At 42.1% G+C, this 56,899-nt stretch carries 56 protein-coding genes, 7 tRNA genes, 1 rRNA gene, 3 pseudogenes and 1 riboswitch (1 of these 68 cut by a window edge); of the genes and pseudogenes, 49 read left to right on the plus strand and 18 right to left on the minus strand.

Annotation, left to right across the window (positions count from 1 at the left end; translation table 11 throughout):
• Positions 1-139: 139 nt before the first annotated feature.
• The 4 genes from rrf to ACLGGR_RS12510 all read left to right on the plus strand — a co-directional run bounded on the left by rrf (position 140) and on the right by ACLGGR_RS12510 (position 1,732).
• A 5S ribosomal RNA gene (rrf, locus tag ACLGGR_RS12495) occupies positions 140-255 on the plus strand.
• 42 nt (positions 256-297) lie between these two features.
• A tRNA-Asn gene (locus ACLGGR_RS12500) sits at positions 298-372 on the plus strand.
• Between the two features lies 1 nt (position 373).
• Positions 374-446 (plus strand) — tRNA-Thr (locus ACLGGR_RS12505).
• 320 nt (positions 447-766) lie between these two features.
• Positions 767-1,732, plus strand: coding sequence for a bile acid:sodium symporter family protein (locus tag ACLGGR_RS12510; protein WP_410973170.1), 966 nt, complete (start codon positions 767-769; stop codon positions 1,730-1,732).
• Positions 1,733-1,775: 43 nt separating this feature from the next.
• Here the strand turns inward: ACLGGR_RS12510 and ACLGGR_RS12515 are convergent, their stop codons facing one another.
• Genes ACLGGR_RS12515 through murQ form a run of 6 tightly spaced genes read right to left on the minus strand, consistent with a single transcriptional unit; the run spans position 1,776 to position 9,508 of the window.
• Positions 1,776-2,984, minus strand: coding sequence for an exo-beta-N-acetylmuramidase NamZ family protein (locus ACLGGR_RS12515; protein ID WP_410973322.1), 1,209 nt, complete (start codon positions 2,982-2,984; stop codon positions 1,776-1,778).
• Positions 2,985-3,034: 50 nt separating this feature from the next.
• Positions 3,035-4,954 carry a glycoside hydrolase family 3 protein gene (locus ACLGGR_RS12520; RefSeq protein ID WP_410973171.1) on the minus strand — a complete coding sequence of 640 codons (1,920 nt, stop codon included), beginning with the start codon at positions 4,952-4,954 and terminating at the stop codon, positions 3,035-3,037.
• 13 nt (positions 4,955-4,967) lie between these two features.
• Positions 4,968-6,323 carry a penicillin binding protein PBP4B gene (gene pbp4b / locus ACLGGR_RS12525; RefSeq protein WP_410973172.1) on the minus strand — a complete coding sequence of 452 codons (1,356 nt, stop codon included), beginning with the start codon at positions 6,321-6,323 and terminating at the stop codon, positions 4,968-4,970.
• A 13-nt stretch (positions 6,324-6,336) separates the two neighbouring features.
• The gene (locus ACLGGR_RS12530; protein ID WP_252057164.1) at positions 6,337-7,716 is read right to left on the minus strand and encodes a PTS transporter subunit EIIC; all 1,380 of its coding nucleotides are present in this window, start codon (positions 7,714-7,716) and stop codon (positions 6,337-6,339) included.
• Positions 7,713-8,582, minus strand: a complete 870-nt coding sequence (locus ACLGGR_RS12535; protein ID WP_251216741.1) for a MurR/RpiR family transcriptional regulator — start codon at positions 8,580-8,582, stop codon at positions 7,713-7,715. Before ACLGGR_RS12535 ends, ACLGGR_RS12530 begins: the two co-directional genes overlap by 4 nt.
• 14 nt (positions 8,583-8,596) lie before the next feature.
• The gene (gene murQ, locus ACLGGR_RS12540; protein WP_251216742.1) at positions 8,597-9,508 is read right to left on the minus strand and encodes an N-acetylmuramic acid 6-phosphate etherase; all 912 of its coding nucleotides are present in this window, start codon (positions 9,506-9,508) and stop codon (positions 8,597-8,599) included.
• A gap of 220 nt (positions 9,509-9,728) precedes the next feature.
• Here murQ and ACLGGR_RS12545 point away from each other — a divergent pair.
• The 19 genes from ACLGGR_RS12545 (at position 9,729) to ACLGGR_RS12635 (ending at position 22,485) form a co-directional block, all read left to right on the plus strand.
• Positions 9,729-9,803, plus strand: a tRNA-Glu gene (locus ACLGGR_RS12545).
• A 6-nt stretch (positions 9,804-9,809) separates the two neighbouring features.
• A tRNA-Val gene (locus tag ACLGGR_RS12550) sits at positions 9,810-9,885 on the plus strand.
• Positions 9,886-9,888: 3 nt separating this feature from the next.
• Positions 9,889-9,961 (plus strand) — tRNA-Thr (locus ACLGGR_RS12555).
• Positions 9,962-9,989: 28 nt separating this feature from the next.
• Positions 9,990-10,074, plus strand: a tRNA-Tyr gene (locus ACLGGR_RS12560).
• A 4-nt stretch (positions 10,075-10,078) separates the two neighbouring features.
• Positions 10,079-10,150 (plus strand) — tRNA-Gln (locus ACLGGR_RS12565).
• A 136-nt stretch (positions 10,151-10,286) separates the two neighbouring features.
• A complete protein-coding gene (gene rocF, locus ACLGGR_RS12570; RefSeq protein WP_323650193.1) occupies positions 10,287-11,198 on the plus strand; it encodes an arginase in 912 nt (303 codons plus the stop codon).
• Positions 11,199-11,381: 183 nt separating this feature from the next.
• Positions 11,382-11,945, plus strand: coding sequence for an RNA polymerase sigma factor SigW (sigW, locus tag ACLGGR_RS12575; protein ID WP_024424449.1), 564 nt, complete (start codon positions 11,382-11,384; stop codon positions 11,943-11,945).
• 14 nt (positions 11,946-11,959) lie between these two features.
• A complete protein-coding gene (rsiW, locus tag ACLGGR_RS12580; RefSeq protein ID WP_251216744.1) occupies positions 11,960-12,586 on the plus strand; it encodes an anti-sigma-W factor RsiW in 627 nt (208 codons plus the stop codon).
• 216 nt (positions 12,587-12,802) lie between these two features.
• The gene (cdaA, locus tag ACLGGR_RS12585; RefSeq protein ID WP_008344027.1) at positions 12,803-13,624 is read left to right on the plus strand and encodes a diadenylate cyclase CdaA; all 822 of its coding nucleotides are present in this window, start codon (positions 12,803-12,805) and stop codon (positions 13,622-13,624) included.
• Positions 13,617-15,026, plus strand: coding sequence for a CdaR family protein (locus ACLGGR_RS12590; RefSeq protein ID WP_410973173.1), 1,410 nt, complete (start codon positions 13,617-13,619; stop codon positions 15,024-15,026). The genes cdaA and ACLGGR_RS12590 overlap by 8 nt, the downstream gene beginning before the upstream one ends.
• Before the next feature lie 25 nt (positions 15,027-15,051).
• Positions 15,052-16,398, plus strand: coding sequence for a phosphoglucosamine mutase (glmM, locus tag ACLGGR_RS12595; protein ID WP_034284242.1), 1,347 nt, complete (start codon positions 15,052-15,054; stop codon positions 16,396-16,398).
• Positions 16,399-16,977: 579 nt separating this feature from the next.
• Positions 16,978-18,780, plus strand: coding sequence for a glutamine--fructose-6-phosphate transaminase (isomerizing) (glmS, locus tag ACLGGR_RS12600; RefSeq protein ID WP_024424445.1), 1,803 nt, complete (start codon positions 16,978-16,980; stop codon positions 18,778-18,780).
• Positions 18,781-18,841: 61 nt separating this feature from the next.
• Positions 18,842-19,186, plus strand: coding sequence for a hypothetical protein (locus ACLGGR_RS12605; RefSeq protein ID WP_323650187.1), 345 nt, complete (start codon positions 18,842-18,844; stop codon positions 19,184-19,186).
• A gap of 104 nt (positions 19,187-19,290) precedes the next feature.
• Entirely contained in the window at positions 19,291-19,647 is a 357-nt protein-coding gene (locus ACLGGR_RS12610; RefSeq protein ID WP_410973174.1) for a DUF2200 domain-containing protein, read from the plus strand.
• A gap of 162 nt (positions 19,648-19,809) precedes the next feature.
• On the plus strand, positions 19,810-20,001 hold the full coding sequence (locus ACLGGR_RS12615; protein ID WP_081123891.1) for a PLD nuclease N-terminal domain-containing protein: 192 nt from the start codon (positions 19,810-19,812) through the stop codon (positions 19,999-20,001).
• A 14-nt stretch (positions 20,002-20,015) separates the two neighbouring features.
• Positions 20,016-20,933: an ABC transporter ATP-binding protein gene (locus tag ACLGGR_RS12620; protein ID WP_410973175.1), complete on the plus strand. Its 918-nt coding sequence runs from the start codon at positions 20,016-20,018 to the stop codon at positions 20,931-20,933.
• Complete coding sequence (locus ACLGGR_RS12625) at positions 20,930-21,694, plus strand: ABC transporter permease (RefSeq protein ID WP_410973176.1); 765 nt, start codon at positions 20,930-20,932, stop codon at positions 21,692-21,694. The genes ACLGGR_RS12620 and ACLGGR_RS12625 overlap by 4 nt, the downstream gene beginning before the upstream one ends.
• A gap of 114 nt (positions 21,695-21,808) precedes the next feature.
• A complete protein-coding gene (locus ACLGGR_RS12630) occupies positions 21,809-22,204 on the plus strand; it encodes a RidA family protein (protein WP_251216753.1) in 396 nt (131 codons plus the stop codon).
• Positions 22,205-22,272: 68 nt separating this feature from the next.
• Positions 22,273-22,485 (plus strand): hypothetical protein, encoded by a 213-nt coding sequence (locus ACLGGR_RS12635; RefSeq protein WP_251216754.1) that lies wholly within the window; start codon positions 22,273-22,275, stop codon positions 22,483-22,485.
• Between the two features lie 86 nt (positions 22,486-22,571).
• On the opposite strand, the gene ACLGGR_RS12640 is transcribed toward ACLGGR_RS12635, so the two are convergent.
• Complete coding sequence (locus tag ACLGGR_RS12640) at positions 22,572-25,577, minus strand: amino acid adenylation domain-containing protein (protein ID WP_410973177.1); 3,006 nt, start codon at positions 25,575-25,577, stop codon at positions 22,572-22,574.
• A gap of 364 nt (positions 25,578-25,941) precedes the next feature.
• On the opposite strand from ACLGGR_RS12640, the gene ACLGGR_RS12645 reads away from it, so the two are divergent.
• From ACLGGR_RS12645 to ACLGGR_RS12695, 11 genes are all read left to right on the plus strand, one after another.
• Positions 25,942-27,069, plus strand: coding sequence for a DUF418 domain-containing protein (locus ACLGGR_RS12645; RefSeq protein ID WP_410973178.1), 1,128 nt, complete (start codon positions 25,942-25,944; stop codon positions 27,067-27,069).
• A gap of 179 nt (positions 27,070-27,248) precedes the next feature.
• Positions 27,249-27,620, plus strand: a complete 372-nt coding sequence (locus ACLGGR_RS12650) for a GntR family transcriptional regulator (protein ID WP_410973179.1) — start codon at positions 27,249-27,251, stop codon at positions 27,618-27,620.
• Positions 27,621-27,625: 5 nt separating this feature from the next.
• Entirely contained in the window at positions 27,626-28,501 is an 876-nt protein-coding gene (locus ACLGGR_RS12655) for an ABC transporter ATP-binding protein (RefSeq protein WP_410973180.1), read from the plus strand.
• A complete protein-coding gene (locus ACLGGR_RS12660; RefSeq protein ID WP_142946578.1) occupies positions 28,485-29,090 on the plus strand; it encodes an ABC-2 transporter permease in 606 nt (201 codons plus the stop codon). The genes ACLGGR_RS12655 and ACLGGR_RS12660 overlap by 17 nt, the downstream gene beginning before the upstream one ends.
• Before the next feature lie 179 nt (positions 29,091-29,269).
• A complete protein-coding gene (locus ACLGGR_RS12665; RefSeq protein ID WP_142946577.1) occupies positions 29,270-29,485 on the plus strand; it encodes a helix-turn-helix transcriptional regulator in 216 nt (71 codons plus the stop codon).
• Positions 29,485-29,781 carry a hypothetical protein gene (locus ACLGGR_RS12670; protein WP_251216759.1) on the plus strand — a complete coding sequence of 99 codons (297 nt, stop codon included), beginning with the start codon at positions 29,485-29,487 and terminating at the stop codon, positions 29,779-29,781. The genes ACLGGR_RS12665 and ACLGGR_RS12670 overlap by 1 nt, the downstream gene beginning before the upstream one ends.
• A 55-nt stretch (positions 29,782-29,836) precedes the next feature.
• On the plus strand, positions 29,837-30,781 hold the full coding sequence (locus ACLGGR_RS12675; RefSeq protein WP_410973181.1) for an alpha/beta fold hydrolase: 945 nt from the start codon (positions 29,837-29,839) through the stop codon (positions 30,779-30,781).
• 207 nt (positions 30,782-30,988) lie between these two features.
• On the plus strand, positions 30,989-31,621 hold the full coding sequence (locus ACLGGR_RS12680) for a TetR/AcrR family transcriptional regulator (RefSeq protein WP_410973323.1): 633 nt from the start codon (positions 30,989-30,991) through the stop codon (positions 31,619-31,621).
• A 50-nt stretch (positions 31,622-31,671) separates the two neighbouring features.
• Positions 31,672-32,355: a bacitracin ABC transporter permease gene (locus ACLGGR_RS12685; protein ID WP_410973182.1), complete on the plus strand. Its 684-nt coding sequence runs from the start codon at positions 31,672-31,674 to the stop codon at positions 32,353-32,355.
• 26 nt (positions 32,356-32,381) lie between these two features.
• Positions 32,382-33,140: a DUF4097 family beta strand repeat-containing protein gene (locus ACLGGR_RS12690; protein ID WP_410973183.1), complete on the plus strand. Its 759-nt coding sequence runs from the start codon at positions 32,382-32,384 to the stop codon at positions 33,138-33,140.
• A 219-nt stretch (positions 33,141-33,359) separates the two neighbouring features.
• A complete protein-coding gene (locus tag ACLGGR_RS12695) occupies positions 33,360-34,748 on the plus strand; it encodes an amino acid permease (protein WP_251216763.1) in 1,389 nt (462 codons plus the stop codon).
• A gap of 39 nt (positions 34,749-34,787) precedes the next feature.
• On the opposite strand, the gene ACLGGR_RS12700 is transcribed toward ACLGGR_RS12695, so the two are convergent.
• The 5 genes from ACLGGR_RS12700 to fabF form a co-directional block, all read right to left on the minus strand.
• A complete protein-coding gene (locus tag ACLGGR_RS12700) occupies positions 34,788-35,669 on the minus strand; it encodes a glycerophosphodiester phosphodiesterase (protein WP_410973184.1) in 882 nt (293 codons plus the stop codon).
• A 92-nt stretch (positions 35,670-35,761) separates the two neighbouring features.
• Complete coding sequence (gene glpT / locus ACLGGR_RS12705) at positions 35,762-37,096, minus strand: glycerol-3-phosphate transporter (RefSeq protein WP_048238228.1); 1,335 nt, start codon at positions 37,094-37,096, stop codon at positions 35,762-35,764.
• A gap of 224 nt (positions 37,097-37,320) precedes the next feature.
• Positions 37,321-38,091, minus strand: coding sequence for a SurA N-terminal domain-containing protein (locus tag ACLGGR_RS12710; protein ID WP_410973185.1), 771 nt, complete (start codon positions 38,089-38,091; stop codon positions 37,321-37,323).
• A gap of 152 nt (positions 38,092-38,243) precedes the next feature.
• Positions 38,244-40,307 carry a thioredoxin domain-containing protein gene (locus ACLGGR_RS12715; protein WP_410973186.1) on the minus strand — a complete coding sequence of 688 codons (2,064 nt, stop codon included), beginning with the start codon at positions 40,305-40,307 and terminating at the stop codon, positions 38,244-38,246.
• Positions 40,308-40,447: 140 nt separating this feature from the next.
• Positions 40,448-41,680, minus strand: coding sequence for a beta-ketoacyl-ACP synthase II (gene fabF, locus ACLGGR_RS12720; protein ID WP_410973187.1), 1,233 nt, complete (start codon positions 41,678-41,680; stop codon positions 40,448-40,450).
• Between the two features lie 103 nt (positions 41,681-41,783).
• On the opposite strand from fabF, the gene ACLGGR_RS12725 reads away from it, so the two are divergent.
• Positions 41,784-42,620 (plus strand): helix-turn-helix transcriptional regulator, encoded by an 837-nt coding sequence (locus tag ACLGGR_RS12725; protein WP_251216766.1) that lies wholly within the window; start codon positions 41,784-41,786, stop codon positions 42,618-42,620.
• 58 nt (positions 42,621-42,678) lie between these two features.
• Here ACLGGR_RS12725 and ACLGGR_RS12730 read toward each other — a convergent pair.
• Together ACLGGR_RS12730 and ACLGGR_RS12735 are read right to left on the minus strand one after the other, a co-directional pair.
• Positions 42,679-42,756: pseudogene (locus tag ACLGGR_RS12730) on the minus strand (DUF255 domain-containing protein); the annotation flags it as partial.
• A gap of 2 nt (positions 42,757-42,758) precedes the next feature.
• Positions 42,759-43,366 (minus strand): annotated as a pseudogene (locus ACLGGR_RS12735) (transglutaminase-like domain-containing protein).
• A 182-nt stretch (positions 43,367-43,548) separates the two neighbouring features.
• Between ACLGGR_RS12735 and ACLGGR_RS12740 the strand changes: the two are divergent.
• The 7 genes and pseudogenes from ACLGGR_RS12740 to ACLGGR_RS12770 all read left to right on the plus strand — a co-directional run bounded on the left by ACLGGR_RS12740 (position 43,549) and on the right by ACLGGR_RS12770 (position 47,630).
• Complete coding sequence (locus ACLGGR_RS12740) at positions 43,549-43,809, plus strand: metal-sensitive transcriptional regulator (protein WP_003217059.1); 261 nt, start codon at positions 43,549-43,551, stop codon at positions 43,807-43,809.
• Between the two features lie 122 nt (positions 43,810-43,931).
• The gene (locus tag ACLGGR_RS12745; RefSeq protein ID WP_142946559.1) at positions 43,932-44,414 is read left to right on the plus strand and encodes a DsrE/DsrF/DrsH-like family protein; all 483 of its coding nucleotides are present in this window, start codon (positions 43,932-43,934) and stop codon (positions 44,412-44,414) included.
• Between the two features lie 12 nt (positions 44,415-44,426).
• Entirely contained in the window at positions 44,427-44,780 is a 354-nt protein-coding gene (locus ACLGGR_RS12750) for a rhodanese-like domain-containing protein (protein WP_142946558.1), read from the plus strand.
• Between the two features lie 47 nt (positions 44,781-44,827).
• Positions 44,828-45,388 carry a sulfurtransferase TusA family protein gene (locus ACLGGR_RS12755; RefSeq protein WP_410973188.1) on the plus strand — a complete coding sequence of 187 codons (561 nt, stop codon included), beginning with the start codon at positions 44,828-44,830 and terminating at the stop codon, positions 45,386-45,388.
• A 14-nt stretch (positions 45,389-45,402) separates the two neighbouring features.
• Entirely contained in the window at positions 45,403-46,530 is a 1,128-nt protein-coding gene (locus ACLGGR_RS12760) for an MBL fold metallo-hydrolase (protein ID WP_410973189.1), read from the plus strand.
• A 33-nt stretch (positions 46,531-46,563) separates the two neighbouring features.
• Positions 46,564-46,794, plus strand: a complete 231-nt coding sequence (locus ACLGGR_RS12765) for a sulfurtransferase TusA family protein (RefSeq protein WP_410973190.1) — start codon at positions 46,564-46,566, stop codon at positions 46,792-46,794.
• Positions 46,795-46,852: 58 nt separating this feature from the next.
• Positions 46,853-47,630: pseudogene (locus ACLGGR_RS12770) on the plus strand (sulfite exporter TauE/SafE family protein).
• A gap of 35 nt (positions 47,631-47,665) precedes the next feature.
• Here ACLGGR_RS12770 and ACLGGR_RS12775 read toward each other — a convergent pair.
• Together ACLGGR_RS12775 and proS are read right to left on the minus strand one after the other, a co-directional pair.
• Positions 47,666-47,842, minus strand: coding sequence for a hypothetical protein (locus ACLGGR_RS12775; RefSeq protein WP_165585036.1), 177 nt, complete (start codon positions 47,840-47,842; stop codon positions 47,666-47,668).
• A 144-nt stretch (positions 47,843-47,986) separates the two neighbouring features.
• Positions 47,987-49,420 carry a proline--tRNA ligase gene (gene proS / locus ACLGGR_RS12780; protein ID WP_410973191.1) on the minus strand — a complete coding sequence of 478 codons (1,434 nt, stop codon included), beginning with the start codon at positions 49,418-49,420 and terminating at the stop codon, positions 47,987-47,989.
• A gap of 387 nt (positions 49,421-49,807) precedes the next feature.
• Positions 49,808-49,907: riboswitch (purine riboswitch) on the plus strand.
• Between the two features lie 77 nt (positions 49,908-49,984).
• On the opposite strand from proS, the gene ACLGGR_RS12785 reads away from it, so the two are divergent.
• A complete protein-coding gene (locus ACLGGR_RS12785; RefSeq protein WP_410973192.1) occupies positions 49,985-51,157 on the plus strand; it encodes an MFS transporter in 1,173 nt (390 codons plus the stop codon).
• 58 nt (positions 51,158-51,215) lie between these two features.
• On the opposite strand, the gene ACLGGR_RS12790 is transcribed toward ACLGGR_RS12785, so the two are convergent.
• On the minus strand, positions 51,216-51,983 hold the full coding sequence (locus ACLGGR_RS12790; RefSeq protein WP_410973193.1) for a GNAT family N-acetyltransferase: 768 nt from the start codon (positions 51,981-51,983) through the stop codon (positions 51,216-51,218).
• A 201-nt stretch (positions 51,984-52,184) separates the two neighbouring features.
• Here ACLGGR_RS12790 and ACLGGR_RS12795 point away from each other — a divergent pair, with 201 nt between their 5' ends.
• The 5 genes from ACLGGR_RS12795 to ACLGGR_RS12815 all read left to right on the plus strand — a co-directional run bounded on the left by ACLGGR_RS12795 (position 52,185) and on the right by ACLGGR_RS12815 (position 54,796).
• Complete coding sequence (locus ACLGGR_RS12795; protein WP_410973194.1) at positions 52,185-52,643, plus strand: MarR family transcriptional regulator; 459 nt, start codon at positions 52,185-52,187, stop codon at positions 52,641-52,643.
• Between the two features lie 108 nt (positions 52,644-52,751).
• The gene (locus ACLGGR_RS12800; RefSeq protein ID WP_410973195.1) at positions 52,752-52,970 is read left to right on the plus strand and encodes a hypothetical protein; all 219 of its coding nucleotides are present in this window, start codon (positions 52,752-52,754) and stop codon (positions 52,968-52,970) included.
• A gap of 9 nt (positions 52,971-52,979) precedes the next feature.
• The gene (locus ACLGGR_RS12805) at positions 52,980-53,441 is read left to right on the plus strand and encodes a 2-thiouracil desulfurase family protein (RefSeq protein WP_410973196.1); all 462 of its coding nucleotides are present in this window, start codon (positions 52,980-52,982) and stop codon (positions 53,439-53,441) included.
• A gap of 29 nt (positions 53,442-53,470) precedes the next feature.
• Positions 53,471-53,887, plus strand: coding sequence for a DUF5301 domain-containing protein (locus ACLGGR_RS12810; RefSeq protein ID WP_410973197.1), 417 nt, complete (start codon positions 53,471-53,473; stop codon positions 53,885-53,887).
• Between the two features lie 81 nt (positions 53,888-53,968).
• The gene (locus ACLGGR_RS12815) at positions 53,969-54,796 is read left to right on the plus strand and encodes an aldo/keto reductase (RefSeq protein ID WP_410973198.1); all 828 of its coding nucleotides are present in this window, start codon (positions 53,969-53,971) and stop codon (positions 54,794-54,796) included.
• Between the two features lie 51 nt (positions 54,797-54,847).
• On the opposite strand, the gene ACLGGR_RS12820 is transcribed toward ACLGGR_RS12815, so the two are convergent.
• Entirely contained in the window at positions 54,848-55,930 is a 1,083-nt protein-coding gene (locus ACLGGR_RS12820; RefSeq protein ID WP_410973199.1) for an iron-containing alcohol dehydrogenase family protein, read from the minus strand.
• A gap of 197 nt (positions 55,931-56,127) precedes the next feature.
• On the opposite strand from ACLGGR_RS12820, the gene trhO reads away from it, so the two are divergent.
• Positions 56,128-56,899: the 5' portion of an oxygen-dependent tRNA uridine(34) hydroxylase TrhO gene (trhO, locus tag ACLGGR_RS12825; protein ID WP_142946547.1), read on the plus strand. The gene runs 197 nt beyond the window's last position; only the first 772 of its 969 coding nucleotides appear in the window; it begins with the start codon at positions 56,128-56,130; the stop codon falls past the right edge of the window.

A 56,899-nucleotide genomic window follows, 5' to 3' on the forward strand; every position in this document is an offset into this window, starting at 1 on the left:
ATCAGGTTGATAGGTCTGAGGTGGAAGCGTGGTGACACGTGGAGCTGACAGATACTAATAGATCGAGGACTTAACCTATATTCTAATGTGAAGTTTGAACATTGTTATCTAGTTTTGAGAGAACATTCTCTCCATCAGGTTTGGTGGCGATAGCGAAGAGGTCACACCCGTTCCCATACCGAACACGGAAGTTAAGCTCTTCAGCGCCGATGGTAGTTGGGGGTTTCCCCCTGTGAGAGTAGGACGCCGCCAAGCTTTTTGTTTATATCCTTCCAATGGAAGAAGTTACTTTATCATTCCGCAGTAGCTCAGTGGTAGAGCTATCGGCTGTTAACCGATCGGTCGTAGGTTCGAGTCCTACCTGCGGAGCCATGCTTCCATAGCTCAGTAGGTAGAGCACTTCCATGGTAAGGAAGAGGTCAGCGGTTCGAGCCCGCTTGGAAGCTTTCCTCTATATGTTGATATGACAAGGTTTCTCGATGATGAGAAGGCTTTTTTTTATGCCCTTTTTTATTGATTGCAGGTGTATTAAGGATCTTCAATCTGTTGTAATTGATTTGTCTGAAGCGCGTATGTATATGGGATGAATCAGCCGTGGCAGTGATAGAACGTAAGAAAAGTATCAGGCGTTTGGTGTTTAAGGTGGACGTAGTTGGAATGGATACTTCAAATCAATAGCTTGAGAAACAGGTGAATGGTTCTTAAAAAGGTCATTCTGTCTGTTACAATAGAAAAGATAAGAGAGTGAAGGATGGAGGTGGCCGGCATGCTTGTGCGTTTGAATCAAGTGCTCGGCCGGATGATGCCGCTCATTACGCCTTTTAGTGTGCTACTCGGTGTTTTATTGGCGGCCTATTTAAAGGATTTTACGTTTTTGGTGCCATGGGTATTTGCTGTGATGACCTTTGCAGGGAGTTTGTCTTCAACTTTTTCGGCGTTAAAGCATACGGTGATGCACCCATTGCCTTTGATTTTATCGTTTATGATTTTGCACGTGCTGATGCCTCTTTATGCTTGGTCAGCGGGACATCTCATATTTGCGGGTGATGCTATGACGATCACCGGTTTGACACTTGCAATGGTGATTCCCACAGGAGTCTCTAGTTTAATATGGGCGGCAATGTACAAAGGGAATGTTGGATTAACGTTATCCATTATTTTAATTGATACATTGCTTTCGCCATTGATAGTGCCAGCCAGTTTGTCACTTTTGGCCGGTACACAGGTTCACATGGACATGGTCGCGATCATGAAAGGGCTGTTTGGAATGGTGGTGCTTCCATCTATTTTAGGGATGCTCGTTCGTCAATATGCAAAGCCTACTGTGACAAAAATGATTAGTCAGACACTGTCACCTTTTTCAAAAATAGGCTTGTTTGTAGTAGTTTCGATTAACAGTTCTGTTGTCGCGCCATACTTGCGTGAGCTGGATGCCGCATTTTTTAGCAAGGCAGCGACTGTGTTTCTCATTGCGATGAGTGGATATGCGTTTGCATGGTTGATTGGGAAGGCGATGAAATGTACTCAAGGAGAGATTGTTGCCATCGTGTATACGGGCGGAATGAGAAACATTAGTGCGGGGGCTGTGCTTGCCATTAGCTTTTTCCCGCCTGCTGTCGCTGTTCCAGTGGTGATTGGCATGCTGTTTCAGCAAGTGCTTGCTGCCTTATTTGGCTTCTTACTCAATCGTTTTGAGCTGAAAGCATCTGCCGTGACCAAATCTTTCTCATGAAAAAAACCTCCATCCTTTGATAGATGGAGGTTTTTTCTGTGATTTAATAGATGAGGTATTTTTTCCGTTTCTTTTCGAATGTTTTGAGGTCGTGATGATAGCGCTTCATGATGTGTTTGACGGAAGTTCCTTTATTGATTTCTTCTTTTATCCAGCCATTCCCGATTAGTTTGTCAAAGCTGCCTGTTTGAAGGAACTGAAAGTCATTAGGATATAGATCATGTATTGCTTTGATGATGGATAACCCTGTTTTCACCGCTTCGAAGGATGAACGGTCGGTGACGTATAATTGCACACCGTGAGATAGTGTACCGGCATGTTTAGAAAATGTGGGGGTGAATGACACAGGTCTAAATTGAACGCCTTTTAGTTTTAGCTGATTTAAATGATCTGCCAGCTCGCTGCTATTGATATATGGTGCACCAATGAGCTCGAATGGTTTTGTCGTTCCTCTGCCTTCAGAGACATTTGTGCCTTCAATTAATCCTGTGGCAGGATATACAAAGGTACTATCTACTGTTGGCATGTTAGGGGAAGGAAGGACGAACGGCAGCTTCGTGTCATCGAATGTCATGGACCGCTTCCAATTTTTCATTTTGACGACTGTTACATCAGCATTGATATGAAACTCTTTGTTAAACAGGTTTGCAAGCTCACCAGTAGTCATTCCATGTCTTAATGGGATTGGATAGAGCCCTACAAATGAGGCGTGTTCAGGCTCTAATACAGGTCCTTCAACTTTTAGTCCGCCAATGGGATTTGGGCGGTCTAGGACAACAAATGGAATGTTGTTTTCCTTAGCGGCTTCCATCGCATAGGCCATCGTGTAAATATAGGTGTAATAACGAGCACCAACGTCTTGAATATCAAACAGCAGGACATCTACATTTTTCAGCATTTCAGGAGTTGGTTTTCTTGTTTTTCCATAAAGAGAGTAAACAGGAAGACCTGTTTTTTCATCGGTATAGGATTCGACGCCTTCTCCTGCTTGTGCATCGCCGCGCACGCCATGTTCAGGTCCATATAAAGCAGTGAGCTTGATATTTGGATGTTCAAATAGGAGATCGACACTGCTTTTCATATTTGCATCGATGCCAGTTGGGTTTGTAATGAGACCAATTCTTTTCCCTTTTAGCCATGAAAGATTACTTGAGAGTAGTGTTTCAATCCCTGTTTTGACTGCTGCTTTTTTTCCTTTTGTGTCTGTTCGTTCTTGATCTGCGGGAGAGGCGGCGGTCAATGTGCTAATCATGAGAATGCTTGCGAGTATGAAGCTTGCTGTTTTTTTCAAGAGAATCCCTCCTATTTGATCTGTTTCCCTTTCAAGTTGAGTCCATAGCCGAATGGGTAAAGGGTTTGATTTGGATGAGTGACAGATGGGATATCAACTGGCAGTTTCCCTTTAGGTGATGCAGCTCCAAATATCACTTCTAGTCCAGCAGGAATATTTGGCTGATTAAATTGTCCGTTTGAGTAGCCTTTAAAACCGTACACAGCTAGTAAGGCATCAGCTTCTTCAAAATTTGCCGCATCATAAGGGTTTCTAAGACTCATGATAACCATTTTTTTGTTTTGTGCTGCTGCTTCTTTCATGACAGCACGAGGGAAGGCGGTTGCCCATTTTTTCGGGTCCTGGACATTGTCATCAATTACGCCATCATTCACAGCTGGGTCATTTTGAACAACGTAAGAGCCAGTGATGACATAGTCAGCTTCTTGAATCAGTTTGGCAGATTCTTTGGTGAACGTTTTATCCGCAAAAGCATATGACTGGATGCGTACAGGCTTGATCTTTTTTTGTTTCATGAGAGATTCGACTGTGACAGACATCGCTTTTGTCTGATCTTCGTAAGGTGCCATGACCACGATTTTGTCATTCTTTTTAGGCTTGAAAGGTAAGGTTTTTTTGTTGTTTTTAAGCAGAGTGATCCCTTCACGTGCCATTTTTTGTTCTGCTTTAAGGTGCGACTTTTTCCCAACGACTTGAGTGGCTTTTTTGATTTTTTTCTCAAGACTGATTGGTTGTTTGGAGGAAATAATGCCACGTTTGAGTTTTAATTGAAGAATTTTTTCGACAGATTCGTTGATCTGCGACATCGGAATCTCTTTCTTTAAAATCGCTTGTTTGACAGCATTGAATACATTCTCTAGGTTTTTCTCTGTTTTTAATGAGGTGACTGGTGCTGGCATGAGAGCGATGTCGACACCTGCCTTAATGGCCATCACAACGGCTTCTTCCTGTCCGAAATTATCTGCAATCGCTTTCATATTTAGAGCGTCTGTCACAACAACACCTTGAAAGCCCATTTCTTCTTTTAATAAGTGTGTGATGACTTTTTTTGATAAGGTTGCTGGAACCATAATGTCCTCGCCATCTTTTTTACTTTGATACGTTGTGTCATCAATGGCAGGAAATTGAACATGAGCGGTCATGACCATATCCGCACCAGCGTTGATCGCTTGTTGAAATGGATACAGCTCAACCTTTTTTAACCGATCTAGGTCATGTTCTACGAGCGGCAAGCCGTAGTGACTATCGACGGCTGTATCACCATGTCCCGGGAAATGTTTTAGTGTGGAAATGGTCTTTTCCTTTTGAAGTCCTTTCATGGTTTGAAGACCAAGCCTAGTGACAAGAGTTGGATCAGAGCTAAAGGAACGGACACCAATGACGGGGTTGTTTGGGTTATTATTCACATCAAGCACAGGAGAGAAGTTTGTATTGATGCCTAAGGCGTTTAATTCTTTTCCGATGATTTTTCCTGTATCATATGCATTTTTTTTGCTTCTAGAGGCACCAATCGACATATTTCCTGGGAAATGTGTTCCCTTTTGTAACCTTGTGACGATTCCGCCTTCTTGATCAATGGAAATAAGTAAAGGAATGTTTGATGATGCTTTTTGAAATTCATGGGTGAGTTTCACGGTTTGCTTTGTATCAACGACATTCTCAGCAAATAAGATGACACCGCCTAGATGATATTTTTCTACAAGATGAGATACTTCGTTATTCATCTTTGTGAAGCCTGTAGGTGCGGATTCATCTTTTGTTTGCCAATTGCGAAAGTCCGGCATGAGCATTTGACCTATCTTTTCATCCAGGGACATATCCTGAACCATTTGTTTGGCGGTTGGCAGAGAGGCAGAGCTAACCTTTTCCGTTGGAATGGAAGAGGTTAGCAGGGCCAAAATCAGTGCAGCGGGGAAGAGAGCTTTCAACATCGAATTCCTCCTTTTACTGAAAAGATTCGTAGATTGCGGTCATGATGCTTCCATAAGTACCAGTTGGGAACAGGTCACCTTCAAATTGATTAGGATTTGTTTCTGGTGAAACAACGGGTGAATGTTTCTTATTTGTCAGCAAGACGACACCTAAATTGTGTTTAGGATCAATCAACGTCATCGTGCCGGTCCAGCCAGTATGCCCATAGGCTTCGTTACTTGCATATTTTCCAAACATCCATTCCATGTCAGTATGACCGTTTTTTCGCCAGCCTAGCCCGTAAGTTGGGTTCGTATCAGAGGAGGCTGTAAAGAGATCGATAGAAGCCTGATCAAAGATGGTTGTTTTTCCGTAGCCTCCTTTGTTAAGCATCAGCTGTAGCAGCACGGCCATATCTGAGGTGTTCGAGAAAAGTCCAGCGTGGCCGGAGATACCTGCCATTGAGTAATATGCTTTCTCGTCGTGTACTTCACCTAGCAGGGTGTAACGTCGGATGTTTTCAAAATCGATGACACCGTCTCGTGAATTGCCTAAACGTTCAGTTGCTGCAAAATGCTTCGGCTTGAACCCTTTTTGCAGCGGATTGAACATTGTATGTTTGAGGCCTAGCGGCCGATAAATTGTTGACTCGACATATTGATCAAGAGGCATGCCTGTTTTCTTCTCGATGATCATGCCTAGCAGCATGTAATCAATGTCACTATAAATGTGCTGGGTACCTGGCTTGTATTGCAGCGGTACCTTTGGCAGCCATTTCATCGTTGTTTTTCTGTCTTGAGAATAAAAAGAGCCAGCTGATTCTTTGCTATAAAACAAAACACTGGAAGGGAGACCGGCAGAATGGGTGAGAAGATCCTTTACCCGAAGTTGGTCTTTACCGGTTACCTTTGCATCAGGTTCATCCTGAAAATCTGGAAGGATGGTCTGTATTTTTTCGTTGACATCAAGTTTTTTCTCGTAGACAAGCTTTTGCAGGGCATAGTTGGTCGCATACATTTTTGTGTTGGATGCCAAATCGAATAGTGTATCTTTTTTCATTTTTTTATACGATTTGAGTTCTGTTGTGCCATCATATTTTTGCCGATAGCCATAGGCTTTTTGATGGACGATCTTTCCGTCCTTGATAATGATGAGTGCGGCTCCTGGAAATCCTGCTTTGATGTCATTTTGAATCATTTGATCAACCTTCCTCAGCTGCCTGGAAGAAAAACCTACTTGTTCCGGTCGTTTTGCTTTTTTTAAGACGGGATATTCTTCAGGTGCTGTTTTAGACAAAGACGATACAGGATGGGAGCTAGTTGCAAATGTTTGTACTGGTAACCCAAGGAGCATGAACAGACATGTGATCAAAAGAAAACATTTCTTCAAGGTCTAGACCTCCTTATTGATTGTGATCCTCGAATTCAACAGCCATATCATCATGAAATCCAAATAAGTATGTGAAGAAAAATCCAGCAACATATGCGATAAATAGTCCAATTAAGTAAAGAAGCATTTGATGTGTGTGAACAATAAAGGTTAATGGAAGACCGGATACCCCGATGGCTTTCGTCGCGATTTGGAAGTAGGCTTGAAATGCGCCGCCGATTCCTGCACCAAGACAAGCGGTGAGAAATGGCCGTCCCAGCGGGAGTGTGACACCGAAAATGAGTGGTTCACCAATGCCCAGCATCCCTGAAGGAAGTCCACCAGCAATGGCTCTTTTGAGCTTTTTCTTTTTTGTTTTCATATAAATGGCGAATGCAGCGCCGACCTGTCCTGCACCGCCCATAGCAAGAATTGGCAGAAGCGGGTCATCTCCAATTGAATTGATGAGTTCCATATGAATCGGTGTCAGCCCTTGGTGAAGTCCTGTTACAACAAGTGGGAGGAAGGTCGCACCAAGAACAAACCCTGCGAAGATACCGCCCATATTTAATAGGTAAGTCAGTCCTGAGGTGATGGCATCAGATATAAATCCGCCGACTGGCATGAAGACAACGTACGTGAAAATGCCTGTAATGAGTAGTGTGATGGTTGGTGTGACGATGATATCAAGTGATTGCGGGACGAAGCGTCTAATTCGGGTTTCCACAAGTGCCATAAAGATGGCGGCTAGAAGAACACCGATGAGTCCGCCTCTGCCTGGTAGAATATTTGTGCCAAATAACATAATGTCTGCGGAGGCTGGGTTAATAATGAGGATACCAGCTAAGGCGCCTAACGCAGGAGAGCCTCCAAATTCCTTTGCGGCATTTGTTCCGACTAATATACCGAGATAAGCGAACAGGCCAGATCCTATAACCGTTAAAATAATCGCGGCTTGAGATTTTTCGTCAAGCCAGCCTGCTTGCACGATTGCTTTTGTAATCCCGGTAATCAGACCTGAGGCAACTAGTGCCGGAATGATTGGAATGAAAATGCTGGCAATCCGCCGTAAGAACAGCTTGAACGGTGTGCGGTTCTTTTGTGAAATGGCTTGCTTGTTTTTTTGTGCTTCGTTGTTTAAATCATAAGAGCCAGAGGCATTTAGCAGCTGTTCAAATGCACTTGATACTTGGTTGACAACACCAGTGCCTAAAATGATTTGAAGCGTTTCTGCTTCGACGACGCCAATGACGCCATCGAGTTCTTTGATTGCTGTGATGTGAACTTTTTCATTGTCCATCGGTGTAATTCGGAGCCTTGTCATACAATGTGTATGGGAAGAGATATTTTCAGAACCACCACAGAGTGAAAGAATGTCTTTCGCCAACTGCTGATATTTCTTTTGATGACTCATGTTGAATCCCCCTTTGGTTTTCGTTTCATGGAGCGGATGGCATGTCTTGTCTTGTCAATATATTGCGCTGTCTCTTCATATTGACGGGAAGCTAAACTGAGAAACAAGACATCAATTAAGTAGAGCTGTGCCATTCTAGAGGAAGTGGCAGCACTGCGAAAAGGTGCTTCATTGGAACCAGACGTCGATAGGTGAACATCACATAAAGCAGAAACGCTTGTATGACCTGGATGTGTTAAAGCAATGGTTTTCACTTGATTATCTTTTGCGAGCTGAAGAGCTTGAATGATGTCTAACGTTTCTCCTGAAAAGGATATACCAAACACAATGTCATTCTCTCCCGCATTTGCGATGACTGTGGATGCGATGTGCATGTCAGTGAAAGCTGTCGCTGCATAGTTAATTCTGAGAAATTTCTGCTGGGCATCAGCTGCGACGATGCCAGATGCACCAACACCGATAAAATGAATTTGATTTGCATTCAGTAGTAATTGAACAGCCTTTTCTAAAGCATCTGCATTTAAAATAGAAGCGGTGTCCTTAATCGATTGAATCGAGTTTCCTGCCGTTTTTTGAATAATGGATTGAAGCGGTTCATCCTGTTCGATATCTCTGTAGCCTTGTTTATCGTCATGCATCAAGTCTCCAGCGATCCGCATTTTTAAATCGTGATAGCCATCCAGCCCGAGAGATTTACAAAGGCGGATGACTGCAGAGCTGCTTGCGCCAGCTGCCTGACTAATTTCGTGTACTGTGCTTTTAATGACTTTGTCAGGATGGGCAAGGATATAGTCTGCAATAATTTTTTCAGATTGGGGAAGCTTTGATTTGATTGTGTGTAGTAGGGTAAGTCCACCTGCTGACATGAGCTCTGCCTCCTTTAGGATTGATAACGTGAGATCGCTTTGTCGATATGGCCATTCGTTTTGTTGAGTAAATCTTTGGCTGTTTTCTTGTCTGTGTTTGTTTGGAGCATGACGATGGCGGTTTTGACTTCTAAGTCTGCTGCTTCGAGAGTCTTCACGGCTTGTTCGTAGGAAGCGTTTGTCACATGTTGAATGATGGTGATGGCGCGTTCTTTTAATTTATGATTGCTGACTTTTACATCAACCATCAGGTTTTCATATACTTTGCCTTGTCTGATCATGACTGAGGTGGAAAGCATATTTAAAATCATTTTATGAGCGGATGCCGCTTTCATTCTTGTTGACCCAGTGATGGCTTCTGGTCCCACAATGACCTCAATGGCGCAATCTGCCAGTTCGCTAATTTCTGCTTGTTCATTGCAGCTGAGGGCTACTGTTTTTGCTCCAATTGACTTTGCGTAGTTTAAAGCGCCGATGATATAAGGTGTTCTGCCGCTTGCGGCAATACCGACGACTGTATCTTTTGATGTCAGGTGAATGTGTACTAAATCCTGTTTGCCGGCTTCTTCACTGTCCTCCACATCTTCGGCAGCTTGAGAAAAAGCAGAGTCTCCGCCTGCCATAATACCTACAATCACATCAGGTGAGACGCTATAGGTTGGGGGACATTCGACAGCATCCATTACGCCAATTCTGCCGCTTGTTCCGGCGCCTAAATAAACGAGTCTTCCTCCATTTGAGATGGATTCATAGGCAAAGTCACTAGCTGTTTTGACATGTGGAAGTACAAGGTTGACTGCTTGAGCGACCTTCATATCTTCTTCATTGATCATCTGGAGCATTTCCAGTGGGTCTGCTTGTGAAATTCCCATTGTGTTGGGGTTTCTTGATTCTGTTGTCAAAGAACGCAGTTGAGATGGCTGCATGTGACATACCTCCTTATTTCTTCATTTTCAGTATATTGAGTATGATATGAAATTTCAATATTATATTTGAATATTGAAATTATATTTCAGTCGAAATGTTGAACGAATAGGTGATAAATAGTTAGAAAATAAAAAAAATAAAAATCCCCTTTACAAAAGGGGGACAACCTGTATATAATAACTTTTGTCAGCTTCACGGAAACAACAAACTTGACAAACTGGCCCGTTGGTCAAGCGGTTAAGACACCGCCCTTTCACGGCGGTAACACGGGTTCGAATCCCGTACGGGTCACCATAATGTGGAGGATTAGCTCAGCTGGGAGAGCATCTGCCTTACAAGCAGAGGGTCGGCGGTTCGAGCCCGTCATCCTCCACCATATGCCGGTGTAGCTCAACTGGTAGAGCAACTGACTTGTAATCAGTAGGTTGGGGGTTCAAGTCCTCTTGCCGGCACTGTTTTTTCTTTATCAATTCCATATGTGGAGGGGTAGCGAAGTGGCTAAACGCGGCGGACTGTAAATCCGCTCCCTCCGGGTTCGGCGGTTCGAATCCGCCCCCCTCCACCATTTTTGGGCTATAGCCAAGCGGTAAGGCAACGGACTTTGACTCCGTCATGCGTTGGTTCGAATCCAGCTAGCCCAGTTAAGACACCTTTTTCAAAAAGGTGTCTTTTTTTATGTTGGCAGAGTGAATGTATAACTATTCAAAATGTTGTTGAGTTGAGTCAGAAGGCATCAAGAAAGTAAAATATAAGCATGAACGGAAAGGGGATGTACATATGGGAGAGGAAAAGAAGGTCACGATTGTCGGAGTTCCAATGGACTTGGGGCAAACGAGAAGGGGCGTCGATATGGGGCCGAGTGCGATTCGTTGTGCAGGCGTAAAAGAAAAATTGGAAACGCTCTCATTTGATGTAGAGGATCTCGGTGATATTCTAGTTGAACAAAGAGATGATGAGAAAGGTTTATATACAAGTGAAAAGCTAAAAAATTTGACGGAGAATGCTGGTGCGAATGAGCTGCTTGCTGAAAAGGTTGATAGTATTGTGCAGTCAGGTTCGTTTCCACTTATTTTAGGCGGTGATCACAGCATTGCGATTGGCACTCTTGCTGGGGTATCCAAGCATTATGAAAACTTAGGTGTCATTTGGTATGATGCACACGGGGATTTGAATACGGAGGAAACGTCTCCTTCTGGGAATATTCACGGCATGCCGCTTGCTGTCAGTCTCGGTCTTGGGCATGCTGATTTAACGAACATTGGCGGTTATTCTCCTAAATTGAAGCCTGAAAATGTCGTTTTAATTGGTGCTCGATCCTTAGATGAAGGAGAACGGGCATTGATTCGGGAAAAAGGTATTAAAGTGTATACGATGCATGAAATTGATCGTTTAGGGATGACAAGGGTGATGGAGGAAGCCATTGCCTATCTAAAGGAAAGAACAGATGGTGTCCATCTATCACTTGATTTAGACGGGCTAGACCCAGCGGAATGCCCTGGCGTAGGCACACCGGTTGCAGGTGGCATTAGTTACCGGGAGAGTCACCTCGCAATGGAGCTTTTAGAGGAGGCAGGTATTTTAACGTCTGCTGAATTTGTGGAAGTAAATCCGGTATTAGATGAGAAAAACAAAACAGCAGAAGCGGCTGTTGCGTTAATTGGATCGTTAATGGGTGAAAAGCTATTGTAGAGCGGGACTTGTTCCCGTTCTTTTTTGTTTTGGGAAAATTTAAGGATATGTTAAGGTTTTTACCGGTTGATAAGCGTAACACACTGTCAAAAATTTGTTACACTATTTTTTAGAGGAGAATGAAACCTTTTGGAAAGAGGTTCGTATACATAAAGACCGGTGAAGGCAGAGGTTGAATATACTATGGACACAATGATTAAAAAGAGAATTAAGCAAGTGAAAAAAGGCGACCAGAACGCATTTGCAGACATCGTAGACCTGTATAAAGACAAAATTTATCAGCTGTGCTACCGTATGCTTGGGAATGCACACGAAGCAGAGGATATTGCGCAGGAAGCGTTTATTCGTGCCTATGTGAATATCGAAAGCTTTGATGTGAATCGTAAGTTTTCCACGTGGCTGTACCGCATTGCAACCAACCTGACCATCGATCGTATTCGCAAAAAAAAGCCGGATTATTATTTAGATGCAGAGGTGGCAGGAACAGAAGGATTAAATATGTATTCTCAAATTGCTGCTGATGGCATTTTGCCAGAGGATGAGGTGGTGTCTCTTGAATTATCGAGTACCATTCAGCAAAAAATTCTAAGGTTACCCGACAAATATCGTTCGGTCATCGTATTAAAGTATATTGATGAACTCTCGTTAAAAGAAATTAGTGAGATTCTGAATATACCAGTTGGTACGGTGAAAACGAGAATACACAGGGGTAGAGAGGCTCTCCGGAAACAGTTGAGAGACCTTTGAGTGAGGTGATTTTGATGAGCTGTCAGGATAAAATCGTCCAGCTTATGCATCAGTATTTAGACGGGGACATTGAGCCCCAAGACGAAAAGGAATTAAAAAGCCATCTGCAATCGTGTGAGGAATGCCGTACTCATTTTCAACAAATTGAGAAATCCATCGCGCTAGTGCAGAGTACATCTCATATAGAAGCACCATCTGATTTCACTGCAAAGGTGATGGCAGGTCTTCCAAAGGAGAAGAAGCGTGTGTCGGTTCAAAGATGGATCAAAGCTCACCCGCTGATGGTAGCCGCTGCCCTCTTTCTCATTTTGATGGGAGGCAGTCTGTTTACAAGCTGGAATACCGATCATAATTTCAGTGTGTCAAAGCAGCCGAATCTCGTCGTTGAAAATGATACAGTGACCGTACCAAAAGGGGAAACCGTAAAAGGTGATATCACTGTCAAAAATGGCAAGCTGATTGTAGAAGGCAAGGTTGATGGAAATGTCACCGTCGTCAATGGGGAACAGCTGACTGCTTCTGCCGGACAAGTCACTGGTCAAATTAATGAAATTAATGAAGTGTTTGATTGGATCTGGTACAAAATGAAATCAACAGCACAAAGCGTGATGCGGGTCATTGGTCCAGAGGAACAAAAGTAACTCAAGCGGTTTAAGAGCAGTCTCTAAGGGGGCTGCTCTTTTTCTATACATTGGTGAGATTCAAGCATACTAGCAAGTCAGCCAGATATGGCAACTATTTTCCTTGCTGAAACAAAATGTGGTATAATAGCCACGCTATGTATTGATACATAGGCTCTTTTTTTATTAAAAAATGCATCAAACGAAGAATAACTGAAAATTCTGGAGGACGAGGAAATGGCTTTAGGGGATATTCCTTTTTTGCAGTACCTCGGTAATGCTGTTGATATTCTCGTTGTTTGGTATGTGATATATAAATTAATGATGGTCATCCGCGGAACAAAAGCGGTTCAGCTTTTAAAGGGAATTGTGGTCATTGTTCTCGTCAGGATGGGAAGTGCGTATCTCGGTCTTAACACACTTCAATGGCTGATGGATCAAGCGATTACGTGGGGATTCCTTGCGATCATTATTATTTTTCAGCCAGAGCTAAGGAGAGCGCTTGAGCAGCTTGGGCGCGGCCGTTTCTTCTCAAGAAGCGGGACACCTGTAGAGGAACAGCAGCAGAAAACGATCGAGGCAATTACAAAAGCAATTAACTATATGGCAAAACGGAGAATTGGCGCGCTGCTGACAATTGAGCGCGATACCGGAATGAATGATTACATAGAGACAGGAATTCCTTTGAATGCAAAGGTGAGTTCAGAGCTGCTCATTAATATTTTCATTCCGAATACACCGCTTCATGACGGTGCTGTCATTATGAAGCGGGATGAGATTGCAGCTGCAGCTTGTTATTTACCGCTGTCAGAAAGCCCTTTTATCTCTAAGGAGCTTGGGACGCGTCATAGGGCGGCAGTTGGGATAAGTGAAGTGACAGACAGCTTAACTGTCATCGTTTCTGAGGAAACTGGCGGCATTTCTGTCGCAAGAAATGGTGATCTCCACCGAGAATTGACAGAAGAAGCGCTTGAAGAAATGCTGATTGCTGAATTTAGTAAGAACAGCAAAGATGCTTCCTCGACCAAATGGTATTGGAGGGGCAAGAAAAATGGATAAGATTTTGAATAATCGCTGGGCCGTTAAGCTTCTTGCATTGGTCTTCGCTTTATTGCTGTATGGTGCAGTCAATTCAGCGCAAGCGCCCACGCCGAAAAAAATCGGTGAATCCTTTTTCCCAACATCGACGACAGATGAAGCAACTTTAACCGACATTCCTGTTAAAGCGTATTATGATGACGAGAAGTACGTCGTCACTGGTGTGCCGCAGACAGTCAATGTCACGATTAAAGGATCAACTAGTGCTGTGAAAACAGCAAGACAAACAAAGAATTTTGAAATTTACGCAGACATGCAGAACTTATCGACAGGTACACATAAAGTGGAGCTGAAGGCAAGAGATGTATCGAAGGGACTTACACTGTCGATTAATCCATCTGTGACGACTGTGACGATACAAGAAAAAACGACAGCTGAATTTCCTGTTGAAACTGAATTTTATAATCAAAATAAAATCAAAGACGGCTATTCACCTGAACAGCCTATTGTGAATCCGAAAAAGGTCTCGGTCACTGGATCAAAGGACGTCATCGACAAAATTTCTGTCATTAAAGCTTTTGTGAACTTAGAGGATGTCGATCAGCAAATTGAAAAAGAAGCAAAGCTCACTGTGTATGATAGCAGCGGGAATGAGCTGCCAGTCGAAGTGAGTCCGTCCGTGGTGGATATTACGGTTCCAATCTCAAGCCCGAGCAAAAAGGTTCCGTTTAAAATTGAGCGGACGGGCAGCTTGCCAGAAGGGATTAGCATCTCAAGCATTGAGACAAGCCCGAGTGAGGTCACAGTGTACGGCTCTCAAAAGGTGCTGGATGCACTTGATTTTATTGATGGTGTCAAGCTGGACCTAAGCAAGATCAAAGATGATACGGAGATAGATGCTGATATTCCCCTGCCAGATGGTGTGAAAAAGGTATCACCCGAAACCGTTAAGATCAAAGTGAAGGTTGCAACAGCTGAAGAAAAAAAGATCGATAATGTACCGATTTCTGTCGTGGGTTTGAGCAAGGATCTCACATCTGATTTTGTGAGCCCCTCTTCTGGACGACTCACGTTAACAGCAAAGGGATCAAAGAGTGCGGTTGATAAACTAAAGGCTTCAGATGTTGAAGCCTATATCAATGCAGGGGACTTGAACGAAGGAACCCATGAGGTCAAAGTTCAAGTGAATGGTCCTCAAAATGTGACATGGACATTATCAAGATCAAAGGTCAAAGTGAAACTCACTTCTACTGATACAGAGGATCAGCCGGCTTCTACGAATGATCAGAAGGATCAATCATCTGATGAAGATGATCAGGATGAGAAGAGTAAAGAAGAATCCACGCAAGATAAGGCAAAGAAAGAATCGAGTCAAAGACAGCGTGTCAAAGAAGATAAAAAAGAGGACGAAGCGTCCTCTTGAATGGTAAAAAAGGAGCGATTGAAACATGGGCAAGTACTTTGGAACTGATGGTGTAAGGGGTGTAGCGAATAGCGAATTAACGCCAGAGCTCGCATTTAAAGTTGGGAGATTTGGCGGCTATGTGCTCACGAAGGATAAAGAACGTCCAAAGGTACTCGTTGGACGAGACACACGTGTATCCGGTCATATGTTAGAAGGAGCGCTTGTTGCAGGCTTACTTTCAATTGGAGCTGAAGTGATGCGTCTAGGTGTGATCTCAACACCTGGTGTGTCTTATTTAACGAAGGCAATGGATGCAGAAGCGGGTGTCATGATTTCTGCTTCACACAATCCAGTTCAAGACAACGGCATTAAATTCTTCGGTGGTGACGGCTTTAAGCTGTCAGATGAACAGGAAAACGAAATTGAGCAGCTGATGGATCAGCCAGTCGATCAATTACCTCGCCCGGTTGGAGCAGATCTTGGTACGGTGAACGACTACTTTGAAGGCGGTCAGAAATACTTGCAATTCTTGAAGCAGACAGCGGACGAGGATTTCACAGGTATTCACGTGGCGCTTGACTGTGCACACGGTGCAACCTCTTCTCTAGCGACTCATTTATTTGCAGATTTAGATGCTGATGTGTCCACAATGGGAACATCACCAAACGGATTGAATATCAATGATGGTGTAGGCTCCACTCATCCAGAGGCACTTTCTGCTTTCGTGAAGGAGAAGGGTGCAGATATTGGTCTTGCGTTTGATGGTGATGGTGACCGTTTAATTGCAGTCGATGAAAAAGGTGATATCGTAGACGGCGATCAAATTATGTACATATGTGCACGTTATTTGAAGGATGAAGGCCGATTAAAGGATGACACCGTCGTGTCAACGGTCATGAGTAACCTTGGTTTCTATAAAGCGCTTGAGAAACAAGGCATTAAGAGCATTCAAACAGCTGTTGGTGACCGCTATGTGGTCGAAGCGATGAAAAAGGATGGCTATAATGTCGGCGGTGAGCAGTCAGGCCATTTGATTTTCCTTGATTACAATACGACAGGTGATGGCATGCTTTCTGCGATTATGCTTGTGAATACGCTCAAAGCGACAGGGAAAACATTATCAGAGCTTGCAGCGGAAATGGAAAAGTTCCCACAGCTTTTGGTGAATGTGAAAGTGTCTGATAAATATAAAGTAGAAGAAAATGAAAAAGTAAAAGCGGTGATCCAAGAGGTCGAAAAAGAGATGAATGGTGACGGCCGTATTCTTGTTCGTCCATCTGGAACAGAGCCGCTTGTACGTGTCATGGCAGAGGCGAAAACAAAAGAGCTGTGTAATGAATATGTGGCTCGAATTACAGCTGTTGTGAAAGAAGAAATGGGTATTGAGTAATAGATGAAAGCAAATCGCAAAACTGCGGTTTGCTTTTTTTTTCGAATAAACGACATAAATGGATGGATTTGTACGAATCTTATAAGCGAGGGCAATTTACCGCTGTCTTCATACATAGGAGAGCACATCAAAGGTAGAACGAGACAAGCCTCATCGCATATAGTGTATGGAGGTCTCACTTTCTCAAATGAAGGGGATCACCCGCTAAATTGTGATTGACGGAGGTCAGACCTTATAGTACAATCATCCTTGTGTTACTGGATTTTTATTCTATCAGGAAAGGCAGGGTAGATGTTCAGAAACTCTCTTATAATTATAGCGCCCGAACTAAGCGATCGGACGAAAGATGCTTAGTTGACGAGGATGGAGGTTATCGAATTTTTCGGCGGATGCCTCCCGGCTGATCAAAAAAAGAGATCACAGCCGTAAGTGTTTCTTTAAAGCAAAGAGGTGACTCTTTGTACAAAGGGAATACACATGATCTCCCAAATTAAACATGTAGAGAGGGACGAAGAAATGTCCCTTCTATTTTAGTAGGCTTTCTTTGTCCCTTTCACATGATCGGGAGGAAGAATATTTATGTGTGGAATCGTAGGTTATATTGGTCAGAATGATGCGAAGGAAATCTTATTAAAAGGTTTAGAGAAGCTTGAGTACCGCGGGTATGATTCAGCAGGTATCGCTGTGGCAAACGAAGATGGCGTGCATGTGTTCAAAGAAAAAGGACGTATCGCTGAGCTTCGTGAAGTCGTGGATGCAAACGTGGCATCTTCAGCAGGAATCGGACATACACGCTGGGCAACTCACGGTGTACCAAGCCATCTAAATGCGCATCCGCATCAAAGTGCTTCTGGCCGTTTTACGCTTGTTCATAACGGTGTCATCGAGAACTATGTACAATTGACACGCGAATATTTACAAGACGTCACACTAAAAAGCGACACAGATACAGAGGTTGTTGTTCAAGTCATCGAACAATTTGTCAGCAGAGGTCTTGATACAGAGGAAGCTTTCCGTCAAACGCTTCTTCAACTAAAAGGCTCTTACGCGATTGCCCTTTTCGATAACGAAAACAAAGAAACAATCTATGTGGCGAAAAACAAAAGCCCATTATTGGTTGGTTTCGGCGAAGATTTCAACGTTGTGGCTTCTGACGCAATGGCGATGCTTCAAGTAACAAACGAATATGCGGAATTAATGGATAAAGAAATGGTCATTGTCACAAAAGACGAGGTTATTATTAAAAACCTTGACGGTGATATCATGACACGTCCTTCTTATATCGCTGAGCTTGATGCAAGCGACATTGAGAAAGGCACATATCCTCACTACATGTTAAAAGAAACGGATGAACAGCCGCTTGTTATGCGCAAAATCATCCAAGAATATCAAGACGAAAACGGCAAACTGTCAGTCGCTGGCGATATCGCAAGCGCAGTAGCAGAAGCAGACCGCATTTACATCGTGGCTTGCGGAACGAGCTACCATGCTGGACTTGTCGGTAAACAATACATTGAAGACTGGGCGAAAGTACCTGTAGAAGTCCATGTAGCAAGTGAATTCTCTTACAACATGCCGCTTCTATCGAAAAAGCCGTTGTTCATCTTCCTTTCTCAATCTGGGGAGACTGCGGACAGCCGTGCTGTACTTGTTCAAGTCAAAGAGCTTGGTCATAAAGCATTAACGATCACAAACGTACCAGGATCTACGCTTTCTCGTGAAGCGGACTTCACATTGCTTCTTCATGCAGGACCAGAAATCGCAGTGGCTTCAACAAAAGCCTACACAGCACAAATCGCTGTACTTGCAATCCTTGCATCAGTTGCAGCTGAATTAAATGGTCAATCTCTTGACTTTGATCTTGTGAAAGAGCTTGGTATTGTAGCAAACGCAATGGAAGCCCTTGTGGATCAAAAGGATGAAATGGAACAAATCGCTCGTGATTTCTTCACAGTGACACGTAACGCATTCTTTATCGGAAGAGGACTTGACTACTATGTGTGCCTTGAAGGTTCACTGAAGCTAAAAGAGATCTCTTACATCCAAGCAGAAGGCTTTGCTGGCGGAGAACTCAAACACGGCACAATTGCTTTAATTGAAGAAGGCACACCGGTCATTGCCCTTGCAACACAAGAGCACGTGAACCTTAGCATTCGCGGTAACGTCAAAGAAGTCGTTGCACGCGGAGCAAACCCATGTGTCATCTCACTAAAAGGCCTAGAAGACGAAGGCGACCGTTTCGTCCTTCCAGCTGTACACCCAGCACTTGCACCACTTGCATCTGTTGTCCCATTACAGCTGATCGCTTACTACGCAGCCCTTCACCGCGGGTGTGATGTGGATAAACCACGTAACCTTGCGAAGAGTGTGACGGTGGAGTAGGTTTTAATAAAATCGGATTTTTGATACCCCTTTAGATATCATTTTCTAAAGGGGTATTTTTGTGTCAAAAGAACTAGGGAATTATAGATTTGATCGTACGATGTTCTTTGATTCAGGGTACAATATTAGAAGGAGGCCTTTACAAAAGATACATCGTTATCAAGGGGGAAATGTTATTTTTATTCAATACTTAAAAAAGGGAAAATGGGGAATTGTTTTTTTCTTGATTGGTTATATCGTATTGTTTATTAGTTCTTATTTGTTGATTGGCGGTCCTGTAACGGTTGAAGGACCAATTTGTATTTTTCTTGGATTTTGTATCGTTCAATTTCTTAAATATAGGGCTTTCAAAAAAGATGAAGAGAATAAAAAGGGAAATAGTAAAGGTGTATCTCATCGTTTTTAAGTTGTATTAATAGCCTGGTTATCATGTGTAAGTACATTGCCAAAACAAACCTTGCGCAAGCAATACAAGCTAATAGCTAATATAAAAGAAAGAGAGAAGAACCCATGACCAAACCTAAAATTTACACAATGAGCTTTGCAAAGGTCTATCCTCTCTACATCGCAAAGGCAGAGAGAAAAGGACGAACAAAGGCTGAAGTCGATAAGATTATTTATTGGTTAACCGGATACAGTCCCGCAGAGTTACAGGAACAGTTGGACAAGCAGATAGACATTGAAGCTTTTTTTGCTGAGGCTCCTGAGCTTCATCCTTCCCGTAGCTTAATTAAAGGAGTCATCTGTGGTGTTCGGGTAGAGGACATTGAGGAAGAAACCATGAAAAACATTCGTTATCTAGATAAGCTGATTGATGAGTTAGCGAAAGGAAAGACGATGGAAAAGATTTTGCGAGGTTCATCATGATCATCACAAGCAAGCCCAGTGAACTAACCTTCACTGGGCTTTTTTATATCTTATAGATCATTCGAATGATAAAAATAAAATCCGTTTGAACGAATCTTCTTTTAATGTCGTCAAAAGAAGTGATATCAAAACAAATTGGCTTTTGAAAAGGGAGTGGTGTGGATGGATATGAAGATGATATTACCTCTTATTTTGCTGCAAGCGATTTTGATGGTGATTGGTTTGTTTGATTTGCTGAAAAGAGATCCATCGAGGATCAGAGGAGAGGTGAAGTGGATTTGGGCTTTGGTGATTGTGTTTGTGGCAAGTGCCGGTCCTATTGCGTATTTGATTTTTGGCCGTAAACAATCTTAAAAGGGGGAATTCGCTTGAATATGCTGGAGTGTCATGGGCTGACGAAATCGTATGGTCGGCATGAAATTTTAAAAAACGTTTCGTTTTCTGTTGGGGAGGTTGGATGTGTTGGCTTTTTAGGAGCCAATGGAGCGGGGAAAACAACGACGATTCGGATTCTGACGGGGCTTGCTCGACCTACGTCTGGCGTCGTGAAGGTAGCGGGTTTGGATGTGACAAAGGATATGGATCAAATCAGTCATGTGATTGGGTATTGTCCGCAGCATCCTGCATTTTATCAGGATATGACGGGGCAGGAGTGGATGCATTGGGTTGGCGGGTTATTTCACTTAGAGAAAAACATCATTCGCTCCAAAACAGAGGAGCTGTTGAAGCTTTGCCGGGTGTATGAGGCGAAGGATCGTGCCATTGGCAGCTATAGCGGAGGCATGAAGCAGAGGCTTGCCATTGCGCAAGCGCTTATCAACAGCCCGAAGGTTCTCATCTTGGATGAACCTGTGTCTGCACTTGATCCCATGGGGAGAAAAGACGTTCTGACATTGATCGAGCGTCTGAAACAAGAGATGTTGATCTTTATGTCGACCCATATTTTAGATGACATTGAACGTGTGGCGGATCATATTATCATGATCAACAGCGGAAAAATTGAGATGTCCTCTTCCATGAAACAGATCAAAGAAGACTATATCCAGCCAGTGATTGAATTTCAATTAGAACAACAGGATACGAAATTATTGGCTTTGTTAAAAGAGCGGGATTGGGTGGAGGAATGCTTTGAAACAGGAGATGCTTATCAGGTGCGAGTGAACGATCAACAAATAGCATTGAAGGAGCTGCCTCGTCTCATCACTGAAACTGGCGGTGTTCTCCTCCATTATCGACTATCTAAGCTGACGCTTGAAGATATTTTCATGAAGGTTGTGACTGCATGATGATGTTGAAAAAGGAATTTAGGGAGTTATTCACTAGTTATAAAATTTTATTTGTGCCGATTATTTTTACGATTTTAATGATCACACAGCCTATTACGCTCAAAATGCTTCCGGATCTTCTATCGAAATCAGCTAATTTACCTGAAGGATCTACATTTTATATACCAGAGCCTAGTGCAGGAGAGGCTTTGGCGAGTGCATTGAGTAAATTTGATTCGCTAGGTGTGTTTCTCCTGATTATGATCGTGATGGGAACGATCGCCGGAGAGCGTGCCTCTGGGGTAACGGCCATGATTATGGTGAAACCGATCAGTCGAACGAGTTACTATGTCTCGAAAATATGTGCCTATGCCTGTTTGACCTTGTTTAGTTTGGTGGTGGCGGTGCTTGCCTCTGTTTATTATGTGGACATTCAATTTGGGCATGTGAATTGGGTCAATGTGTTAAAAGGAACACTTCTTTATTATCCAAATTTATTGCTGATTGTGGTATCGACCATTTGTGCTTCGGCGTTCTTTCAACGTTCTGTCACAGCTGGAGGTGTGTCGCTTTTGATCAATCTTATTCTGTTTACCGTACCTTCATTTTATGAAGAGACATTAGGGAAGTTTGCGCCTAAAGGCGTGACAAGTGCAGCCGAAGAGATGATTCATAAAGGGACATATTCGGATCAGGCACTTACAAGTTTTCTAGGTGTATCGGTATTGATTGGTTTCTTTTTTCTCATCGGATGGTTTCTTTTTAGAAGACAAGAATTATAGCAGGCTGTTGCGATTGTTGCTTAAGTTTACTCTGAGCATAAAAATCTGAATACGGTTGAAAGTTTGATATGATGATAAAAATTGACTGTATTTTCAGAAAAGGAGTTTTTATCAATGAGAACATCACGTAATCCTGAGACCATTCACCCGCCAGTCGCCCCATATACCCATCAAATAGAAACAACAGGACCACAGCGATGGTTAACCTTATCAGGTCAAGTGGGGATGGAGGCGGATGGAACAATTCCAGAGAGCCCGTTGGAGCAGCTAGAGCTAGCGTTAGAGAATGTGAAACGAAATGTAAAAGCGGCAGATATGGCCGTGGAAGATATAACGAAACTAGTATTTTATCTCGTAGGAGAGTTCGATGCTGAGAGGAGGAAACAAATCATGGGGCAGTTTTTGGGCGATCATCTGCCTTGTATGACGATGATTTATGTGGTGGCATTGGCTTCTCCTGCTTTAAAGGTGGAGGTGGATGCTTGGGCGTGCTGTGATATGGATTTATGAAAGGATTGTTTATATCGATTGAATATGCTTAAAATTGTATAATAGAGTTTTGAAAAAGAGGTGGTTTTTTGTTTCAATCAAATCAAAAATTGAAAAAAAGTGTGGTCTTTTACGCAGGTGTCGGAGCTGTTTTGCTGATTCTCATGCTGCTGACATGGCTGCCAATTTCTGCCGACTGGGAGTTGCCATTGGTTTTGTTCGGGTTGGGGATTTTGTTTTATGTGAAGCGTGTACTTTGGAAGGAAGAAAAAAGTCATAACCATGAGTTTCTGCCTGGGTGAATCTAGAAAGGTGGAGTTGATTAAATGGAATGAATAAAAGATTGGATTCAACATCCAATCTTTTATTCATTTTTTTGGAAATGCTTTTACTGCTTTAGAGCAGTGTTTGAATCAAATTTCTCTAAAAATTCAATGTCCTCCATGTATTTAAAATAGCGTTTGATCAAATGGTTATCCATTTGGGGATAGGCAATTCTATGTGCTTGTAGAACCGTTTGAGTATTTGTTGAGTCAAAGTGCGCCATGTTTTCGTAGAGTTCCCAGACTGTTTTGTCTCGTTCTACCTTTTCAGAAAGCATTGGAAGAAATGGAGTAAGGGCGTTGTCTGCATGTTGGCCGCTAGCTTTAATGAGTGCTTCTATCCAATCGTTATATGATATCTTTTCTAATGGATAGCCTATTTCTTCTGTTATTTTTTGAAAAAACTCACCTAATTCCATGCTTTCTTCTTGAGGTGGGACGAGATGATAGGCTTTGCCGAAGTTGGCTGGGTCTTTGCATATGGTTGTAATGGCTTTTGAGACAAAGTCGACGGGTACGAATTCTTTTCGTTGATTCGGTAGCTCACCGTAAGCCTTTAACTGGATGCATCCTTTGATCAGCCTTGCCATGTAATCCTCTGTATTATTAACGCCTGTTTGACTGTCACCCATGATGAAGCCGGGGCGAAGAACTGTGATAGGCACTCCGCGTTTTTTTGCTTCCCACACGAGTTTTTCTGCGACCCATTTGCTTTGAGAATACCCAATGTCCTTTTCTACAATAGGAAGATAAGCATCAATGGATGTATCTTCAAAAAGAATGGTCGTCCCATCTAGATACCCAGCAGGCCCAAATATGGCAATGGTCGATAGGAAATGAACAGGCTTTACCTGTTCTGTGCAGGCGAGTTTGATGATATTTTCAGTGCCGGTGACATTTGTATCCCTGTGCATGTGATAGGGCTGAACGTAATTGACTTTTGCTCCATTATGATAGATAGCATCAATGGTTTGGGCGAGCTGTTGAAATTCATCGGTTGATAGTCCTAGTTGAGGCTTGTCCAAGTAACCTACAATCGGCTTTAGGTGTTTCAGATAATGTTCATCCCATAGGTGATACTTCTCCATATTTACTTGTATTCTCTGTCGTGCGTGCTGCTTGTCTCTTGCTCTGACGACACAATAAATTTGAATGGTGGGATGCATCTGAACTAGTTCTTTGATGAGATAAGCGCCTAGAAAGCCTGTTGCTCCTGTTAATAACACGGCATTCTGTTTAAATGAACTAGATTTGAATGGGTGTGTAGGCTGAATGTCTCCATCTAAAAAACCTTCTGATTTGAGTTTTTGTTTCGTCTGAGGAGTTTGTTCTTGTAGCAAACAATTCATTTTTTTTATGGTGGGGTGCTCATAAAGGGTGCTGGCAGGTAATTCGACGTGTAATGTTTCCTGCATACGCATTAAGGTTTTGGCAGCAAGGATGGAGTTTCCCCCTAAGTCGAAGAAGTGATCGTTTGTGCCAATGGGCTCTACCTTTAATAGGTCTGTCCATATTTCACAGAGTGCTTCCTCGATTTGATCGGTTGGAGCGACATATTCAGTTTGCAGGCTGGGTCTATCAAAATGATATCTTGGCAGTGCCTTTCGATCGACTTTCCCATTTGTGGTCGTGGGGAAAGCTGTTAGTAGAACGTAATGTGCAGGGCGCATGAAATCAGGGAATGTTTGCTTTGCATAAAATTGAATGGTATGTAGATCCCATGTCTTTTTGTTGAACGGAATGATGTAGGCAATGATGCGTTTATCCCCAGGTGTAACCTCTGTGGCTGTCACTAAACAGGATTTAACACTTGGGTGCTTGATCAGCACATGTTCAATCTCGCTGAGCTCAATACGAAAGCCTCTAATTTTGACTTGGTCATCTTTTCTACCAACATATTCAATCAGGCCATCAGGTTGTTGTCGAACAAGATCCCCTGTTTTGTAATAGGTTCTTCCATCCCGCTTGATGAAACGTTCCTTTGTCAGGCTTTCTCTTCGCCAGTAGCCTAATGCTAGTCCATCTCCTGAAGTAATGAGTTCCCCTATTTGTCCTTGAGAGACAGATTCACCTTGTTCATTTGTGATGTCAATGATGGTTCCTGATACTGGTCTGCCAATCGGTATACTGACTAGCTCATCCCATGTGTTTGGCAGTTGAAAAGTTGTTGTGAAAATTGTATTTTCTGTCGGGCCATAACCATTAATGATAGTGGTATTTGGAAGCTCTTTTAATGCTTGATGAACGATTTGAGGAGACATAACATCTCCACCAGATACGATGCATTTAACTGATTTGACATCGTTTAGGTGTGACTCCATCATCAAGTTGAACAATCCAGTAGTTAAAAAAAGAATAGAAACATCATAGTCTTTAATAGTTTGACTAACGAGTTCAGGAGTCAGTTTTCCAGAAGGAGGAATAGCGAGTGTCGCTCCATTTAATAAAGCGGACCATATTTCAAATGTAGAAGAATCAAAAGAGATGGTAGATAGTAAAGCTAACGTATCAGAAGAATTAACGGGCAGAAAGGAAGGATTATGCGTTTGGTGCAAGATACACCTATGGGTAATGACAACACCTTTTGGTTTTCCTGTTGTGCCAGAGGTATACATGATATAAGCGACATCAGAAGATTTGACATCAAAGGACGGTTTTGACGTTGATTGTGTAAGGATGAGATGTTCTTCTTTATCTAAGTAGATGGTAGGGATAGGAAACGGGCTCACACTTGATGAGACATGTGATGTTGTGAGTAAAAAGGATAGTTCGGCATCTTCAACCATAAATTGAATACGTTCACTAGGGTAGTGTATGTCTATAGGCACATAAACGGCTCCTATTTTAGTGATACCCAGTATAGAGACAATCAATTGTGGTGATCTTTCTAAGGCTAGGCCGATATGAGAAGCTTTTGTTACACCCATTTTGATCAGATAATTGGCAAACTGGTTACTTTGTTCCTCAAGTTCAGCATATGTGAAGGTCTGATGGTTGCATGTTAAAGCTGTATGATGCGGTGTGTGGGTGGCGTGATGTCTCACGATTTCACATAAATTTTGAACATTCATGATGGTATTCCTCCTCTAGAATTTGATAGATTAGGAACCTTATTCCTAAATCCACCCAAAGTGTATATAAAGAAATATCCATTGTCAATGCAGAGATGTGTTAAATTAATACAATAATTGAATTGATGTGTTGATATTATTTTCGAAATTAGGAATGAATTTAAGTGATTTGTGACTTTAGTCTTGAATGAGTATTTTCACTATAAAAATGAAAATTGAAACGTGATAGGATGGTTCAAACCAGTTTAATGATAGGGCGAGATATTACATTTTTATTAGAAATATAGTTACTTATTTCAATAATTTTTTGGTAAAATATACAGGTATATCTTAAATTTGTTATATTTTTTAAGGAGCTGTCGTGTTGAAGGGATCTAGGGTTGAGTTTATTGATAGTTTGCGTGGTTTTAGTTTATTAGGTATTTTGATTGTGAATATGCTTAATTTCCAATATGATTATGATTTTGAGAGAATGTTTGATTCGAGTTTTTGGGGACAGGAATTCGGTGTATATGTGACGGAAATTTTGTTCCAAGGATCTTTTTATCCGATCTTTTCCTTTTTATTTGGGTATTCTTTTATCAAGTTGATTGAATCGACGAAGGCTAAGGGATTAAATACGAATGCCATAGTCGTTCGCCGAGGTTTTGGTCTGATTGTGCTTGGGATGCTGCATTACATCTTTATTTGGAATGGAGACATTCTTCTTTATTATGGAGCTTGTACGTTTTTCTTGATGATGTTTTTGAGCAGCCGGATCAAAACAATACTAATTTGGTCGGGTGTGTTAGGTGCATTGTCATTAGTCGTTTCGCCATACATGATGAAACTTGTTTATGGGTCTGATGAATTATTAACTGATGTGTATGCGAAAGGTGCTTATGGAGATATTTTGCTCAGCCGAATTACGGTTGAAGACGATATGATGATTGTGACCGTTATTCTGGCGATCGTGACTATTACGCTTATGCCGATATTAGGTTTTCTTTTTGGTACCATCACGGTTGGACCTTTTGCACTGCTTGGTATGGCCATTGGAAAAAAAGGACATCTGACAGAAGAAGATCGAGGAATGGCCTATCGAAAAGGCTGGGTGTGGATGATTGTGATCGGGCTTGCGCTAAAATGTGCGACGTTCGTTGATGCTCCTTGGAGTGAATTCGTGATTACATTCGGTGCTTATGTTCTGACGATTGGGTATATTCAAGCTTTTATTGTTTTCTACTATTCGAAGGCAGCTCAAGGTTTCAAACGTCTGCTTGCAGGGCTTGGCCGTTTGTCTCTATCAAACTATTTGGCGCAATCGATTATTTGTACTACAATTTTCTATTCTTATGGACTTGGTCTATTTGGACAGATGGGGTCAATGTTTGGGCTGCTGCTTGCTGTTGGACTGTACACAGCACAGCTGTTCATCAGCTATCTCTATTTGAAAAAATGGAGAAGAGGTCCTGTGGAGTGGCTTATGGGAAAATGGGTATATTGGAAATAAAGCATTTTGTTAAAGAACCGCATGGCTTAAGGGCTGTGCGGTTTTTTCATTGCATTCTATTTTAAAAAAATGAGGAGAACGTTTTTATAATGGTTGAATATTCTTTTAGTGTGTATATAATGTATATATAGTGTATATACATTATTTTGTTTCAACTATCTGAAAAAAGAGGTTTTTATATGCAAATTACGATTTCGAACCATTCTAAGGAGCCTATCTATGAGCAAATTACGAATCAAGTTAAATCGATGATTTTAACGGGTGAGCTTGCGGAAGGTGCAGCACTGCCGTCTATTCGAAAGCTGGCGAAGGATCTTCAGATTAGCGTGATTACAACAAAGCGAGCGTATGAAGAGTTAGAGAAGGCGGGATTTATTTATTCAATTGTAGGCAAGGGATCTTTTGTTGCGGAACAAAACATAGAAGTGATGAGAGAGAAGAAATTGAAGGTGATCGAGGAACAGCTTGGAGCGGTTGTCACAAACGGCAAGGAATTAGGCTTATCTTTTGACGAATTGCAGCAGTTATTAAAGTTCTTATACGAGGAGTGAGATGAGTGGAGCATGTGATTGAATTCAAAGGAGTATCGAAACGATTCAAGGATTTTTCCGTTCAGGATCTTGATTTACAGGTCAAGCAAGGCTTTGTCACAGGGTTTATTGGAGAGAATGGAGCGGGTAAGTCGACCACCATTAAAATGATCATGAATTTGTTAAAACCCGATTCAGGTGACATAAAGGTTTTTGGGTTGGATTATCGCACCCATGAAAAAGAGATTAAGGAACGAATCGGCTTTGTTTACGATGCCAATGTTTTCTTTCCAGGGCTGAATTTAAAGGACATCAAACGGATTGTGGCACCTGCCTATAAACGTTGGGATGACCGGCTTTTTGATCAATATATTGAACAGTTTGGTCTGCCGCTGAATAAAGCGATCAAAACATTTTCAAAAGGGATGCAGATGAAGGCATCCCTTGCGATTGCGCTGTCGCATCATGCAGAGCTGATTATCATGGATGAACCAACTGCTGGTTTGGATCCGGTTTTTAGAAGAGAGCTGCTCAGCACGTTACAAGAATTGATGATTGATGGAAATCGGACGATCTTTTTCTCGACGCATGTGACGACTGATTTAGACCGGATCGCGGATTATATTGCGTTTATACAAAATGGAAGATTGGTCTTTCAACAGTCGATTCATGAAGTGGCAGAAAGTTATGTGCTTGTGAAAGGAAGCCTGGAGTTATTGGATCGAGACACAGAAAAGGCGTTTATCCATATTCAGCGTACGGCAGCCGGATTTGAAGCATTAACAGATCGGATTGATGAGGTGAAACTTATTTTTGGGGATGCTGTTGTGATTGAACCGGCGTCGCTTGAGGATATCATGTTTTATTTGAAAGGCGGGGTAGCGCATGTTTCATTTAATTAAGCGTGATGTGATTTTGCAAAAGAAGCAGTTACTTATTTTTATTCCGTTTATCTTATTTTTTATTTTCATGGATGTCCATCCAGTATTGACGTTTCTAGTCGCTAGTGTCTTCATTCCATTTAACACATATGCGTATGATGAAAAAGCAGAAACGAATATTCTATTAAACTCCTTGCCCTATACACGTAAAGAAATTATCGCATCACGTTATCTTGGCGCCGTTTTTTATATGAGTATTGCGATCGTGCTGACAAGTGCTGCATTATTTGTGTTTGGAAAGCTGTTTTCGCTGTCAGATATTGCGATTGGCAGCGGGTTGTTTTTATTGTTCGCGGCGTGTACGTTTCCATTGTTTTATATCTTAAAGCCTGGTTATATCACAACGGCAGTGATCATTGGCTTTATCGTATTATCTGCTATGGGTCCGCCTGTTGTTCTCTATTTAGCAGAGCAATTCAGTGGAATCACTGATTTTATTATGAATTTATCGATTCCTGTTTTATATACGGGGTCAGCTGTGCTGATTATGCTCTTCTACTTGCTGTCTTGGGGACTTTCTACTGCGATTTACCAGAGGAAAGTTTTTTAATTCTTATACAGATCCCATAAAGGAATCATTCATTTTGAGGAAGTACTTTTCAAAGTGGATGATTCTTTTTTTCATGGGAAATTGACATACATCAGAAAAGAGGTTATGATTATTTAACATAATGTTAATTATTTTTAACATTATGTTAAATAAAATATCCTTCAAGAAAGGGATTTGAAATGGAGATTAAAAATAGAATTAGGGTATTACGGGCAGAAAAAGACTGGACACAAAAGGATTTGGCAGAGAAGTTAGGTGTGACTCGTCAAACTGTGGCAGCGATTGAAAATGGTAAATATTCTTTGTCTTTAAAATTAGCATTTCAAATTGCTAGGACATTTGAAGTTGATTTGTATGATGTATTTCAAGAGGTCGACAAGGAGGAACAACAATGATGACGACGATCATACTTTATTCTCTGATTACCCTTTCTGTTTTAAGCACGGCCTTTCAATTTAAGAAAAACCGTGAATATAAACATGATGAACGAGGTCAATTTATTTTAGCGAAAGCAGGAAGTTTTTCCATTATAGGTGTGGCTTTAGCCTATATATTGGTTGCTGTCGTTCAATCTTTGGTCCATCAATTCTCATCTCCAACAGAGTGGTTTTATATAGCGATTACTTTTATGTATGTATCAAGTGTTTGCGCAAATACAATCGGCATCATCTATTGTGAAAGAAAATATTAATTTTCATCGAGGGATGTAAGCTAGAGTTCTTCATCATGAAGGGAAGAGAAAACCAATGAAAAAAATATTGAGAATCATGCTGATCTCCATAGGCACCATTATCACGGTCATGGTTGTTTTTCTAGCTACTGTTTATTTTGTAAACCTCATTAGTAATGAACGGGAGAAGGGGAAAATAGAAGCTTATGGGCAAAAGGTCTTGGTGGATGGGAAGCAAATGAATGTGCTCATTCAAGGCGATGGGAAAGAAACGATTGTCCTTCTCCCAGGCTATGGAACTGCTTCACCAGTGCTAGATTTCAAGCCTCTAGTAGATGAATTATCACCTTATTATAGAGTCGTAGTGATTGAACCATTTGGATATGGTTTAAGTGACGATACAGATAAAGTACGCACAAGTCAAAACATTGTGGATGAGATTCATGAATGTTTGCAAAAGCTCAACATTAATAAATATACGTTGATGGGCCATTCGATTTCTGGCATTTATGGATTAGAATATGTGAATCAATATGAAAAAGAAGTCCAGGCATTTGTTGGAATTGATAGTAGTGTTCCTAAGCAGGAGGATGGAGATGAATTGCCAGTCTCTAGCTTACAGCTGCTTCATCAATCCGGTTTTTACAGATTGATAGTGAAAATGAATCCAGATCAACTGGTGATGCCTAAAGTAGATGATCAAACGAAAGATCAGATTAAAATGCTGACCTTCCGAAATTTCCTGAATGAAAGCCAAGCTAATGAGGCAGAAAACTTCACAAACAATTTTAAAAACGCTCAACGTTTACATTTTCCTAAAGGTCTTCCCGTTGTTTTCTATCTAGCGGATCAAACGGAGGAAGAAACACCAAGCTGGAAACCAATGCATGAAGATCTACTGAAAAATGTAGATCACGGAAAAGTAGTTACTTACCAAGGCGGCCATTATTTGCATCATACGAAATCAAAGGAATTGGCAGCTGATTTTAGAGAATTTCTATCTAACAACGAGAGTCACTGATAGTGAGGGATTCTCATGAGGTGGAGGCTTGGGCATTGCCAGATGTTCCAATGAATTGACAGTTTGAGCTTGAGAAGACCGTGTGAGCGGTCTTTTTTTAATTCCTATATTGACAGTTTATCATCAAGTAGATTAAAATACATACCAACGGTCGGTATGTAAAAGGAGGCGTTTTCATTGGCCAGAAATAAATATCCAGAAAAGACGATTCAGCAAATTTTAGATGTGTCGACGAAGCTGTTTCAGGAAAAAGGATTCGAAAAGACAAGTTTGCAGGATATCATACATGAGTTGAACATGTCTAAAGGGGCTATTTATCATCATTTCAAATCAAAGGAAGAAATATTACGTGCCGTGATGGAGAGGCAATTTCGTCATGCGACTGAGAAGCTTGAAGATTTGATTGAGCATACAGAGGCAGCACATGCGAAAGAGAAGCTGCAGCGTATTTTAGAGCAGCTTGTGGCAGATTCACAGTCTCATTCGATTGATGGGATCTTGATTGATCAGATCAAAAACCCGCAATTTGTGGTTGAGGGAATGAAGGCAGGAGTAAATCAGGATGCACATAAAATCAAACAGCTTATTCTTGAAGGGATTGATGATGGTTCGTTGAAGACTGCTTTTCCTGGTGAAGTGGCAGAAGTGTTTATGCTTCTCGTGAATATATGGCTGAACCCAACGCTATTTGCTCGTGATCAACAGGAAACTAGTCAGCGTTTGCTGTTTTTACAACAGATGATGAAAGGGCTTGGAGTGGATGTGGTGAGTGATCTATTTATTCAAAAGGTCACAGCGCATTATGCTGGGATTGGTGGATATGATCGGCCTGGAATCTAACTGGTCAGATAAGAGACAAAAGGAGAATTTATTTCATAGGAGGATGCCTTATGCTTCACTTCATAAAATTTGAGCTAAGAAAAAGCCATATGAAAAATTACATGCAGGCTTGTATGATCGCAAGCGTTGTATTGCTAGTGTTTATCTACTTCGCCGCGTTTGCTGCACAGGTTGAACAGGAAATAGGTTTTCAGCAATATCCGAACATCTATTTGTTGACTAGTATAGTATGGATGATCTTTTTTTCAATCGTCACAGCGTGGATGTATTATCGAGTGGTGGTGACGGCATTAAAAGAGCATGAACCTCATTCACCAAGTTTGAAAGCTTCCCTTTTTTCGAGAATGGTCTGGATGCTGTGCTTTTCTACGATTACCATGCTGTGCAGCATTATTCCCTCATTTGTCGTGTTTAGTGTTACTGAAACGTTCTTCCCTATTGTTCAGGATGTGTTGACAGTTGATGTGGTGTTCAATGTGATCAAAACGTATCTAGTGTTTACTTGCTGCATCAATGGTATTGGCATGATTGCGATGAGAGTGGGGTTAAGGAAAAAATCTACTTTCATGACCATTCTAACTGCGGTTGTTCTATGTGCTGTTTTAGGAAACGTATGTATCGCGGTTGATGGAAATGATCAAATGAATTTCATTTTGTCAGGAGTCATGATCGCAGCTGTTCTCATTGTGATGTTGGAATTGCGGGGCAGGATCACCCGGCTTCAAGCGAGATAAGCCCCGATGAAAAAGGAGGAAGACATGTGGAGCATACGGTTCAAATTGAAGAATCGGTCGTAGAATTATCGCTTGATTGGCTGCTCGGAGAGGTGCGTATTCATCACCATGATCATCCTTATCTCATCATTCGTCAAACGACCAATCAAGTCTTTCCAAAGCGCTATTTGATGCATCATCAGGTAAAAGATGGGCGGCTGGTCGTTCAAGATAGGCGAAAAAGAATATTCAGCTTAGGGCTGCACCTTTATCAAACGGATGTCGCTATTTATCTTCCGAAAAATCAATTACAGTCTATGTCCATTCGTTGTAAAGGAGCAAATCTTCAGGCAGAAGGGCTGAAGGTGGAAAATGTCTATGGTCATTTCACCTCTGGAAAGACGATGCTGTCAGGTGAAATCAAGCATCTTCATTTAGAGACAGTAGGTGGACTTATTTCTAGCCGGGAGCTGGCCGCGCAGACATTGTCATTGCACACCATATCGTCAAAAGGTGAGTTGACGGGTGCTTTCTCAGATGTTGATCTGCATGTAACTGGTAGAAGGATACAGCTTCATTCTAAAAGCATGTTAAATTCACTTAAATCTACTTCAACTGGAGCAAATGTCAAAGTGGCGATTCCTGAAAATGATGGGTTTACTTGTTATGTAAAAAAAAGATCCGGCGCTTTCCGGAATGACTTTTCTTGTCATCGAGAAAAGGAAAACTTGGTGCATAAAAATGGACTGCGATCCTTTGAGGTTGATATAAGAGGCGGTCAGTTTCTACTAAGTCATCAGCATTAAAGTAACTTTCATCCTTTGATTCAATATATCAATATAAAACAATTTGAATCTCTTTTTATGTCAGAATATTTTGTTATTAGTGTTTTCCTCAAAAAAACAATTGTTTTTTAAGGGTAGATTTATTATGATAATATACATCGAAAGATTGATGTTTCTCAATCAGAATGAAAATTCTGATTTTTTATTTTTTATGTTGTTTGTTGATGAGGGGGAAGAAAAGTGGCTCAAAAGGAATTAAAGAGAGGGTTAAGTGCCCGCCATATTCAAATGATCGCTCTTGGCGGCACAATCGGTGTTGGCTTATTTATGGGGTCAGCGAAGGCCATTCAATGGACAGGTCCATCGGTTCTTCTAGCATACGCAGTGTGTGGTATTTTTATCTTTTTTATTATGCGTGCGATGGGAGAAATGTTATATCTTGAGCCGAGTACAGGGTCATTTGCTACATTCGGGCATCAATATATTCATCCGCTTGCAGGGTATATGACGGCTTGGAGTAACTGGTTCCAGTGGGTCATTGTCGGAATGTCTGAAATTATTGCTGTTGGGGCTTATATGAAATATTGGTTCCCAGAGCTGCCTGCGTGGATTCCAGGGTTAATTGCGATGATCATTTTAGGAGCGGCCAACTTGATTTCGGTTAAGTCGTTCGGTGAATTTGAATTTTGGTTTGCGATGATCAAAATCGTAACAATTATCTTGATGATTATTGCAGGTTTAGGCATTATTTTCTTCGGATTTGGAAATGGCGGAACTCCTATTGGGCTGTCTAATCTTTGGGCGCATGGCGGGTTCTTTACAGGTGGGTTTAGCGGATTCCTGTTTGCATTGTCTCTAGTCATTGCTGCTTATCAAGGTGTCGAGCTGATTGGGATTACAGCCGGTGAGGCGCAAAATCCGCAAAAGACGCTGACAAATGCCATCAAAAGTATCATCTGGCGTATTTTGATTTTCTATATCGGTGCGATCTTTGTCATTGTGACTGTGTATCCTTGGGATCAGTTGAATACCCTTGGCAGTCCATTTGTGGCGACGTTTGCGAAGATCGGGATTACCGCAGCGGCTGGTATTATTAACTTTGTTGTCATTACAGCAGCGATGTCCGGCTGTAATAGTGGTATTTTCAGTGCGGGCCGTATGCTTTATACATTAGGTGTGAATGGTCAGGCGCCTGCTTTCTTTACAAAAATTTCGAAGAACGGTGTACCGTATTTTGGGACATTCGCTGTGCTGATTGGTTTAGCGATAGGAGTGGTCCTGAATTATGTTTCTCCGCCAAACATTTTCGTCTATGTGTATAGTGCGAGTGTACTTCCTGGGATGGTGCCTTGGTTTGTCATTTTGATTAGTCATATTGGCTTCAGAAAGGCGAAGGGAGCAGCGCTTGATCAGCACCCGTTCAAGATGCCGCTAGCCCCAGTTTCTAATTATCTCACGATTGGTTTCTTATTGATGGTTCTTGTGTTTATGCTCATTAATCAGGATACGCGTATTTCTCTTATTGTGGGGATTGTCTTCTTGATTGTTGTAGCGCTTAGTTTCTTCATATTTGGAATTGGAAAACGAAAACCGATTGAAACAGCTTCTTCTGATCAAACGGTGAAATAATCAAAAGCCTTGCGGAGCGGACCGCAAGGCTTTTGTCGTTTACAGAGAGGCTTTGACACGCTGAAAGACATCTGGATAGTTGGTGAAAAGGCCGGTGACGCCGTATTGAAGAAGACGTGTCATGTCTGCTTCGCTGTTTACCGTATATGGATGAAGGAGGAGTCCATGGCTTCTGACCTGCTGGACGTTTTCAGGTGTTAATGCTCTAAAATTCGGTCCGACCCCTACAGCGTACGTTTTGATAAAGTCGAGCTGATCGTCTGTGATGGATGTCATTTGTGCTCTGTCTAATAGTTGTACTTTTGGCAGGCGTGGAGCTAATTTCTGTAGCTTTAGCAGGCTGTCTTCACTAAAGGATTGAATGATGACCTGCCCTTTTCTTGTGTGTTTCCCAAGCAGATGATGTTTCTTTAAGGTGGCCAATAGTTTTTCTTCCATTTGTGGATAAAGGTCTGGTTTTTTTGTTTCAATATAATAATTCTCTCGTTTGCCGAAATAGCGCAGCACCTCATCTAATGTAAGGACTCTCTGTCCGATATAGTTGGCATTTTGTCTGTCGGGATTTGCTTCGTTAAACCATGTACCAGCATCAAGCTGTTTGATTTCAGCAAGTGTGAGGTCTTTGACCCAGCCTGTTCCGTTAGTGGTCCGGTCAACGGTTTCATCATGCATCACGATGAGATGTCCATCCTTTGTCATTTGAAGGTCGAGTTCGAGGTAATCTGCATTCATCTTTGTGGCGAGCTTGTAGGAAGCCAGGGTATGCTCTGGTGCATACCCTGATGCTCCGCGGTGTGCAACGGTTAAGATGCGATCTGGAGATAAAAGATGTTCATGTGCCGATACGGTGGCCGGCACCCACGCAAAAGACAGTAAAGCAAAAGAGAGCAACACGAAAGCAAGTAATCTACTTTTCTTCATATTTTAACCTCCTTTTACGGTAACTGCCTCCATCATAAGAAATAGATGTAAAGAGCATGTTGGGCGGATATGAATCTTTTATGTGATTTTCATTAAGCTTGCTCTACACGTTTCCCTGTATTCCATGTCATGGCGAGGAAAACAATCGCAAGCACACAAGAACCAACCAGTAAAATGAAGCCTCCTGTCCAGTCATAGTGATCGACGACGACACCCATCATGGCATTGGCAAAGGCAGAGCCGCCAATGTAGCCGAAGAAGCCTGTGAGTCCGGCAGCAGTGCCAGCCGCTTTTTTCGGAGCGAGATCAATGGCTTGAAGTCCAATGAGCATGACAGGTCCGTAAATCAAAAAGCCAATGCTGATAAGGGCAATGTTATCGACCATTGGATTGCCAGCAGGGTTTAACCAGTAAACAAGAACGGCAATTAACACCCCAGCCATAAAGAGGACGCCTGCTGGTGCGCGGCGGCTTCTAAAGAAGCGGTCACTGATCCAGCCGCACAATAATGTACCGGGAATGCCTGCATATTCATAAAGAAAATAAGACCAGCGTGAATGCTCTGGTGAAAAGCCCTTTGCTTCTGTTAAGTAGGTCGGCGCCCAGTCAACAACACCGTAACGGACAAAGTACACAAACACGTTAGCAATGGCGATATACCATAGGAATTTATTGTTGAGTACATATTTAAATAAAATCTCTTTCACTGTTAATTCTTTTTCTTGATCCTCATAGTTTTGTGCCGGATAGTCATTTCGATATTCCTCGATTGGCGGAAGACCAGTGGATTGCGGGGTATCCCGGACGAGAAGAATGATCACGAAGGAGACGATAATGGCAATGATGGCAGGGAAGAAAAAGATACTTTTCCACGTCGCAAACAGCACAATTCCTAATGTGATAAGCGGTGCAAGAATTCCCCCGCCAATATTGTGAGCGACGTTCCAAATGGACATTTTCGTACCACGTTCACTAACCGAAAACCAGTGCGCCATCGTACGTCCGCATGGCGGCCACCCCATGCCTTGAAACCAGCCGTTTAAAAACATGAATAAAAACATGATCCATACACTGGATGTGACCCATGGAAATGAGACAAATAGGATATTGATAAGAGCTGATAAAAAGAGTCCGGCAGCTAAAAAGTATCTGGGGTTACAGCGGTCTGAGATCATCCCCATGATGAATTTACTAAAGCCATAAGCAATGGATACGGCTGCGAGTACAAAGCCTAATTCACTTTTCGTGAACCCCTCTTCCTGTAGATATGGAATGGCAAAAGCGAAATTTTTGCGCAGCAAATAGTAGCCCGCATACCCGATAAAGATGCCTAGAAAGACTTGCAGCCGCAGCCGCTTATACGTCTCATCTGTTTTGGCATCATCGAGCCTGTCGATATGCGGAGCAGGTTTAAACCATTTGAACATAAAGATCCTCCTTTTGTAGATGTCTGATTGACTGAAGCAAAAGTACGAGAATGGCTTTTGATCCTGTACCTTTTCAGAGACAAAAGAATTGTTAGCGCTTTCTTTTGTACTCCCATCATATCGGATGGAAGAGACGTTTATGATGAGGCTTTTGTCATAAATTTGGAAAAATGGTTCATGAAGTAACAAAAAAATCCGCACAATGGCGGATTTTTTCTTAGCGGTTATAGAGATACATTAATTTTCGCAGATTTCTTTAGTTTTTCAATTTCTTTTTGTACTTCTTTCTGCTTTTCTTGAGATTCTAGCTGTTTTTTAATTTGTGATTTAACCTCTTTGTATTCTGGTACTTTTTGCTTTTGTTTTTTCATTTGGTCTGCGTATTGGTCATAGTACGCTTTGACGTCTTTCTCAGAGACGGAGGCTGATTTGATTTCTTTGTCGACATATTGGCTGTATTTGATGCTGTCGGCAATGTCGCTTTTCAGCTGATCCAATGTGAGTCCGCTCTTTTTAAGAGCTTCTTCGAATTGAGCGTTGTCTTTAAACTGTTTCTTTTCTTCCTTTAGCTGCTTATCTACCTCTTTGTCAGAGGCTTTGAAGCCCTTCTTCTCAGCATCTTGCAGGATGAGCTCTTGGCCTACGAGCGCATCAATGGTTTGTTTCTTGACTGCTTTCTCGCCTTCTTTAGAAGTTGGGTCTTGCCCAGATTGCTGAAGCTGGCCTTGAATGGTAGATAAAGCGCTATTGTATTCACTGCCTGTGATTTTGTCTTTGTTGACGGTCGCAACGACCTTTTGATCATCGATTTTTTGTGCGTCTAATTTCTTTTGCATTTCTTCCATTTTCTTTTGCTGATCTTTTTGATCAGCCTGTGTTGTTTCCTTGTTTTTGGCTGCATCGCTTTGCTTATCCTGTTTTGCATCGTTTGATGAGCAGGCTGCAAGCCCAACAGATAACAGACAAGCGATGAGGGTATATGATACCTTTTTCATCATTTTCTCTCCCTTCGGTATGAGAACATCTAGTGCGCATTCTAACCGTTTTAGAGGAAAAATAAAACCGTACAGACAATTTGTTAGCGGATTGACATGTTTTTTATCTGTTTGTCCTCATTTTGTCTTCTCATAGTCATCTCATGACAAACTCAATTGTGGAATAATTGTTCCATCGCTTCGTCGATATCGGTGATTGGCTGGCGGCAGCTGTAGTTTTCACAAATATATACGGTGGTTTTGCCATCGATTGTTTTGTAATCTTTTGTAAAGGGCGCGAGCTTCGCTAATTCTTCCCCAGTTTCGGCAGTCAATATGATATCAAATGGCACGAAGCGTTTTTGAAGCGCCTGTAAAAGCTGTTCTTTTTGCGGATCTCCGTTTTTTCCGAGAATGATGATTTCTCTTTTCGTTGCATATTGACTTAAAAGCCCTTGCAGAAACGCTGTGTGTCCGCTTGGGTAGGATGAGACATCGACATAAAAGGCTTGGAACATCTGTTCTAATGTTTTCAGCCAGTCTTGACGTCCTGTCATTGTGCTGAGTTTCAAAAGCTGATAGAGTGCGGTGCTGTTACCAGAAGGCATGGCACCGTCGTACACTTCTTTTTCTCGAACGAGGAGCGCTTCCGCATCTGATCCCGAGAAGAAAAAGCCCCCTTTTTCCTTATCCCAAAACAGCTCAAACATGTTCTCAGCAATGGCTGTGGCTTTTTCCAGCCAATCTAATTCAAAGGTCGCTTCGTATAAAGACATATAGGCTTTTAACATATGCGCATAATCCTCGATAAAGCCGAGATGCTTCACGTCACCTTCTCTGTAGCGGACCATGAGCCGATCATGTTGAATAAGATGTGTTTCTAGAAAAGACATCGCCTGCTTCGCCATAAGAATCGCTTCCTCTGTATCAAAGACCCTTCCTGCTTTGGCGAGAGCTGCGATCATCAGCGCATTCCAAGATGTGAGCACCTTGTCATCGACAAGCGGTGCGGGTCGCTGCTGTCTGACGGATTGTAGAATTTGCCGGGCTTCTTGCAGCTTGGATTGAAGGGTTTTATCGTCGATTGAAAAAGAGGCTTTGATGTCCTCAAAAGAGGTGGAAATGGTATGAGGGATGTTCTCCCCTTCAAAGTTCCCCTCTTCTGTGATGTGATAGACTTCGCAAAATAAAGCGCCAAGCTCCTCCCCTAAATGGGTGATGATCTCATCTTTTGACCAGACGTAATATTGTCCTTCTTTCCCTTCGGAATCTGCGTCTATCGCTGAATAAAAGGAGCCGCCCTGATTCATCATATCTTGTTTGATAAATTGAATCAGGCGTTGGACAAGTTTTTCATACTCAGTTTTTGAGGTGAGCTGATACGCTTCTGTGTAAGCTTCCATCAGCAAGGCATTATCATACAGCATTTTTTCAAAATGCGGCACAAGCCATTTTTCATCCGTCGAATAACGAGAAAAACCGGAACCAATATGGTCATATATACCGCCATTTGCCATCCCATCTAACGTTTTCGTGACTGCATATAGCGCATTCTCCTGCCCTGTCCATTCGTAATAGCGCATCAGAAATGAGAGCATATGAGGTGCAGGAAATTTCGGTGCGGAGCCGAATCCGCCATACAGCGTATCAAAGCTGCTCATGAGCTGGTAATAGGCTTTGTGGATCGCTTCTTGAGTGAGCGTATTTTCTGTCTGCCCGGCTGCTTTAATCCGGAGGTTATTTGTCGCTTTCTCTGCCAAAGATTCAATATGATCCCGGTCGTTATGGTACGCATCCAGCAATTGTGTCAGTGCCTCGATGAAGCCAGGACGCCCGTATGCACTTCTCTTTGGAAAATACGTCCCCGCATAAAAAGGCTTTTGATCCGGTGTGACAAACACGTTCAACGGCCAGCCGCCTTGCCCCGTCATCATCTGACAAACAGACATATACATAGAGTCGATGTCTGGCCGCTCCTCACGATCGACTTTGATTGAAATGAAATGCTCATTTAAGATGTCAGCGACTTGTTGATCTTCGAAGCTTTCGTGTGCCATGACGTGGCACCAGTGGCAAGTGGCATAACCGATGCTGACAAGCACAGGTTTATTTTCACGTTTGGCTTTATCGAAGGCTTCTTGCCCCCACGGGTACCAGTGAACTGGGTTGTGGGCGTGTTGAAGGAGATATGGTGATTTTTCATTGATGAGTGGGTTGGGTTTTTCGTTGTTTGGCATGGGTCACCTGCTTTCTAAATGTTTTTTAGTATTTTCTTTTCTCCATTTAATATATCAGATGGCTGAGGTTCGTCATCATTTGTCTGTGAGGTATTCCCAAAATGAAAAAAATCAAGGGCTTTAAACCCTTGATAGCTACTTCATTCGTAATGCTTTAACAAGATGGCTGAATTATGTCCTCCAAAACCAAAAGAATTGGATAGCCCATATTTCAATGGAAGCTGTCTCGCTTCTAATACAACATCTAAGCTGCAGTCTGGATCTTGATTCTCTACATTAATCGTTGGCGGAATCATACCTCGTCTCAAACTTTCCACTAAAGCAATGGCTTCTACACCGCCGGCAGCACCAAACATGTGCCCAGTCATTGATTTGTTTGCCGTTGTTGGAATTTCACCTGAACGTTCACCAAATAATTTCTTAATAGCTAGAACTTCTGAACGATCACCTACTTGTGTACTTGTTGCATGAGCACTAATAACGTCGATTTCATCTGTTGATATATTTGCACTTTTCAATGCTTTTTTCATGGCTAAGTAGGCACCCTTGCCTTCTGGGTGGGATGCTACCATATGATGAGCGTCTGAACTAGCTCCGTATCCCACTACTTCACATAATATCGGCGCATCTCTAAGAATCGCGTTTTCTAATGATTCTAGTACTAAGATACCTGCGCCTTCACTCATAACAAATCCATCTCTACCTGTATCGAATGGACGGCTCGCTCGACTTGGGTCTTGGTTTCTAGTAGATAGTGCATGTGCGTTTCCAAAACTAGCCAAGGATATCTGTGAGACGGCAGCTTCTGCTCCACCGGCAAATATAATATCTGCATCATCATTGCGGATCGCATTGAAAGCTTCGCCAATAGCGGTGTTCCCAATAGAACAAGCTGTGACTGGTGACAATGATGGTCCTTGTGCTCCTAATTTTATGCTGATTTGGGCCGCAGCTGCGTTTGAAATCATCATGGGTACAAGGCTGGGGCTTACTCTTGAGGGACCTCGTTTATCTAATACATTTACATGATCAACAAGCGACTCTATGCCCCCGATTCCTGAACCAACATATACGCCTAAACGTTCAAGGTCAACTTGATCTAACTGTAATTGTGAATTTTCTAATGCTTGTTCGGCTGCTGCTAAGGCAAACTGACTAAAACGATCTAATCGTTTTGCTTCTTTTCTCCCCAATATTTCATCTGCATCGAAATCACGAACGATTCCAGCAATTTTTGTTTTATAATCAGTCGTATCAAAAGAATCAATGAGAGATATACCCGATTGTCCTTTTATTAGTTGATTCCAAAAGCTATTTACACCATTTCCTAGTGGAGAAATAACTCCCATTCCAGTAATGACAACTCTTTTCATGATCATTCCCTCCTTGTTTTTATTAACTTTAGCCATTGTGTTATCCTATTACAAGTTGTTGTTTATCCTAGTATAATTAATACTCTTTTAAAGGGAGATCTGAATGAAACCTGAAACTAGACTTCAAGCATTATCAGAATTTCTAAAGAATCAACGTTCGAAAATTACGCCTCAAATGGTTGGTTTACCTGTAGGCACCCGCAGAAGAACACCAGGACTAAGAAGAGAAGAAGTGGCTCAACTGGCCGGTGTGAGTCTTACTTGGTATACATGGTTAGAACAAGGGAGAGATATAAAAGTATCTACTTCGGTATTAGATGCTATTTCTCGTGCATTACAATTAAATAACGATGAAAGGAGATATTTGTACGCTTTAGCGTTAGAGGAAGGAGTGAAACAATCCTTTATCATTGAGAATGAGAAGGAAATCAGTCCAGCTTTAGTGAAAATTTTGCAGGAACTTCGTTATTGCCCAACGATTGTATCTGACAGAAGAAGTCAGATTGTTGGGTGGAATCAAGCAGCAGCTAACGTATTTTTGGACTTTGAACAAATCATCCCGGCAGAAAGGAATATCATACGCTTACTATTCGCTAGAAAGGAATTTAAAAGTTTAGCCGTGAATTGGGAGCACTTTGTTAGAGGATATATCGCCATATTTAGAACGTATTATGGACAGTATGTGGCGGATGACTGGTATGAGCAATTTATAGAAGAAATGGAGCAGGCATATCCTGAGTTCCGTAAAATTTGGAATGAAAATGAGATCAGCTATGCGCCTGAAGTATTAATTGAATTTCGTCATGCTAAGGCAGGTAAAATGTTGTTTAATCTCACTTCATTACAAGTGTATGGGGAGACTGATTTAAGATGCAGCGTCTATACTCCAGTTGAGGATACTGAGACGGAGCTTAAGTTAAAACGTTTAATTGAAGGCTAGCTATTGTTTGGATGAAGTTATTGAGTGCATTTAATATAAAATAGATCCTAAGCAATCAGTGACAATGGGCATAACCGATGCTGACAAGCACCGGTTTATTTTCACGTTTGGCTTTGTCGAAGTCTTTTTGCCCCCAGGCTATATCGTTTCTGGTAAATGATGTTTATACATCTCAATAGCATCTGTATGTTCTTTTAAAACGCTCATTGTCTTTGGATGTGGTTTAACATATATCAAAGGATAGTCGACTTCATCTAATTCTTGTTGGGTATGAAAAGCTAATCTTTCATGATCAAGTGAGAATTGAGCATCAATTCCTGTTTTGTTGCCGCGAGAGTCTAATCGAATCCATTTATTAAGTGATTGCAGAAATACTGCATTTAATGCGTGAATACAATATCCTTTATCTGGCGTATCGAACAACATTAAACGCTGATAGCAAAAACCTGTGGGTATTCCTTGTGAGCGCAACAGGGCAGCCAATAGGTTCGATTTTGCGTAGCAAATTCCCTCTTTAAATGTTAATACCTCTGATGCATGACAAGTCACTCGTTTGGATTGAATATCCCATGTATGGGGAATTTCATCTCGAACAAACTCATAGGCTGCTTTTGCTTTTTCTATTTCTGTCTGCAATGGGTTGAAAAGTTCATTTGATTTTGCTCGAATAAGAGATGAGAATAATCAACTTCAGCTAGTTCACATAAATAATCATCAAAATTTTTAGATTCACATGTCAAGTTCATTATAATTTCTCCTTTTTTTAATGATTTCTCGTTCGTTGATTATTTTCTTTTTATCAATAAATGGTGGAATGTGCAATTATTTTCACATACGTTCTCTACAAAAGAGAAGGGCAAGTCGTTTGACTAAATACCTCTTAGGGTATAATATCTCTTCATAGATGAATAGAAAGGAGTAAATGTGCATGGAATATAATCAACAGATGAAGAACCGTCTTCGCCGGATTGAGGGGCAGATTAAAGGGGTTCTTGCGATGATGGAGCAGGGAAAGGATTGCCGCGAGGTGGTGACGCAGCTGTCTGCATCACGCAATGCCATTGATCGGGCAATGGGTGTGATTGTGAGTACAAATCTTGAACAATGTGTCCGTGAAAGTCTTGAACAAGGCAAGGATACGGAGGGTCTTGTGAAGGAAGCGGTTGAGCTATTGGTGAAAAGCCGGTAAGAAATTCTTCAGCCTTTGAAGGTTGACGGATTTTTTTACTTGTTATAATATACCCTTACCGGTATGTGTATATATTTTTGTTTTCAATATACCCCCGTGGGTAATGATGAAGGAGGATCAGAATGGAAGAACAGAAAAAACGCACGACGATTGTGCTATTTAGTGGAGATTATGATAAAGCGATGGCGGCTTACATTATTGCCAATGGTGCAGCGGCCTATGATCATGAGGTGACGATTTTTCATACCTTTTGGGGGCTGAATGCCTTGCGCAAGGATGAAATGGTGCCGATGAAGAAAGGATTTTTAGAAAAAATGTTTGGCAAGATGATGCCGCGAGGGGCTGATCGAATGGGCATTTCAAAGATGAATTTTGCTGGAATGGGCCCAAAGATGATTAAGCACGTGATCAAAAAGCACAATGCCATGACCTTGCCGCAGCTCATTGATATGGCGAAGGAACAGGAGATCAACCTCGTCGCATGTACAATGACGATGGATCTTTTAGGGCTGCAGGAGAAAGAATTATTAGATGACATTCAATATGCTGGTGTCGCTGCTTATTTAGCAGAGGCTGAAATCGGACGTGTGAATTTATTTATTTAGTGAGGTGATGAAATGATTCAAACAATTTTGTTCATCCTGGTGATTGGCTTACTCGTGAGCCGCTTCCTGCCGGTCCGAGGTGTGAACCAAATGGATGCAGCCGATATGAAGAAAAAGCTCAAAAGTAAAGATCAACAACTAATTGACGTACGATCTCCAGTAGAATTTCAAACAAACCATATTAAAGGATTTCGAAACATTCCTCTACCTCAGTTAAAAGAACGAGCTTCTCAGCTTGCGAAAGACAAAGAGGTCTATGTGATATGTCAAAGCGGAATGAGAAGTATGCAGGCAGCGAAAATATTGAGGAAACAGGGATTTACTCATATTACAAACATCAAGGGTGGTATGAATGCTTGGCATTAAGCACGCTTGAGAATATACCCCCACCCCTATATAAAGGAGGACATCATATGCAGCAACCAACAGTCATTTTAGATGCAAAAGGATTGGCATGCCCAATGCCGATCGTGAAAACAAAAAAACAAATGAATGAGCTTTTGCCAGGAGATGTACTTGAAGTGCAAGCTACCGATAAAGGATCAACAGCGGATTTAGCGGCTTGGTCAAAAAGTGCCGGCCATGAGTTTTTAGGAACAAAAGTAGAAGGTCAGGTGCTCCATCATTTGATCCGTAAGGGCGGAGCGCAACAGGAAGAAGGGGAGCCCATGATTTCGGAAATATCTTTGAATGCCTTTCAACAGAAGGTAAAAGAAGATCAATCTCTGTTTATTTTGGATGTACGGGAGCTGGATGAATACGAGGCGGGGCATATCCCAGGAGCCGTCCACATCCCGCTTGGCGAGGTGGAACATCGTGCAGAGGAGTTAACAAGAGAATCGGTCATTTATCTCATCTGTCATTCAGGCAGAAGAAGTGAATTAGCTGCGCAAAAGCTAAAAGAGAAAGGGTTTCAACAATTAATCAATGTGGTGCCAGGCATGAATAGCTGGACAGGAGCCATTGAAAAATAGGAGCTGAATAAAACATGACGGTAAAAGCCATGACTGCAGAGCAGTTAACAAAAAAGATCGTGGGCAAAGAGCCGCTCTTTTTGCTAGATGTGCGAAATCAAGCAGATGTGCAGGACTGGAAGATTGAAGGGGAAGCAATCGTTGATATGAATGTGCCTTATTTTGATCTGCTTGACGGAGTGGAGGGCCTTTTACAGCACATTCCTAGTGACCGTGAAGTGTTGGTGGTTTGTGCCAAGGAAGGTTCCTCTATTCTTGTGGCGGAGATGCTGTCAGAGGCTGGCATGACTGTTCGTTATTTGCAGGGCGGCATGAAGGCATGGAGTGAGCATCTAGAGCCAGTGAAAATAGGTAATTTAAGCGGCGGCGGAGAGCTGTATCAATTTGTAAGGATGGGCAAAGGGTGCCTGTCCTATATGATCATGTCCAATGGAGAAGCCGCTGTTGTGGATGCAGCTCGAATGACGGAGGTCTATATTGATTTTGCGAAAAAGCATGATGTCTCTGTGACGCATGTGCTGGATACCCACCTTCATGCGGATCATATTTCTGGTGGGAAAGAGCTGGCTGAACTAACTGGTGCTACCTACTGGCTGCCGCCAAAAGATGCAGAAGAGGTAACCTTTGAATATGAACGTCTTGAAGAAGGACAGCGGATAACGATTGGAACAGCTTCTATTGACATTCATCCCATTTATTCCCCGGGACATACGATCGGTTCAACATCTTTTATCGTAGACAATCAATTTCTTCTTTCAGGTGATATTTTGTTCATTGATTCAATTGGAAGACCTGATCTTGCTGGAATGGCGGAGGACTGGGTAGATGATTTGAGAGAGACGCTTTATGAACGGTATATGGCGCTTTCAAAGGAATATATCGTTCTGCCTGCGCACTTCATGACCATAGAAGAAATGAATGAAGACGGCAGTGTTTGGAAGGAGCTCGGCTCACTTTTAAAAGAAAATCATGGGCTTCATATTGAAGATCAACAAGTGTTTAGACAGATGGTGACGGAAGGTCTGCCTGCACAGCCGCATGCCTTTCAAGAGATTCGTCAAGCCAATATGGGGAAGCTGAATCCAGATGTGGAAGAGCAGCGGGAAATGGAAATTGGTCCAAACCGTTGTGCGATTCGGTAATGTCCAATAAAATAAGAAAAGAGGAACAATCAAATGACATCAGATCAAATTTTAGACGTAACAGGGCTCGCATGCCCAATGCCGATTATTCGAACGAAGAAAAAAATGAACGACTTGGCGAAAGGTCAAGTTTTAGAAATACATGCAACAGATAAAGGGGCTAAAGCTGACTTAGTTGCATGGGCGAAGTCAAGCGGACATGAATTGATCACGCAGACAGAAGAAGGTCACGTGCTGAAGTTCTGGATGAGAAAAGGGTCCTAAAGGATGTAGGGGTATCTGCTGAAGATCCCCTTTTCCTTTTGTAAAGGAGGAGACCAGCGTGGATTTTGCATTTTTGATTACACTTTTTATCATCGGATGTATTGGTTCCTTCTTATCAGGAATGGTGGGGATCGGCGGATCTGTGATCAACTATCCCATGCTGCTTTATATCCCGCCTCTTCTCGGTGTGATGGCATTATCAGCACACGAAGTATCAGGGATTGGCGCCATCCAAGTGCTTTTTTCGACGCGGGGGTGGTGTACTTGCTTATCGGAAAAGCGGATTTTTACATCGCTCGCTGATTTTATATATGGGAAGCAGTATATTGGCGGGCAGCTTATTAGGCAGTTATGTTTCACATTTTTTGCCGGAGAAAGGGATGAACCTCGTCTATGGAGTACTCGCCATTGTGGCGGTTATTCTCATGCTGATTCCGAAAAAAGGACAGCATGCAGACGCAGAGGGAGAAGTCACTTTTCATAAAGGGCTGGCATCGGGTATTGCCTTTGTGATTGGCAGTGTTTCAGGGGTATTAGGTGCAGGCGGCGCATTTATTTTAGTGCCTGTGATGCTGTCTATTTTAAAAATTCCTGTACGGATGACGATTGCGTCGTCACTTGCAATTACGTTTCTTTCTGCGATAGGCGCATCAACTGGAAAGGTATTGACGGGTCAGGTCATGCTTCTTCCTGCTGTTGTGCTGATGGCGGCAAGTTTGATGGTAGCTCCGATTGGTGCAAAGGTCGGTCAGAAAATCAACGCGGTCTACTTGCAATGGGCACTTGCTGTGATGATTACGGCGACAGCGGTCAAAATTTGGCTGGATATTTTATAAAGAAAAGACCAACAAAGCAAACGTGTTGGTCTTTTTTATTTGACGTCATCGTGCTCGATATACGTTTCTAGTGCTGGGTGGTACTCTTTTTGATAATGAAGGTTGGGACATGTTTTCACGACTTTGCCTTGCAGGGCATTGGACTTTGAGACTTCTAATGCTGATTTACATTTAGGACAGCGTTCGGCAAAGAATGAGGGCCAGCGTTTCATGTATCACCACTCCAGTTAAAGTCTTAAAAACCGATTATATTAATAAGAATTATAGGGGATCATGCAGGTGAGGTCAATGGGTGTTTGGGTCTTTTTAACAAAAAAAGAAGCATCATGAGAGATGCTTCTTTATCGTTCATATTCTTAATAGGCTTTCGCCCAGAACACCATATCAGATGCAGGCTTTCCGCAGCAGACACATGTGTCAGAAATGGTTTCCTGTTCGAATGGGATACAGCGTGAAGTCGCGCCTGTTCTTTCTTTAATATCGTTTTCACAGGCTTCGTCACCGCACCACATGGCTTTAATCAATCGATTTTCTTCTGCAAGAATTTGCTCAATGTCTTCGATTGTGTGGGCTTGTGATGTTTTTTCATGTAATCGTTCCTTCGCCTTTTCGAACATGGTCCGCTGGATGTCTTCAAGCGTTGCTGTGATGGTTTGTTCAAGTGCATCTAACGTGACAGCTTGCTTTTCACCAGTGTCTCGTCTTGCGAGCATCACCTGTCCTTTTTCGATGTCCTTTGGTCCTACTTCTACACGAAGCGGAATACCCTGCATTTCACATTCGTTGAATTTCCAGCCAGGCTGTTTATCGCTTGCATCGATGTCAGCACGTGCGAGGCGGGCGAGGCGATCCTTCAATTCGTAGGCATGATCCAGCACACCTTCTTTATGAGAAGCGATTGGCACGATACGCACTTGGATTGGCGCAATATTTGGCGGGAGGACAAGCCCTCTGTCGTCGCCATGCACCATAATCATGGCGCCGATGATTCTTGTTGTGAAGCCCCATGAAGTCTGCTGGACATGCTCTAGTTTTCCTTCACGGTTTAAGAATTCGATGCCAAATGCTTTGGCAAATCCGTTCCCGAAGAAATGAGAAGTGGCAGTTTGAAGCGCCTTTCCATCATGCATCAAGCTTTCAACTGTATAGGTGAAGCGAGCGCCGGCGAATTTTTCCTTCTCAGTTTTTCTCCCTTTAATGACAGGTATGGCAAGGAGACCTTCGCAAAGAGAAGCGTAAGTGTGAAGCATTCTTTCTGTTTCTTCAATCGCTTCTTGCTCAGTCTCATGGCACGTGTGCCCTTCCTGCCATAGGAATTCAAGGGTTCTAAGGAAGGGACGTGTTGTCTTTTCCCAGCGGACGACATTGGCCCATTGGTTATATAGCTTCGGTAAATCGCGGTAGGAATGAATAATGTTTTTGTAATGCTCAGCGAACAGCACTTCAGAGGTCGGTCTGACGCAGAGCCTTTCTTGTAATTCGGAGTCACCGCCATGTGTCACCCACGCCACTTCAGGAGCAAAGCCTTCGATATGATCTTTTTCCTGCTGCAGCAGGCTCTCTGGGATAAAAAGCGGCATATAGACATTCTCATGACCCGTTTCTTTAATCTGGCGGTCAAGTTCGTCGCGAATGTTTTCCCAAATTTTAAAGCCGTACGGCTGAATAATCATACTGCCTCTCACGCTTGAATAATCGACGAGCCGCGCCTTTGTGACAACATCTGTATACCACTGGGCAAAGTCGTCTTCCATGCTTGTAATTTTCTCAACAAATTGTTTCTTTGACATTGCATATTCCTCCTTTTTTAAAACAAAAAAGCTGTACTTTAAGTTAGGGACCATTCCTGGTGGTACCACCCTAATTTAAAGCACAGCTTTACACTCGATCATGATAACGGTATGAACCGCTGTATGAAACAGAACTAAATCGGCAGGTTCACTTGAAGATGTCAGTAGGAACTTCTCAGCACCGTTCCCTCTCTGTTAAAGGTCAATTCAAGCTACTATTCCAGATCTACGTTGATCCTTGTTCGTTGATTTTTCATCAGTTTACCTGTAAATGGGGGAGAAAGCAAGTTGTTCTGATTCCTTTTACAGCGCCTTTTGTGTAGGTAACGGAATGGCACTATTTTTCTATTTTTACAGCTTGCGAGTTATGTAAGGCTATGCTAATATATGTGAAGAAAAAAATAGACTTGTATAACCTCAATAATATGGTTTGAGGGTTTCTACCAGGATCCGATAAATCCTGATTACAAAAGCGCGCTTTCCTTTTTTGTAATCAGGGTTTTTTTGTTTGTCTGCACCCTGTATCAAAAGTGAAAGCGATGATATACAGAAGGGATGTTAGACATGAACTGGAGAGTATATTTATTAGCCGTTTCTACTTTTGCGGTTGGATTAGTTGAGCTTGTGGTCGGGGGCATTCTGCCAAGTCTTGCAGAGGATTTGAATGTGTCTCTTGCAACAGCCGGACAGCTCATTACGGTATTTGCAATTGTGTATGCCATTTCAGCACCCGTCCTGCTGACCGCTACAGCCAAAATCGAACGAAAGCGCCTTTATTTAATCGCGTTATTGGTGTTTACAATAGGAAATGTGTTCACTTATTTTAGTTCGACCTTTGCCCTTGTCATGATATCAAGGGTGTTGATTGCGATGAGTACAGCGCTTGTGGTGGTATTATCTTTGACGATCACCGCCAAATTAGTGGAACCAGCGCATCGTGCAAAAGCATTAGGGCTGATTTTTATTGGTATTAGCTCCTCACTTGTTCTCGGTATACCGATCGGTATTTTTATTACAGAGAGCTTTGGGTGGAGAGTGATGTTTTTAGGAATCAGTATTCTTTCTGCCATATCGATGGTGCTGATCTATTTTCTATTGGAAAAAATGCCTGTTGAAAAAGTGACGCCTCTTAGAGAGCAGATTCGTTCTTTAGGACATCCGAAAATTTTTAGTGCACACCTGATCAGTTTGTTTATGCTTGCTGGCCATTATATGCTTTATTCTTATTTCACTCCATTTCTGATGGAAGTTCTGCATATGACCCCGTTTTGGATTAGTATTTGTTATTTGATCTTCGGGCTTGCGTCTATTGGCGGGAATGGTTTTGGCGGCTGGCTTAGTGACAAACTAGGATCAGGAAAAGCCATTTTGCTTGTGACTATGGCGTTTGCGATCGTCATGTTTATCCTTCCTTATACAGCGGGGGTGTTTATGCTCTTTATGGTGATGGTTGTCCTATGGGGAGCGCTCAGCTGGGCACTGACGCCTGCTTTGCAGAGTTATTTGATTCAAACAGATCCTGTCACTTCTGATATTCAGCAAAGTTTAAATACATCGGCCTTGCAAATCGGCATTTCGATTGGATCTGCGGTTGGCGGAGTCATGTTTACGATGACCGGTTCATCTGTTGATCTGGCTAAATTCGGTGCTGTGTTTGTACTGATTGCCTTTAGCTGTGCGGTGATTTCGTTGAAGAGACCGCCGCTTTATATGGAGCGAGAGCAACAAGCTGAATAGCTGCCTATCTTTAGGCAGCTTTTTTATGTTCATTTCAAATTCACACGAAAAGTACTTTCTATTCAAAGACGGCCATTTCGCCGATTGGTTGGAAGCCGGCACGTTGATAAATGTTTTTGCCGTCAGCTGAAGCTTGTAAGATGACACACTTTTGTTTATTCTCTGTCTGGGTCAAAAGGTAATGGAACATTTCGCTGCCAAGTCCTTTGCCGCGGTGTTCTGCCCTTGTTATGACATCATAAATACCGTAGCTGTCGTTAGTCTCGAATAATAAGCCTGTTGTGACCGGCTTATGGTGTTCATATCCCACGAACATGCGAGCTTTTGAGTGCAATGCTTCAATCGAAAAACGCTGGAAATAGTCTTCTAAGGCGGCGGCCTCAGTCGATCCTTTAAATAGTTCTATAAAGATATGTTTGTAATCAAACAGTGTCTGCTCATCAAGTACTTCCTTGATTGTAAGTGATGAGGATGTGACTGGATCAATGTCACCTGTATGCTCAAGCATCATGAGGGTATTGCGTTCGACCTCTTGAAGCTGATATTCCTTTAATAAATCAGCCCAATCAGGATGGAGTAAACGGTGATCGACCCATGTGCTGAATATGAGTTTCTGCGTCTGCATGTGTTCAATGGCCGCTTTCACTTTTTTCGGATCTTGAATTTGAACTGATGTTGGTAAGAGCAAATTGAATGTGTCAGTCGATATATGAGTATTTGATAGAACGAAATCGTCCGATGCAAGGAAGGTTCCGTTCGCAGCAGAAGAAAACAGGTGTATCTTTTCTTCTAACTGGCGAATGGCCATTTGTTGTTCGGGTTTCATTTAGATCACCTTTTCATTATGATAAATTGGATGACATCCCAATGATTATAGCATGTGACAGGATGAGGGGAATCTAGTATAAAAGTTCATGTGCAATTATCAGGTCTTATGATCTATTATTTTACTCACATCGTCATTTCTTTTGACTCCTTTCTTCATTATTAGTACCATTTTATTAACCAGTTAAGAGTGGAGGTTCAGATGGAAACAAAAGAGCAGATTGTATTAAAAGCGATTCAAGATCTGATTATGCATAGGGAAAAGAGACGGAATGATCCAACAGATCCACTGATTACCACGACTGATACACTCAAACAAGAATGGACACTCACACAGCTTCACATTTTATCGATGATTCAAGCCAATCCAAACGAATCAAATAATACATTTCTATCTCAACAACTAAAACTATCAAAGCCAGCTATTACAAAGGCTGTAAAAAAACTGATTGAAAAAGGCATGGTGGACTATTGCCACCGGCAAGGTGATAAGAAATCTGTCTATTATTCTTTGACAGAGGAAGGCAGGCAATTGGCAGCGCTGCATGATGAGCTGCATGAAAAAGCAGTCACGTCCTATTTAGAATTTCTTCACCAGTTTCACGAAGATGAATTACAAGTGATTGAGCGTTTCTTAAAGGCTTGGAAAGAAAAGATATAGATATAAAAACCGAAACCATCGTACAAAAGGAGATGATTTCGGTTTTTTTATGGTAAAATTAACATATATTGACGTTATTCGCGATCATGATGAAAGGGAGGGAACTCATTGGAGAAAGAAATGATAGAAAATTATAAAAAATACGTATTCATCATGCCATTTGTAGGTTTGTTTGTCAGCTTGATATTATTTGTTTATTTTTTTGGTATTGCAGGAGCTGGAGAACCGATTTGGGCTGCTGCTTTGTATTGTGCCCTGCCCTTTTTAGTGAATACGATATGTTTTTTGCCATTATGTATTTATTTTAAAATCAGCAAAAAAAAATGAGGAACATGCGTGATTGTCGTCAGTGCTTGTCTTGCTGGGTTGAAGGTTCGTTATAATGGCAGCCATCGATTAGATCAGCGAATTGAGGAGCTTGTTCAAGAGGGAAAGGCAGTCACAGTTTGTCCTGAGCTCCTTGGCGGCTTCTCCACGCCAAGACCTCCCGCAGAAATCATTGGCGGAGACGGACATGATGTATTAAAGGGCCTCGCCTCCGTTATCGATGTGCATGGAACTGATGCCACAGAGATGTATGTAAAAGGTGCGAAAATGGCGCTGGAACAGATTCAGTCTCTGAAAGCGACAGCGGTTGTGTTAAAAGAGTACAGCCCCTCCTGCGGCAGCCGGATGATTTATCGCGGAGATTTTAACGGGAGGACAAAAGCTGGAGATGGTGTGACATCCGCCTTGCTCAAACAGCACGGAATTCAGGTATTCTCTGAGGAGGATGATTGGACTTCTTTGTTTTTATAGGTGTGATGTGAATAGAAGGAGGAGTTAGGTTGAAAAAGTGGATGATTGGTTTAGTCGTCATTATTTTATTAGGAATTGGTATTTATTTTATAATCAATGCAAAAACATACTCTTTTGATGATGTGGCCTTAATTGATCAAAACAAGGTGACCTCGATTCAAATTGAGCATGATAATGAGCGCGTTATGGTGGAAAAGAAAGAGGATATTCAAAAGTTACTCAAGGAATTTTCGGGTATGAAATTAAAGAAAACGAATGAAACTAAAAAAACTTCAAAAGAGTCTTATTGGATCAGAGTGTATGAGAATGAGAAGGAAACATATGGTCTGACTTTTTACGATCAAACATTTTTAGAAACATATGATTTTTCTAAAACAAAAGATCAAACCAGCGAATATCAAATCGTTGACACCAATCAAGTTGATATAGGAAAATATATCAAATAGCTCAGCCAGAATTTCATGCATGATCAATAGAAAATTCGGGTATAGTGCTTGGTAAGTAAAAAAGAAGCGGAGGTTTGTTTGATGAGTGGATTAACAGATACAGTCACATTAGCAAACGGAGTAAAAATGCCGAAGCTAGGCTTTGGTGTATGGCAGGTAAAAGATGGGGATGAGGCTGTAAATGCAGTCAAAGACGCTCTTGAAGCGGGCTACCGCAGCATTGATACAGCAGCAGCCTATCAAAATGAAGAAGGGGTAGGCAAAGCCATTCAGCAATCAGGTATCTCGCGCGATGATCTATTCATTACGACAAAGGTCTGGAATAATGATCAAGGCTATGAATCAACACTCAAAGCCTTTGAAACAAGTATGAACAAGCTGGGACTAGATGTATTAGACCTTTATTTAATTCATTGGCCAGTTGAAGGCAAATATAAAGAAACATGGAAAGCGCTAGAGAAGCTATATAAGGATGGACGCGTTCGAGCTATCGGAGTGTGTAATTTCCATCAGCATCATTTAGAGGATTTATTGGAAGAGGCAGAAGTTGTGCCAATGGTGAATCAAATCGAGCTTCATCCGAAGCTGACGCAGGAGCCTTTACGAGACTATTGCAAGTCGAAAGGAATTCATGTAGAGGCGTGGTCGCCATTAGGCAGCGGGAAGCTTCTGAACCATCCTGTTCTCCAGGATATTGCGAAAAAACATGACAAGTCAGTAGCGCAAGTAATTCTTCGCTGGGACTTACAGCATGGCATTATCACCATTCCAAAATCTGTGACGAAGAGCCGAATCATTGAAAACACTCAAGTCTTCGATTTCGAGCTGTCCACACGTGAGATGGGTGTCATTGATCAGCTCAATGAAGATGAGCGCACAGGTCCAGATCCAGATAACTTTGATTTTTAATCGAAAGAAAAGCACAGTCCCGATGCCTGTGCTTTTTTATTTCCCTCATCTTTAGACAGATTTTTGAGGCTGATAGGTCTCAATGATTTGAATGGCGTCGACAATCTGCTCTTTAGCATAGTCTCCAATCAAACAAAAGGTTTCATCTTTACGTGCCGCATGACTTGCCACTATATGTGCCGCTTCTTCCAGTTGAGTTGTTATACCAAGGTCGCGCATATTTCTAGGTAATCCGAGTGTTTGGTAGAGTTCAAGTAATTCCTCTACCTCGGACATTCGGTTTTCTGCGGCAAGCTGGACGAGGATGCCATAAGCCACTTTTTGTCCATGTAATACATGATGTGTTTCATCAATAAATGTCAATCCATTATGAACGGCATGAGCACCTGCCATTCTTCCATAACGTCCCCCATAGCCGCCGACTGTTCCGGCTAACGTAATAATCGTATCTGTCACATCTGCGAATGCTTGTGAAAGCTGACCTGTTTTTAAGCTGTTGACAGCTTCTTCACTATGAGAAAGAAGAATGTCTCGAACATATACCGCCTGCTTTAGTGCTGCATGTACCATGAGCGGCAAGGCGCCTTTTGTGTTACGAATAATCGCTTCTGCTTCATACCATTTTGCCAGCGTATCACCAATTCCGCTTTGAAGGTAGGAAAGAGGAGAGGAAAGCAAAAAAGTATGATCAATTAAGGTGAGGTAGCTGGATCGTTTATGGTAATCGACTCTCATGAAATTCCCCTTGTCATCATAAATGACGCTGAGAGGTGTAGACGCAGCACATGTGCCGGGAATCGTTGGCACCATGATGACTTCGATTTGAAGGGCGTCTGCAACTGATTTTGCGGTATCTAAAATCGTTCCGCCCCCGATGCCGATGATCACATCTGACCCGTTAAGCTCTTCTGCGATCTGTGTGACCGCATTAGGTGAACTGTATCCTTTGTGCTGAATGATAGGCCACTCGGACGGCAGCTTTGTGTATTGTGAAAAAGCTTCGTATGAATCATATCCTGTCACTACAGCAGGTGACTGAAAAGGAGAAACAAGGGATTCTAGTTCATGATATATTCCCTTTTGAGAAATAAATTGGTTAGGGCCGCTTCTGACAATATCTTCTGGCTGGATCATGGATTATTGCTCCTTTACACATCATATTGTTCATAAATCATCTCATTTTACAGAAAGTTCTGTCAAATAATCGAATATATGAGAAGAAAGACCCTTCCGTTTTTTGGAATTGAGCCGCCGACATTGCCTTTAGGTATGTATTTCCTGTATGATATAGAATGGTATGTTTTGATTAAATTTAAGAGGTGTTTATATAGATGGAAAAACAATATCGCGTTTTACTTTACTATCAATATGTCCCCATTGAGGACCCAGAGACGTTTACAGCAGAGCATTTAGCATTCTGTAAGGAGCTTGGTTTGTTAGGCCGTATCCTAGTGTCAGCAGAAGGCTTGAACGGAACTGTTTCTGGAACCATTGAGCAAACGGACAAGTACATGCAAGCGTTAAAAGAAGATCCACGCTTTGCGTCTATGCCGATCAAAATTGACGAAGCAGATGGTCATGCGTTTAAAAAAATGCACGTCCGTCATCGGAATGAACTAGTGAACCTTAGCCTTGAGGATGACGTGAATCCGTTAGAATTAACGGGAAAACATCTTAGCCCGGTTGAATTTTACGAGCAAATGCAATCACCTGATACTGTTGTGATTGATGCGCGTAATGATTACGAGTTTGATGTGGGTCACTTCAGAGGGGCAGTCCGTCCTGATATTGAGACATTCCGTGAATTACCTGAGTGGATTCGTGACAATAAAGAGATTCTTGAAGGGAAAAAAATCCTGACGTATTGCACAGGCGGCGTACGCTGTGAGAAATTTTCAGGCTGGTTAAAGCGTGAAGGCTTTGAAGATGTCTCTCAGCTTGACGGCGGAATTGTCACTTACGGAAAAGACCCAGAAGTACAAGGGAAGCTATGGGATGGTCAATGCTATGTGTTTGATAATCGCTTAACAGTACCAGTAAATCAAACAGAGCATGTGGTTGTCGGAAAAGATTTCTTCACGGGTGAGCCTTGCGAGCGTTATG

Source organism: Bacillus sp. BD48, assembly GCF_046566805.1.
Taxonomy (GTDB): domain Bacteria; phylum Bacillota; class Bacilli; order Bacillales; family Bacillaceae; genus Bacillus; species Bacillus safensis.

Excerpts from the sequence above, each read along its gene's own strand:
- ACLGGR_RS12625 (WP_410973176.1), top strand. The coding sequence starts at position 20,930 with ATGATGATGTTGAAAAAGGAATTTAGGGAGTTATTCACTAGTTATAAA.
- ACLGGR_RS12660 (WP_142946578.1), top strand. The coding sequence starts at position 28,485 with ATGTTTCATTTAATTAAGCGTGATGTGATTTTGCAAAAGAAGCAGTTA.
- ACLGGR_RS12640 (WP_410973177.1), bottom strand. The coding sequence starts at position 25,577 with ATGAATGTTCAAAATTTATGTGAAATCGTGAGACATCACGCCACCCAC.
- sigW (WP_024424449.1), top strand. The coding sequence starts at position 11,382 with ATGGACACAATGATTAAAAAGAGAATTAAGCAAGTGAAAAAAGGCGAC.
- ACLGGR_RS12785 (WP_410973192.1), top strand. The coding sequence starts at position 49,985 with ATGAACTGGAGAGTATATTTATTAGCCGTTTCTACTTTTGCGGTTGGA.
- ACLGGR_RS12790 (WP_410973193.1), bottom strand. The coding sequence starts at position 51,983 with ATGAAACCCGAACAACAAATGGCCATTCGCCAGTTAGAAGAAAAGATA.
- ACLGGR_RS12590 (WP_410973173.1), top strand. The coding sequence starts at position 13,617 with ATGGATAAGATTTTGAATAATCGCTGGGCCGTTAAGCTTCTTGCATTG.
- ACLGGR_RS12685 (WP_410973182.1), top strand. The coding sequence starts at position 31,672 with ATGCTTCACTTCATAAAATTTGAGCTAAGAAAAAGCCATATGAAAAAT.
- ACLGGR_RS12515 (WP_410973322.1), bottom strand. The coding sequence starts at position 2,984 with ATGATTAGCACATTGACCGCCGCCTCTCCCGCAGATCAAGAACGAACA.
- ACLGGR_RS12745 (WP_142946559.1), top strand. The coding sequence starts at position 43,932 with ATGGAAGAACAGAAAAAACGCACGACGATTGTGCTATTTAGTGGAGAT.
- ACLGGR_RS12765 (WP_410973190.1), top strand. The coding sequence starts at position 46,564 with ATGACATCAGATCAAATTTTAGACGTAACAGGGCTCGCATGCCCAATG.
- ACLGGR_RS12670 (WP_251216759.1), top strand. The coding sequence starts at position 29,485 with ATGACGACGATCATACTTTATTCTCTGATTACCCTTTCTGTTTTAAGC.
- ACLGGR_RS12615 (WP_081123891.1), top strand. The coding sequence starts at position 19,810 with ATGGATATGAAGATGATATTACCTCTTATTTTGCTGCAAGCGATTTTG.
- ACLGGR_RS12755 (WP_410973188.1), top strand. The coding sequence starts at position 44,828 with ATGCAGCAACCAACAGTCATTTTAGATGCAAAAGGATTGGCATGCCCA.
- glpT (WP_048238228.1), bottom strand. The coding sequence starts at position 37,096 with ATGTTCAAATGGTTTAAACCTGCTCCGCATATCGACAGGCTCGATGAT.
- ACLGGR_RS12715 (WP_410973186.1), bottom strand. The coding sequence starts at position 40,307 with ATGCCAAACAACGAAAAACCCAACCCACTCATCAATGAAAAATCACCA.
- cdaA (WP_008344027.1), top strand. The coding sequence starts at position 12,803 with ATGGCTTTAGGGGATATTCCTTTTTTGCAGTACCTCGGTAATGCTGTT.
- ACLGGR_RS12815 (WP_410973198.1), top strand. The coding sequence starts at position 53,969 with ATGAGTGGATTAACAGATACAGTCACATTAGCAAACGGAGTAAAAATG.
- ACLGGR_RS12775 (WP_165585036.1), bottom strand. The coding sequence starts at position 47,842 with ATGAAACGCTGGCCCTCATTCTTTGCCGAACGCTGTCCTAAATGTAAA.
- ACLGGR_RS12520 (WP_410973171.1), bottom strand. The coding sequence starts at position 4,954 with ATGTTGAAAGCTCTCTTCCCCGCTGCACTGATTTTGGCCCTGCTAACC.
- ACLGGR_RS12725 (WP_251216766.1), top strand. The coding sequence starts at position 41,784 with ATGAAACCTGAAACTAGACTTCAAGCATTATCAGAATTTCTAAAGAAT.
- ACLGGR_RS12675 (WP_410973181.1), top strand. The coding sequence starts at position 29,837 with ATGAAAAAAATATTGAGAATCATGCTGATCTCCATAGGCACCATTATC.
- ACLGGR_RS12630 (WP_251216753.1), top strand. The coding sequence starts at position 21,809 with ATGAGAACATCACGTAATCCTGAGACCATTCACCCGCCAGTCGCCCCA.
- ACLGGR_RS12820 (WP_410973199.1), bottom strand. The coding sequence starts at position 55,930 with ATGATCCAGCCAGAAGATATTGTCAGAAGCGGCCCTAACCAATTTATT.
- proS (WP_410973191.1), bottom strand. The coding sequence starts at position 49,420 with ATGTCAAAGAAACAATTTGTTGAGAAAATTACAAGCATGGAAGACGAC.
- ACLGGR_RS12610 (WP_410973174.1), top strand. The coding sequence starts at position 19,291 with ATGACCAAACCTAAAATTTACACAATGAGCTTTGCAAAGGTCTATCCT.
- ACLGGR_RS12535 (WP_251216741.1), bottom strand. The coding sequence starts at position 8,582 with ATGTCAGCAGGTGGACTTACCCTACTACACACAATCAAATCAAAGCTT.
- ACLGGR_RS12760 (WP_410973189.1), top strand. The coding sequence starts at position 45,403 with ATGACGGTAAAAGCCATGACTGCAGAGCAGTTAACAAAAAAGATCGTG.
- ACLGGR_RS12665 (WP_142946577.1), top strand. The coding sequence starts at position 29,270 with ATGGAGATTAAAAATAGAATTAGGGTATTACGGGCAGAAAAAGACTGG.
- ACLGGR_RS12710 (WP_410973185.1), bottom strand. The coding sequence starts at position 38,091 with ATGAAAAAGGTATCATATACCCTCATCGCTTGTCTGTTATCTGTTGGG.
- ACLGGR_RS12795 (WP_410973194.1), top strand. The coding sequence starts at position 52,185 with ATGGAAACAAAAGAGCAGATTGTATTAAAAGCGATTCAAGATCTGATT.
- fabF (WP_410973187.1), bottom strand. The coding sequence starts at position 41,680 with ATGAAAAGAGTTGTCATTACTGGAATGGGAGTTATTTCTCCACTAGGA.
- glmS (WP_024424445.1), top strand. The coding sequence starts at position 16,978 with ATGTGTGGAATCGTAGGTTATATTGGTCAGAATGATGCGAAGGAAATC.
- rsiW (WP_251216744.1), top strand. The coding sequence starts at position 11,960 with ATGAGCTGTCAGGATAAAATCGTCCAGCTTATGCATCAGTATTTAGAC.
- rocF (WP_323650193.1), top strand. The coding sequence starts at position 10,287 with ATGGGAGAGGAAAAGAAGGTCACGATTGTCGGAGTTCCAATGGACTTG.
- ACLGGR_RS12740 (WP_003217059.1), top strand. The coding sequence starts at position 43,549 with ATGGAATATAATCAACAGATGAAGAACCGTCTTCGCCGGATTGAGGGG.
- glmM (WP_034284242.1), top strand. The coding sequence starts at position 15,052 with ATGGGCAAGTACTTTGGAACTGATGGTGTAAGGGGTGTAGCGAATAGC.
- ACLGGR_RS12510 (WP_410973170.1), top strand. The coding sequence starts at position 767 with ATGCTTGTGCGTTTGAATCAAGTGCTCGGCCGGATGATGCCGCTCATT.
- ACLGGR_RS12650 (WP_410973179.1), top strand. The coding sequence starts at position 27,249 with ATGCAAATTACGATTTCGAACCATTCTAAGGAGCCTATCTATGAGCAA.
- murQ (WP_251216742.1), bottom strand. The coding sequence starts at position 9,508 with ATGCAGCCATCTCAACTGCGTTCTTTGACAACAGAATCAAGAAACCCC.
- ACLGGR_RS12530 (WP_252057164.1), bottom strand. The coding sequence starts at position 7,716 with ATGAGTCATCAAAAGAAATATCAGCAGTTGGCGAAAGACATTCTTTCA.
- ACLGGR_RS12700 (WP_410973184.1), bottom strand. The coding sequence starts at position 35,669 with ATGAAGAAAAGTAGATTACTTGCTTTCGTGTTGCTCTCTTTTGCTTTA.
- ACLGGR_RS12750 (WP_142946558.1), top strand. The coding sequence starts at position 44,427 with ATGATTCAAACAATTTTGTTCATCCTGGTGATTGGCTTACTCGTGAGC.